Annotated in this window: 61 protein-coding genes (1 of these 61 only partly in view); 42 read left to right on the top strand and 19 right to left on the bottom strand. The window is 63.3% G+C overall.

What is annotated here, in order from left to right; all coding sequences use genetic code 11:
• Positions 1-920, top strand: the 3' portion of a protein-coding gene (locus tag NKI32_RS22720; RefSeq protein WP_353003672.1) for a DnaJ C-terminal domain-containing protein. 10 nt of this gene lie to the left of the window's left edge; the window shows 920 of its 930 coding nt (coding positions 11-930); its start codon lies off the left edge, out of view; the stop codon is at positions 918-920.
• A gap of 19 nt (positions 921-939) precedes the next feature.
• Here the strand turns inward: NKI32_RS22720 and NKI32_RS22715 are convergent, their stop codons facing one another.
• Positions 940-1575 carry a TetR/AcrR family transcriptional regulator gene (locus tag NKI32_RS22715; protein ID WP_023685402.1) on the bottom strand — a complete coding sequence of 212 codons (636 nt, stop codon included), beginning with the start codon at positions 1573-1575 and terminating at the stop codon, positions 940-942.
• 188 nt (positions 1576-1763) lie between these two features.
• Here NKI32_RS22715 and mddA point away from each other — a divergent pair, with 188 nt between their 5' ends.
• The 3 genes from mddA to NKI32_RS22700 all read left to right on the top strand — a co-directional run bounded on the left by mddA (position 1764) and on the right by NKI32_RS22700 (position 4178).
• Positions 1764-2498 carry a methanethiol S-methyltransferase gene (mddA, locus tag NKI32_RS22710; RefSeq protein ID WP_023834474.1) on the top strand — a complete coding sequence of 245 codons (735 nt, stop codon included), beginning with the start codon at positions 1764-1766 and terminating at the stop codon, positions 2496-2498.
• A 224-nt stretch (positions 2499-2722) separates the two neighbouring features.
• Positions 2723-3544 (top strand): enoyl-ACP reductase FabI, encoded by an 822-nt coding sequence (fabI, locus tag NKI32_RS22705; protein ID WP_023727494.1) that lies wholly within the window; start codon positions 2723-2725, stop codon positions 3542-3544.
• 46 nt (positions 3545-3590) lie between these two features.
• The gene (locus NKI32_RS22700) at positions 3591-4178 is read left to right on the top strand and encodes a histidine phosphatase family protein (RefSeq protein WP_023685404.1); all 588 of its coding nucleotides are present in this window, start codon (positions 3591-3593) and stop codon (positions 4176-4178) included.
• 84 nt (positions 4179-4262) lie between these two features.
• Here NKI32_RS22700 and NKI32_RS22695 read toward each other — a convergent pair whose 3' ends face one another.
• Positions 4263-4517: a DUF1344 domain-containing protein gene (locus NKI32_RS22695; protein WP_023685405.1), complete on the bottom strand. Its 255-nt coding sequence runs from the start codon at positions 4515-4517 to the stop codon at positions 4263-4265.
• Between the two features lie 184 nt (positions 4518-4701).
• Between NKI32_RS22695 and aroC the strand changes: the two genes are divergently transcribed.
• Both aroC and ribB read left to right on the top strand, forming a co-directional pair.
• On the top strand, positions 4702-5817 hold the full coding sequence (gene aroC, locus NKI32_RS22690; RefSeq protein ID WP_023685406.1) for a chorismate synthase: 1116 nt from the start codon (positions 4702-4704) through the stop codon (positions 5815-5817).
• A 74-nt stretch (positions 5818-5891) separates the two neighbouring features.
• Positions 5892-6992, top strand: coding sequence for a 3,4-dihydroxy-2-butanone-4-phosphate synthase (gene ribB / locus NKI32_RS22685; RefSeq protein ID WP_023668438.1), 1101 nt, complete (start codon positions 5892-5894; stop codon positions 6990-6992).
• Between the two features lie 329 nt (positions 6993-7321).
• On the opposite strand, the gene NKI32_RS22680 is transcribed toward ribB, so the two are convergent.
• A complete protein-coding gene (locus NKI32_RS22680) occupies positions 7322-8545 on the bottom strand; it encodes an MFS transporter (protein ID WP_352763068.1) in 1224 nt (407 codons plus the stop codon).
• 118 nt (positions 8546-8663) lie between these two features.
• Between NKI32_RS22680 and NKI32_RS22675 the strand changes: the two genes are divergently transcribed.
• From NKI32_RS22675 to NKI32_RS22640, 8 genes are all read left to right on the top strand, one after another.
• Positions 8664-9272: a TetR/AcrR family transcriptional regulator gene (locus NKI32_RS22675; protein WP_353003669.1), complete on the top strand. Its 609-nt coding sequence runs from the start codon at positions 8664-8666 to the stop codon at positions 9270-9272.
• A gap of 94 nt (positions 9273-9366) precedes the next feature.
• Positions 9367-10350: a hypothetical protein gene (locus tag NKI32_RS22670; RefSeq protein ID WP_353003667.1), complete on the top strand. Its 984-nt coding sequence runs from the start codon at positions 9367-9369 to the stop codon at positions 10348-10350.
• Positions 10351-10421: 71 nt separating this feature from the next.
• Positions 10422-11348, top strand: coding sequence for a histone deacetylase family protein (locus NKI32_RS22665; RefSeq protein WP_023685412.1), 927 nt, complete (start codon positions 10422-10424; stop codon positions 11346-11348).
• A 3-nt stretch (positions 11349-11351) separates the two neighbouring features.
• Positions 11352-11603, top strand: a complete 252-nt coding sequence (locus tag NKI32_RS22660) for an exodeoxyribonuclease VII small subunit (protein WP_023668433.1) — start codon at positions 11352-11354, stop codon at positions 11601-11603.
• Positions 11604-11641: 38 nt separating this feature from the next.
• Complete coding sequence (locus NKI32_RS22655) at positions 11642-11908, top strand: DUF2277 domain-containing protein (RefSeq protein WP_023668432.1); 267 nt, start codon at positions 11642-11644, stop codon at positions 11906-11908.
• Between the two features lie 10 nt (positions 11909-11918).
• On the top strand, positions 11919-12839 hold the full coding sequence (locus tag NKI32_RS22650; RefSeq protein ID WP_023685413.1) for a pirin family protein: 921 nt from the start codon (positions 11919-11921) through the stop codon (positions 12837-12839).
• Positions 12840-12940: 101 nt separating this feature from the next.
• Positions 12941-14854, top strand: coding sequence for a 1-deoxy-D-xylulose-5-phosphate synthase (gene dxs / locus NKI32_RS22645; RefSeq protein ID WP_023702019.1), 1914 nt, complete (start codon positions 12941-12943; stop codon positions 14852-14854).
• 145 nt (positions 14855-14999) lie between these two features.
• On the top strand, positions 15000-15284 hold the full coding sequence (locus NKI32_RS22640; RefSeq protein WP_023668429.1) for a hypothetical protein: 285 nt from the start codon (positions 15000-15002) through the stop codon (positions 15282-15284).
• Here the strand turns inward: NKI32_RS22640 and NKI32_RS22635 are convergent.
• Positions 15281-15682, bottom strand: coding sequence for a GFA family protein (locus NKI32_RS22635; RefSeq protein ID WP_023668428.1), 402 nt, complete (start codon positions 15680-15682; stop codon positions 15281-15283). The two genes, NKI32_RS22640 and NKI32_RS22635, sit on opposite strands and share 4 nt — an antisense overlap.
• A 146-nt stretch (positions 15683-15828) precedes the next feature.
• Between NKI32_RS22635 and NKI32_RS22630 the strand changes: the two genes are divergently transcribed.
• On the top strand, positions 15829-16623 hold the full coding sequence (locus NKI32_RS22630; protein WP_353003664.1) for a TlyA family RNA methyltransferase: 795 nt from the start codon (positions 15829-15831) through the stop codon (positions 16621-16623).
• Positions 16620-17855 carry a class I SAM-dependent RNA methyltransferase gene (locus NKI32_RS22625; protein ID WP_023668426.1) on the top strand — a complete coding sequence of 412 codons (1236 nt, stop codon included), beginning with the start codon at positions 16620-16622 and terminating at the stop codon, positions 17853-17855. Before NKI32_RS22630 ends, NKI32_RS22625 begins: the two co-directional genes overlap by 4 nt.
• Positions 17856-17921: 66 nt before the next feature.
• On the opposite strand, the gene NKI32_RS22620 is transcribed toward NKI32_RS22625, so the two are convergent.
• The 5 genes from NKI32_RS22620 to NKI32_RS22600 all read right to left on the bottom strand — a co-directional run bounded on the left by NKI32_RS22620 (position 17922) and on the right by NKI32_RS22600 (position 21057).
• Positions 17922-18311, bottom strand: a complete 390-nt coding sequence (locus NKI32_RS22620) for a type II toxin-antitoxin system VapC family toxin (RefSeq protein ID WP_352500453.1) — start codon at positions 18309-18311, stop codon at positions 17922-17924.
• Positions 18298-18573, bottom strand: coding sequence for an AbrB/MazE/SpoVT family DNA-binding domain-containing protein (locus NKI32_RS22615; RefSeq protein WP_081725433.1), 276 nt, complete (start codon positions 18571-18573; stop codon positions 18298-18300). The genes NKI32_RS22620 and NKI32_RS22615 overlap by 14 nt, the downstream gene beginning before the upstream one ends.
• 79 nt (positions 18574-18652) lie before the next feature.
• Positions 18653-20065 (bottom strand): metalloprotease TldD, encoded by a 1413-nt coding sequence (tldD, locus tag NKI32_RS22610; protein WP_352512900.1) that lies wholly within the window; start codon positions 20063-20065, stop codon positions 18653-18655.
• Between the two features lie 208 nt (positions 20066-20273).
• On the bottom strand, positions 20274-20489 hold the full coding sequence (locus NKI32_RS22605) for a YbjN domain-containing protein (RefSeq protein WP_352512899.1): 216 nt from the start codon (positions 20487-20489) through the stop codon (positions 20274-20276).
• The gene (locus NKI32_RS22600) at positions 20473-21057 is read right to left on the bottom strand and encodes an invasion associated locus B family protein (protein WP_023668422.1); all 585 of its coding nucleotides are present in this window, start codon (positions 21055-21057) and stop codon (positions 20473-20475) included. Before NKI32_RS22600 ends, NKI32_RS22605 begins: the two co-directional genes overlap by 17 nt.
• 374 nt (positions 21058-21431) lie before the next feature.
• Here NKI32_RS22600 and coxB point away from each other — a divergent pair, with 374 nt between their 5' ends.
• From coxB to NKI32_RS22535, 13 genes are all read left to right on the top strand, one after another.
• A complete protein-coding gene (gene coxB, locus NKI32_RS22595) occupies positions 21432-22316 on the top strand; it encodes a cytochrome c oxidase subunit II (RefSeq protein WP_352512898.1) in 885 nt (294 codons plus the stop codon).
• Positions 22317-22354: 38 nt separating this feature from the next.
• Positions 22355-24007, top strand: a complete 1653-nt coding sequence (gene ctaD, locus NKI32_RS22590) for a cytochrome c oxidase subunit I (RefSeq protein WP_023668420.1) — start codon at positions 22355-22357, stop codon at positions 24005-24007.
• Positions 24008-24077: 70 nt separating this feature from the next.
• Positions 24078-25022 (top strand): heme o synthase, encoded by a 945-nt coding sequence (locus NKI32_RS22585; protein WP_352512897.1) that lies wholly within the window; start codon positions 24078-24080, stop codon positions 25020-25022.
• On the top strand, positions 25019-25174 hold the full coding sequence (locus tag NKI32_RS22580) for a cytochrome c oxidase system small membrane protein (RefSeq protein WP_023668418.1): 156 nt from the start codon (positions 25019-25021) through the stop codon (positions 25172-25174). The genes NKI32_RS22585 and NKI32_RS22580 overlap by 4 nt, the downstream gene beginning before the upstream one ends.
• Before the next feature lie 8 nt (positions 25175-25182).
• Positions 25183-25809 carry a cytochrome c oxidase assembly protein gene (locus tag NKI32_RS22575; protein WP_353003659.1) on the top strand — a complete coding sequence of 209 codons (627 nt, stop codon included), beginning with the start codon at positions 25183-25185 and terminating at the stop codon, positions 25807-25809.
• 1 nt (position 25810) lies between these two features.
• Positions 25811-26692 (top strand): cytochrome c oxidase subunit 3, encoded by an 882-nt coding sequence (locus NKI32_RS22570; RefSeq protein ID WP_023668416.1) that lies wholly within the window; start codon positions 25811-25813, stop codon positions 26690-26692.
• Positions 26693-26768: 76 nt separating this feature from the next.
• Positions 26769-26909 (top strand): L,D-transpeptidase family protein, encoded by a 141-nt coding sequence (locus NKI32_RS22565; protein WP_023732093.1) that lies wholly within the window; start codon positions 26769-26771, stop codon positions 26907-26909.
• Between the two features lie 13 nt (positions 26910-26922).
• Positions 26923-27309 (top strand): DUF983 domain-containing protein, encoded by a 387-nt coding sequence (locus NKI32_RS22560; protein WP_023668414.1) that lies wholly within the window; start codon positions 26923-26925, stop codon positions 27307-27309.
• Positions 27306-28061: an SURF1 family protein gene (locus NKI32_RS22555; protein WP_353003657.1), complete on the top strand. Its 756-nt coding sequence runs from the start codon at positions 27306-27308 to the stop codon at positions 28059-28061. Before NKI32_RS22560 ends, NKI32_RS22555 begins: the two co-directional genes overlap by 4 nt.
• A 161-nt stretch (positions 28062-28222) precedes the next feature.
• Positions 28223-29233, top strand: a complete 1011-nt coding sequence (gene ispH / locus NKI32_RS22550; RefSeq protein ID WP_352861862.1) for a 4-hydroxy-3-methylbut-2-enyl diphosphate reductase — start codon at positions 28223-28225, stop codon at positions 29231-29233.
• Positions 29234-29240: 7 nt separating this feature from the next.
• Positions 29241-30203: a homoserine kinase gene (locus NKI32_RS22545; RefSeq protein ID WP_352803266.1), complete on the top strand. Its 963-nt coding sequence runs from the start codon at positions 29241-29243 to the stop codon at positions 30201-30203.
• Entirely contained in the window at positions 30200-30736 is a 537-nt protein-coding gene (rnhA, locus tag NKI32_RS22540) for a ribonuclease HI (RefSeq protein WP_352512892.1), read from the top strand. Before NKI32_RS22545 ends, rnhA begins: the two co-directional genes overlap by 4 nt.
• Before the next feature lie 29 nt (positions 30737-30765).
• The gene (locus NKI32_RS22535; protein ID WP_023692069.1) at positions 30766-31350 is read left to right on the top strand and encodes a histidine phosphatase family protein; all 585 of its coding nucleotides are present in this window, start codon (positions 30766-30768) and stop codon (positions 31348-31350) included.
• 72 nt (positions 31351-31422) lie between these two features.
• On the opposite strand, the gene NKI32_RS22530 is transcribed toward NKI32_RS22535, so the two are convergent.
• From NKI32_RS22530 to NKI32_RS22520, 3 genes are all read right to left on the bottom strand, one after another.
• Positions 31423-31902 carry a DUF2938 domain-containing protein gene (locus NKI32_RS22530; protein WP_353003655.1) on the bottom strand — a complete coding sequence of 160 codons (480 nt, stop codon included), beginning with the start codon at positions 31900-31902 and terminating at the stop codon, positions 31423-31425.
• An 87-nt stretch (positions 31903-31989) separates the two neighbouring features.
• Positions 31990-32472, bottom strand: a complete 483-nt coding sequence (locus NKI32_RS22525) for a peroxiredoxin (protein WP_353003653.1) — start codon at positions 32470-32472, stop codon at positions 31990-31992.
• Positions 32473-32583: 111 nt separating this feature from the next.
• On the bottom strand, positions 32584-33390 hold the full coding sequence (locus tag NKI32_RS22520; RefSeq protein ID WP_353003651.1) for a protein-disulfide reductase DsbD domain-containing protein: 807 nt from the start codon (positions 33388-33390) through the stop codon (positions 32584-32586).
• Between the two features lie 215 nt (positions 33391-33605).
• On the opposite strand from NKI32_RS22520, the gene NKI32_RS22515 reads away from it, so the two are divergent.
• Positions 33606-34214 (top strand): YqgE/AlgH family protein, encoded by a 609-nt coding sequence (locus NKI32_RS22515; protein ID WP_023668405.1) that lies wholly within the window; start codon positions 33606-33608, stop codon positions 34212-34214.
• A 196-nt stretch (positions 34215-34410) separates the two neighbouring features.
• On the opposite strand, the gene NKI32_RS22510 is transcribed toward NKI32_RS22515, so the two are convergent.
• The 4 genes from NKI32_RS22510 to thrC are packed head-to-tail and all read right to left on the bottom strand — an operon-like array spanning position 34411 to position 40618.
• Positions 34411-37299: an EAL domain-containing protein gene (locus tag NKI32_RS22510; protein ID WP_031203549.1), complete on the bottom strand. Its 2889-nt coding sequence runs from the start codon at positions 37297-37299 to the stop codon at positions 34411-34413.
• A 3-nt stretch (positions 37300-37302) separates the two neighbouring features.
• Positions 37303-37899 (bottom strand): GNAT family N-acetyltransferase, encoded by a 597-nt coding sequence (locus NKI32_RS22505; RefSeq protein WP_023668403.1) that lies wholly within the window; start codon positions 37897-37899, stop codon positions 37303-37305.
• 14 nt (positions 37900-37913) lie between these two features.
• Positions 37914-39206: a M16 family metallopeptidase gene (locus NKI32_RS22500; protein WP_023668402.1), complete on the bottom strand. Its 1293-nt coding sequence runs from the start codon at positions 39204-39206 to the stop codon at positions 37914-37916.
• 14 nt (positions 39207-39220) lie between these two features.
• Complete coding sequence (gene thrC, locus NKI32_RS22495) at positions 39221-40618, bottom strand: threonine synthase (protein ID WP_023754850.1); 1398 nt, start codon at positions 40616-40618, stop codon at positions 39221-39223.
• Between the two features lie 128 nt (positions 40619-40746).
• Here thrC and NKI32_RS22490 point away from each other — a divergent pair, with 128 nt between their 5' ends.
• The 7 genes from NKI32_RS22490 to NKI32_RS22460 all read left to right on the top strand — a co-directional run bounded on the left by NKI32_RS22490 (position 40747) and on the right by NKI32_RS22460 (position 44027).
• Positions 40747-41478 carry a hypothetical protein gene (locus NKI32_RS22490; protein WP_023687159.1) on the top strand — a complete coding sequence of 244 codons (732 nt, stop codon included), beginning with the start codon at positions 40747-40749 and terminating at the stop codon, positions 41476-41478.
• A 199-nt stretch (positions 41479-41677) separates the two neighbouring features.
• Positions 41678-42001 (top strand): ArsR/SmtB family transcription factor, encoded by a 324-nt coding sequence (locus NKI32_RS22485; RefSeq protein WP_023668399.1) that lies wholly within the window; start codon positions 41678-41680, stop codon positions 41999-42001.
• Positions 41998-42423, top strand: a complete 426-nt coding sequence (locus NKI32_RS22480; RefSeq protein ID WP_023668398.1) for an SRPBCC family protein — start codon at positions 41998-42000, stop codon at positions 42421-42423. The genes NKI32_RS22485 and NKI32_RS22480 overlap by 4 nt, the downstream gene beginning before the upstream one ends.
• A 57-nt stretch (positions 42424-42480) precedes the next feature.
• Positions 42481-42798: a VOC family protein gene (locus NKI32_RS22475; protein WP_353003648.1), complete on the top strand. Its 318-nt coding sequence runs from the start codon at positions 42481-42483 to the stop codon at positions 42796-42798.
• Between the two features lie 100 nt (positions 42799-42898).
• Entirely contained in the window at positions 42899-43120 is a 222-nt protein-coding gene (locus NKI32_RS22470; protein WP_023668396.1) for a hypothetical protein, read from the top strand.
• A gap of 3 nt (positions 43121-43123) precedes the next feature.
• Positions 43124-43582 (top strand): DUF1801 domain-containing protein, encoded by a 459-nt coding sequence (locus NKI32_RS22465; protein WP_023735570.1) that lies wholly within the window; start codon positions 43124-43126, stop codon positions 43580-43582.
• Positions 43583-43595: 13 nt separating this feature from the next.
• Entirely contained in the window at positions 43596-44027 is a 432-nt protein-coding gene (locus tag NKI32_RS22460; RefSeq protein WP_245263559.1) for a DUF1801 domain-containing protein, read from the top strand.
• Positions 44028-44032: 5 nt separating this feature from the next.
• Here NKI32_RS22460 and NKI32_RS22455 read toward each other — a convergent pair whose 3' ends face one another.
• Positions 44033-44719: an HAD family hydrolase gene (locus NKI32_RS22455; RefSeq protein ID WP_023698533.1), complete on the bottom strand. Its 687-nt coding sequence runs from the start codon at positions 44717-44719 to the stop codon at positions 44033-44035.
• A 188-nt stretch (positions 44720-44907) separates the two neighbouring features.
• Here NKI32_RS22455 and NKI32_RS22450 point away from each other — a divergent pair, with 188 nt between their 5' ends.
• Positions 44908-46041, top strand: a complete 1134-nt coding sequence (locus NKI32_RS22450) for a site-specific DNA-methyltransferase (protein WP_353003646.1) — start codon at positions 44908-44910, stop codon at positions 46039-46041.
• A 48-nt stretch (positions 46042-46089) separates the two neighbouring features.
• On the opposite strand, the gene NKI32_RS22445 is transcribed toward NKI32_RS22450, so the two are convergent.
• The gene (locus NKI32_RS22445; RefSeq protein ID WP_352838992.1) at positions 46090-46701 is read right to left on the bottom strand and encodes an HAD family hydrolase; all 612 of its coding nucleotides are present in this window, start codon (positions 46699-46701) and stop codon (positions 46090-46092) included.
• 22 nt (positions 46702-46723) lie between these two features.
• Positions 46724-47845: an A/G-specific adenine glycosylase gene (mutY, locus tag NKI32_RS22440; protein ID WP_023692057.1), complete on the bottom strand. Its 1122-nt coding sequence runs from the start codon at positions 47843-47845 to the stop codon at positions 46724-46726.
• Positions 47846-47895: 50 nt separating this feature from the next.
• Between mutY and NKI32_RS22435 the strand changes: the two genes are divergently transcribed.
• The 4 genes from NKI32_RS22435 to NKI32_RS22420 all read left to right on the top strand — a co-directional run bounded on the left by NKI32_RS22435 (position 47896) and on the right by NKI32_RS22420 (position 54359).
• Positions 47896-48402, top strand: a complete 507-nt coding sequence (locus NKI32_RS22435; protein ID WP_023687168.1) for a DUF721 domain-containing protein — start codon at positions 47896-47898, stop codon at positions 48400-48402.
• A 167-nt stretch (positions 48403-48569) separates the two neighbouring features.
• Positions 48570-49298 (top strand): DsbA family protein, encoded by a 729-nt coding sequence (locus NKI32_RS22430; protein ID WP_023692056.1) that lies wholly within the window; start codon positions 48570-48572, stop codon positions 49296-49298.
• A 69-nt stretch (positions 49299-49367) separates the two neighbouring features.
• Positions 49368-52826, top strand: coding sequence for a chromosome segregation protein SMC (gene smc / locus NKI32_RS22425; RefSeq protein ID WP_352838993.1), 3459 nt, complete (start codon positions 49368-49370; stop codon positions 52824-52826).
• 1224 nt (positions 52827-54050) lie between these two features.
• Positions 54051-54359 (top strand): hypothetical protein, encoded by a 309-nt coding sequence (locus tag NKI32_RS22420; protein WP_353003643.1) that lies wholly within the window; start codon positions 54051-54053, stop codon positions 54357-54359.
• Positions 54360-54425 lie beyond the last annotated feature (66 nt).

Raw genomic sequence — 54425 nt, 5'->3', positions numbered from 1 at the left:
CCTATGAGGTGCTGGGCGTTGCCAAGAACGCATCGGCCAAGGACATAAAATCGGCCTACCGCAAGCTCGCCAAGAAGTATCATCCGGACCAGAATCCGAATGATCCCAAGGCCAAGGACCGTTTTGCCGCCGCCAATCAGGCCTATGAGGTCGTCGGCGACGAGAAGAACCGTGCGGCCTTCGACCGCGGCGAGATCGACGCCGACGGCAGGCCGAAATTCCAGGGCTTCGAGGGCGCAGCCGGCGGCGGCGATCCGTTCGGTGGCTTCCGCCGCCAGCAGGGCGCCGGCGGCTCGCGCTTCGAATTCCGATCGGGGCGTCCGGGCGGCGATCCGTTCGACGGCAACAGCGACATTTTCAGCCAGATCTTCGGCGACGCCTTTTCCGGCGCGCGCGGCGCCGGAACAGGCGACCGCCGCCAGCAGGCGACCGCCGCCGATCTGAACGTCACGCTCGACGTCACCATCGAGGAGATAGCGACCGCCGAAAAGGTGACGGCGATGTTCCCCGACGGCCGCAAGATCGCGGTCAAGCTGCCGGTCTATGTCGAGGATGGCCAGACCATCCGGCTGAAGGGCCAGGGCGAGCAGGGGCCGGGACAGCCGGGCGATGCGCTGGTCAAGATCCGTATCCGCAGGCACCCGCGCTACCGCATCGAGGGCCGTGACTTGCATGCCGATCTGGAGGTAGCGTTGGCCGACGCGGTGCTGGGCGCCAAGGTGCCGGTCGACACGCCGACCGGCAGGCTGGCGGTCAACATTCCGGCCTGGTCGAGTTCCGATAAGGTGCTGCGCCTGAAGGGCAGGGGCTTGCCGGAAAAGGCCGGCGGCCATGGCGATCTCTACGCCCATGTCCGCATCATGCTGCCGGAAGGCGGCGACAGCGAACTCGAAGCGCTGATGCGCAGCCGCAAAGGCTGACGCGGCTCGACTTCGCTGGCTAACTGCCGGGCGCCACTTCCTCCATCCGCCGGATGGTTTCGCCGAAGCGGCGCAGCGCCTGCCGTACCGGGACATGCGGGCTCTCGATCTCCAGCAGGATCATCGTCTCGCTGCCGAGGAAGGCGGCGCTGACCAGGCTGGTCACTTCGGCGGCGGAGAATGGACCGAGGCCGCCGAACCGCCGCTCCGCCTCTTGCGCCAGTCCGTCCAGCAGTTCGAACCAGCCGCGCAGGTCGCGGCGCACCGCCTTGGCGATTTCGGGGCTCGACAGGCTTGCCGCGATCATCTCGTGCAGGATCCGGACATAGCCGGACGCCAGATCATCGTCGAGGAAATCGCAAGCGCGTTCCCAGCGCTGCCACAGCGGCATCGGTGCCGCAAAAGTCTCCGCCTGGCGTTTCAGCAGGCCCTCGTTCAGATGGTCGAGCAGGGCCAGGAACAGCCGTTCCTTGGAGCCGAAATGGTAATGGATCTGGCTGAGCGGAACGCCGGCGATCTCGGCAACGCGGCGCGTCGACAGATCGGCGTAGCCGCCTCGATGGAGGCATAACTCGGCAGCCGAAATCAGTTCGGCGCGCGTGTCGCGCTTTTGCTTGTTCTGCGGCGGGGTAACGGCTTGGGCAGCGTCCGTCATGCGGCGTGGCTGCCGCTGTTAGCGGTGCAATCTGGGCGGATCATAGCTTCTCCTGTCCGGGGCTGGACGTCCCTCCACTCTATCTCGGTCGAGCGACCGATCAAGTTGACTCGTCAGAAAATTTATGGTTTTTTGACGCTGAATTCGGTCGACCGACCGAATCCTGATGCTTGCATGGAGGGGCAGTCATGGCGGGCGTAATCACCCTTATCTACGGCGTTGCCGCATACCTGATTTTTCTCGGTTCGTTTCTCTATGCGGTCGGTTTCGTCGGCAACATGGTCGTGCCGAAATCGATCGATTCCGGAGTCGCTGGAAGTCCCGTCGAAGCCGTCATCGTCAATGCACTGCTGCTCGGCCTTTTCGCCGCCCAGCACAGCATCATGGCGCGGCCGGTTTTCAAGCGCTGGTGGACACGGATTGTCCCGCACGCGGCCGAACGCAGCACCTATGTGCTTTTGGCCAGCCTCATCCTGCTGCTGCTCTACTGGCAATGGCGGCCGATTCCCGGTCTCGTCTGGACGGTCGAGAACCCGGTCTGGGTCGCCGTCATCCATGGCGTGTTCTGGCTCGGCTGGGCGGTATTGTTGACCAGCACCTTTCTGATCAACCATTTCGAACTGTTCGGCTTGCGCCAGGTTCTCGCCGCTTTGCGCAAGAGCGAACCGGCGCCGCCCGTGTTCAGGACGCCGCTGTTCTACAAATGGGTCCGGCACCCACTCTATGTCGGCTTTCTCCTGGCCTTCTGGGCGACGCCGTCGATGACATGGGGCCATCTTCTGTTCGCGGCGGGCAGCACCGGCTACATCCTGCTCGGCATCTTCCTCGAGGAACGCGATCTCGTCGCGATGTTTGGCGATCAGTACCGCCTCTACCGCAAGCAGGTGGGAATGCTCATTCCCTGGCGCAAAATGGCTGGATAGGGCCGATGCGTTGCCGACCAGCCGATTCGGCTGGTCGGCCGGGCCTGGGCCATCAAGGCGCGCTGGCCGCAGTGAGGCGTTCAAATCTCACAACAACGTTATTATCCCCCATTCGTTGTCACGCCGAGTGTCTGAATTGAACGCGCGCCCCGTCTGCGCTTGATGCGCCTTTCTGCCTGTGCGATAGGCACTCCAAAGCAGAAAATCTTTCGGAGAGCGCTGACATGGCGGGTGGACAGGGCCTTATGGCCGGCAAGCGCGGCCTTATACTGGGCGTCGCCAACAACAGATCGATTGCCTACGGCATCGCCAAGGCCTGCGTCGACCATGGCGCCGAGATCGCGCTGACCTATCAGGGCGAGGCGTTCAAGAAGCGCGTCGAGCCGCTGGCTGCGGAATTGGGCGCCTTTGTCGCCGGTCATTGCGATGTCACTGATCCGGCGAGCCTCGACGAGGTGTTTGCCAATGTCGCCAAGCATTGGGGCGGCAAGCTCGACTTCCTCGTCCATGCCATCGCCTTTTCCGACAAGGACGAGCTGACCGGACGCTATGTCGAGACGACGCGCGACAATTTCCTGCGCACCATGGACATTTCGGTCTATTCCTTCACCACCATCGCCAAGCGCGCCGAAGCGTTGATGACCGATGGCGGCTCGCTGCTGACGCTGACCTATTACGGCGCCGAAAAGGTCATGCCGCATTACAACGTCATGGGTGTCGCCAAGGCCGCGCTCGAAGCCAGCGTGCGCTATCTCGCCGTCGACCTCGGCGGCAAGAAGATCCGCGTCAACGCTATCTCGGCCGGGCCGATCAAGACCTTGGCTGCTTCGGGCATCGGCGACTTCCGCTACATCCTCAAGTGGAACGAATACAATTCGCCGCTGAAGCAGACCGTCACCCAGGAAGAAGTCGGCGATTCCGCCGTCTATTTCCTGTCGGACCTGTCGCGTGGCGTCACCGGCGAGGTGCACCATGTCGATTCCGGCTATCACGTCGTCGGCATGAAGGCGGTCGACGCGCCGGATATTTCGACCGTCAAGGAATAGTTCTGCCGCGGTTTCCGCCCGCCTGTCCTGATTTCCGGAAGACCTGATGGTTCCGCTCGTCTACATCGTGCGCCATGGCCAGACGCAGTGGAATGCCGAGTCGCGGCTGCAGGGCCAGGCCGACACCGATCTCAACGCGCTCGGCCGCGAGCAGGCGACCCGCAATGGACGGCGGCTGGCCGAACTGATCCAGAATCCTGAGGATTTCGACTTTGTCGCCAGCCCGATGAAGCGGACGCGCGAGACGATGCAGCGGCTGCGCTTGGCGATGCAGCTCGATCCCGATGCCTACCGCACCGACCCGCGTCTGGTCGAGGTGCACTTTGGCGACTGGCAGGGCTTTACCTATGCCGAACTCGACGCGCGAATGCCGGGCTCGGCGAAGGCGCGACGACGCAACAAATGGAATTTCCAGCCGCCGGGCGAGGGCGCCGAAAGCTACCAGATGCTGCTCGAACGGGTGAAGCCGTGGTTCGAGGCGCTCGACCGCCAGACGGTCTGCGTCACGCATGGTGGCGTCGTGCGGACTCTGTTTCGGATGGTCGAAGGTGTTTCCGAACATGAAGCGGCAAACCTGGAAGTGCGGCAGGACCGGGTGCTCAGGCTGCAGGACGGGCGTCTGGATTGGCTTTAGGTTCGAGCAGATAAAAACAGGACGACCGTCCTGTTTATCCGGGCAGGGCTCCGCCGAGCGGCAAGACCCTGTTCGGCGTCGGTGTTACTCGGTGTCGGGCAGTTCCATGTCGGTGACGACGTTCTCGCCATTCGTCACGTCATAGGCAATGACGATATCCATGCCCGGCTTTAGCGAATCGAGATCGGTCTCGGCGTTGAGCTTGAAGGACTTGCCGTCCTCCAGCGTCAGCGTCAGCGCGTCCTTGTCGACCTTCTTGATCAGGCCTTCGGTCTGGCCGGCATAGGCGGCGGTGGAAATCAGCAACATGGCGGCAGCAGCGCCAATCAGGGTACGCATCGTCGTCCTCTTTGTCATTGCGCCTGCACGGATGGCGGCGAGCTTTCAACGGGCGGATGGAAGAGAGCAGAAACCAACCGAATGTGTCAAAACTAAAACCGCCGGATCACAGTTTGACCGCTGTGGAAAACGCCAATAGAACGCACCCTTGATCCGGCTCCGCTGCCGGGCAGGGCTAAAATTCATGTCTCACAACACGTTCGGCCATCTCTTCCGCGTCACCACCTGGGGCGAAAGCCATGGCCCGTCGCTCGGCTGTGTCGTCGACGGCTGCCCGCCCGGCATCCGCTTCACACGGGCCGAAATCCAGGCCGAACTCGACAAGCGCCGTCCCGGCCAGTCGCGTTTTGTGACCCAGCGCCGCGAGCCGGACGAGGTGAACGTGCTATCCGGCTTCATCCTCGACGAGGACGGCGAGACGATGATCACCACCGGCACGCCCGTCTCGATGCTGATCGAGAATGTCGACCAGCGCTCCAAGGACTATGGCGAGATCGCCCGCCAGTACCGGCCCGGCCACGCCGACTACACCTATGACGTCAAATACGGCCTGCGCGACCATCGCGGCGGCGGCCGCTCCTCGGCCCGCGAGACGGCCGCGCGCGTGGCCGCCGGCGCGCTCGCCCGTAAGGTGGTGCCCGGCATGGTGGTGCGCGGCGCGCTGGTGTCTATGGGCGAGAAATCGATCGACCGCGCCAACTGGAACTGGAATTTCATCGGTGACGCCGAAAACCCGTTCTTCACCCCCGATCCGGCCTCCGTTCCGGTCTTCACCAGCTATCTCGACGGCATCCGCAAATCCGGCTCCTCGGTCGGCGCGGTTATCGAGATCGTCGCCGACGGCGTGCCCGCCGGACTTGGCGCGCCGATCTACGCCAAGCTCGACCAGGACATCGCGTCCGGCCTGATGTCGATCAACGCCGTCAAGGGCGTCGAGATCGGCAACGGTTTCGAAGCCGCCCGCATCACCGGCGAACAGAATGCCGACGAGATGCGCATCGGCAATGACGGCAAGCCGGTCTTCTTGTCCAACAATGCCGGCGGCATTCTGGGCGGCATCTCGACCGGCCAGGCGATCGTCGCCCGCTTCGCCGTCAAGCCGACCTCGTCGATCCTGACGCCGCGCAAATCCATCGACAAGGACGGCAACGACGTCGACGTCATGACCAAGGGCCGCCACGACCCCTGCGTCGGCATCCGCGCCGTGCCGATCGGCGAAGCCATGGTTGCCTGCGCCATCGCCGACCATTATCTGCGGCACCGGGGACAGACAGGCCGGGGATTAGGCAGTAGGGATTAGGCAATAAGCCAGCCCGTACTTCCTTCCCTAACTCCTACTGCCCAACCCCTATTCCCTGCGAGCGAAGCGAGCCAATGCCATACGATCAGAAGAAAATCGTCGAAGCCATCCGCGCCTTCGAGCGCGGCGAGATCGTCGTCGTCATGGACGATGACGGGCGTGAGAACGAGGGCGACCTGATCGTTGCCGCCGTGCATTGCAGCCCGGAGAAAATGGCCTTCATCATCCGTCACACCTCCGGCATCGTCTGCACGCCGATGCCGCGCGAGGAGGCCAAGCGGCTCAATCTGCAGCCGATGGTCGCCGACAATGATTCCGCCCACACCACGGCCTTTACCGTCAGCGTCGATTTCAAGCATGGCACCACCACCGGCATTTCGGCCGAGGACCGCACGCTGACCGTGCGCAACCTGGCCAACGGCAATGTCGGCGGTTCGGATTTCGTTCGCCCCGGCCACATCTTCCCGCTGATCGCTAGGGAAGGCGGCGTGCTGATGCGTTCGGGCCATACCGAAGCCGCGGTCGATCTCTGCAAGCTTGCCGGCCTGCCGCCGGTTGGCGTGATCTCGGAGTTGGTCAATGACGACGGCACCGTCAAGCGCGGCCCGCAGGTGGCGAGCTTTGCCGAGGAACACGGCCTCAAGCAGGTCTCGGTCGCCGACCTCATCGCCTACCGGCAGCGCAAGGAAACGCTGGTCGAACGCGTCGCCTGCTCCGAAATCGACACACTCGGCGGCAAGGCACAGGTCTTCACCTACACGCTGCCCTGGGATTCCATGCACCATGTCGCGGTCGTTTTCGGCGACATCCGTGACGGCGAGGACGTGCCGGTGCGGCTGCATTCGGAGGATGTGGTGACCGACGTGTTCGGCACCAGCCACCGGCTCGACGCCATTATGAAGGCGATGGGCGAACGCAAGCGCGGCGTCATCGTTTACCTCCGAGAGGGTTCGGTCGGCGTCGCCCATCAGGAGCGCAACCGGCCGATGAGTGCCGACCGTGAGGACCACGAAGAGGCCCGCCGCCGTGAGAACGAGTGGCGAGAAATCGGCCTCGGCGCCCAGATCCTGAAGGATCTCGGCATTTCCTCGATCAACCTGATCGCCTCGCGCGAGCGCCACTATGTCGGGCTTGAAGGCTTTGGGATTCACATCGCGAAAACTGAGATTATCTAGTTCGTCGCGCAAGAGCGACGCTGCCGAAAAAATTGCGCGGGCAGGTCGCGTGCTTGTGCGATTTGCTGAAGCCTTCACGCGTTCGTCATCCTATGGCGAAGCAAGGAGCGAAGCGACGCGGCGCAGACCATAGGATCCATGCCGCGACTTCGACGCGTTGCAACGGTGCAGAATTCTGCTCCGCTGCACCCTTCGGTCAAGGTAACGGAATGGGTCCTCGGGTCTGCGCGGCCGCTTGCCTCCCGCTCGCGCGTGGATGACGACACCAGAGGCCTCACCTAATTCCGAACGTTTGCGATCGTCTCCAAAGCCAACGTCAGGCCATATCCTCACTCCGCGGGAACGGCGGCCGCGTCGCATCCGTCCAGCTCGCATGTGTGGGTGGCCAGGCTGCGCTGGCCCAGCAACACCGTGACCAATGCGATGACGCCGGCCGCCACCGAGACCCAGAACCCGTTGCGGGCGCCGAATTCATCCACCACCGCACCGGCGGCAAACGAACCGAGCGCCATGCCGATGCCGATGCCTGTCATCACCCAGGTGATGCCTTCGGTCAGCATCGCTTCCGGCACGTGGCGTTCGATCAGGCCGAAGGCGGTGATGAAGGTTGGCGAGATCGCCACGCCGCTGATGAAAACGGTCAGCGCCAGCAGCGGCACCGTGTCGGCGGTGAGCGGCAGCAATGTGCCGAGCGCAACGAGGGCGACCGCGAGGGCCAACTGGCGCTGCAGCGGCGCTTTCAGGTTGAGCGCACCGACGACGAGGCCGAGCACGAACGATCCCAGCGCATAGACGCCGATGACGAGGCTGGCGGCGCCCGGCTGGCCGAGTTCCTTGGTGATCGCCACCGTGCTCACTTCCGTCGTCGCGAAGGTGGCGCCGACGAAGATCAGGGCGAAGGTGATGATCTGCACCGGCCTGAGCCGGATTGCCGAGCCGCTCGAGACATGGTCCACCGGCCGCACTTGTGGTTCGGTCGAACGCTGCAGGATGAAGGCTGCCGAGCCAAGGGCGAGGAATAGCGTGCTGACCAGGACACCGGCTTCCGGGAACAGAGCGGCACTCAAGCCCACCGACAGCGATGCGCCTGCAATGTAGACGAGTTCGTCCGCCGCCGATTCGAAGGCGAATGCGGTGTTCATCTGCGGCCGGCCGCGAAAAATCTCGGTCCAGCGCGCGCGCACCATCGCCGGCATGCTGGGCATGGCGGCGGCCGCCAGTGCCGACACAAACAGCGTCCACACCGGCCAGTCCTGATTGGCTGCGGCAATCAGCACCGCGAAGGCGAGCACGGTGAGGATGGTGGTCGGAATCACGATCCGCGTCTGGCCGAGGCGATCGACCAGCCGTGATATCTGCGGCGCCACGAAAGCGTTGCTCAGCGCGAACGTCGCCGAGACAGCTCCCGCCAGCCAGTATTCGCCACGCGTCTGCGAGAGCATGGCCACGATGCCGATCGGCGCCATGGCGATCGGCAGCCGCGCGAGGAAGCCCGCGGCGGCAAACCCCTTGGCTCCAGGGGCACGAAAGATTTCCGAGTATGGGTTTTGCATGGCTGGTTCCTCGACAAAGGCCAATTCGACAATTACATACGATGCGTATGAATATAGGTAGCCCATACGCCGCGTATGTCAATTGGCATACGAAGCGTATGTGAATAAGGCCAGAACCATGCACAGACCCCGCAAGGAGATGATTGCCGAAACGCGCGCCAAGCTGATCACGGCGGCCCGCAGTGCCTTCGGGACGATCGGCTATGCCGAGGCGTCCATGGATGATTTCACCGCATCAGCCGGGCTGACCCGCGGAGCGCTTTACCATCATTTCGGTGACAAGAAGGGCCTGCTGCAGGCCGTCATCGCCGAAATCGACGGCGAGATGGCGGTTCGCATCCATGAGATTGCGTCGCGGGCGCCAAGCCGCTGGCAGCGTTTCGTCGACGAATGCACGACCTATATCGAGATGGCGCTGGAGCCGGAAATCCAGCGCATCATGTTTCGCGACGGTCCGGCTGTGCTCGGCGATCCGGCGCAATGGCCGAACGCCAATGCCTGCGTCGGCTCGATGACTGATCATCTGACCGCTTTGCAACAGGAGGGGGTGGTCGTCCCCGGCGTCGACCCCGAAACCGCCGCACGGCTGATCAACGGCGCCAGCAGCCAGGCGGCGCAGCGCATCGCCAATTCGAACGATCCCGAAGCCACGTCGAAGACCGTGGTGGCGGCCTTCCAGCAACTGCTCGAAGGCTTGCTCAAAAAGCAGGGTTCGCATCCGGCCTGAAATCTCACGAGCCGATCCCCGGCGTTTGCCGAGTTTGACAATTTTCGGCCCAGGTTCATCCTCGCCGTCCATCTCTGAGGGGAGATTCGGGCGCATGTGGGATTTCGAAATCGGCAGGTCGGTGTCCATCATGATCAGGACATGGCCTTTCATTGCCCTTCGCATGATCGTCTATTTCGGCATCACGCTCGCCTATATCGTGGCGACCGGCAGCGGCGCCTCCGTCGGCTATGGCGTCGGCCACATCTCCACCGATCCCGACGGGCCGCTGTCCTTTGCGCTCTGGGGCGGCATCGTCGGCATCGGCGTCGTTTCGATCGCGCTGTACTGGATCCGCGAATACATCCTCTATGTCGTCAAGGCCGGCCATATCGCCGTCATGGTCCATCTGATCGATGGCCGGGACGTTCCCAATGGCCAGGACCAGATCGCCTACGCCAAGGGTGTGGTGAAGGAACGTTTCGCCGAGGCCAACATCCTTTTCGTGGTCGACCAGCTGGTCAAGGGCGCCATCCGCGCCATCACCGGCCTGATCGGCGGCATCGCCGCCTTCCTGCCCATTCCGGGCCTCGGCGGCCTGGTCGCTTTCATCAATACGGTCATCCGCCTGTCGCTGACCTATGTTGACGAGATCATCCTCGGCTACAACATCCGCATCAACTCGTCGTCGCCCTTCGAAACCGCCCGGCAAGGCGTCGTGCTCTATGCCCAGAACGGCAAGACCATGGTCAAGAACGCGGTCTGGCTGGCGGTCATCATGTGGGGTGTGTCCTTCGTCATCTTCCTTTTGATGCTGGCGCCGGCCGCCGCCATCATGTGGTTCATTCCGGGGCAGCTCGGCGGCTGGGCCTTCGTGCTCGCCATCCTCCTTGCCTGGGCCTTCAAGGCGGCCTTCATCGAACCCTTCGCCATAGCCTGCCTGATGCAGGTCTATTTTAGGACTATCGAAGGCCAGGTGCCGAACGCCGAATGGGACCAGCGGCTGGCCGAGGGGTCGTCCAAGTTCAGGGAACTCAGGGATAAGGCGCTGGCCTCCTTCGGCGGCTCGCGCTGGACGCAGCCCGCGGCCGGGGTGTAATCCCTGTTGAACGTCGGGACGGTGCGGCGTCAAACCATGGTCAAAGCGGCCGGGCGCGCCTATATCGGGTCATGGTCACCAGGCTCTACACCCATCCGATCTTCCTCGAACATCTGACGCCCCCCGGTCATCCGGAGCGGCCGGACCGCTTGCGCGCTATCGAGCGCGTGCTCGACGACGAGGCCTTCACCGCACTCGATCGTGTAACGGCGCCGCAAGGCGACGAGGCCACAATCCTCTACGCCCACCCCGAGGATTTCGTCGCCCGCGTCCGCGCCGCGATCCCTGAAAGCGGCATTGCCTCGATCGACGCCGACACGAGCGCCAGCCCGAAAAGCTGGCAGGCGGTGGTCACTGCCATCGGTGCGGCCAACGCTGCCGTCGACGATGTTTTCGAGGGCAGCGTTGCCAATGCCTTCGTCGCCGCGCGTCCGCCCGGCCATCATGCCGAAAAGACCACGGCCATGGGCTTTTGCCTGTTCAACACCGCGGCGATCGCGGCCCGCTACGCGCAGAAGAAACACGGCGCCGAGCGTGTCGCCATCGTCGACTGGGACGTGCATCACGGCAATGGCACGCAGGACATTTTCTGGGACGATCCCTCGGTGCTCTATTGTTCGACGCACCAGATGCCGCTCTATCCCGGCACCGGGGCTAAAAACGAAACCGGCGCCGGCAACATCGTCAACGCGCCGCTGGCGCCGCAGACCGGCTCGGACATGTTTCGCGATGCCTTGCTGTCGCGCGTCCTTCCGGCACTCGACAATTTCGCGCCCGATCTGATCATCATTTCCGCAGGCTTCGACGCTCACCATCGCGACCCGCTGGCCGAGATCAACCTCAGCGAGGACGATTTCGACTGGGCGACAGGCCAGTTGCTGGAACGCGCCGGGCGCCACAGCGGCAACCGGCTCGTCAGCCTGCTTGAGGGCGGCTACGATCTGCAGGGACTGGCATTTTCGGTCGCCGCCCATGTCGGGCGGCTGATGAAGGGGTAAAGTATGGCTGGCGAAGCAAATGAAGACGTGAAGGCGATGAGCTTCGAGCAGGCACTCGACGCGCTGGAAAAGATCGTCGATGATCTGGAACGCGGCGACGTGCCGCTCGACCAATCGATCAAGATCTATGAGCGCGGCGAGGCGCTGAAGGCCCATTGCGACCGGCTGCTGAAGGCGGCCGAAGACAAGGTCGAGAAGATCAGGCTGTCGCGTGATGGCAAACCGGTGGGAACGGAGCCGCTCGACGCGGAGTAGTGGAATGGGGCGGGCATAAAGCAGATAGGAGTTCAAGCATGTGCAGAAACATCAAGACCCTGTTCAATTTCGAGCCGCCGGCGACCCATGACGAGATCCGCGACGCCGCCCTTCAATTCGTGCGCAAACTGAGCGGAACGACGCGCCCCTCGCAGCGCAACCAGGCAGCCTTCGACCGTGCCGTCGAGGCGATCGCCGAATCGGCGCATGAATTGCTGCATTCGCTGGAAACCACGCATCATCCGCGCAATCGTGAAGAGGTGGCGGCCAAGGCAAAAGCCAAATCGGCGCTCCGCTTCGCCTGAGGACATCCAGATGAGTTTCTTCCCCGGCAAGGACCCTGAGCCTGGCGATGCCTTCGCCAGCGACCAGATCGAGCTCATGGTCATTCCAAACGCCAAGGACATTGGCGGCTTCCAGGTTCGTCGCGCTCTGCCGACGGCAAAGCGGCGGCTGGTCGGTCCCTTCATCTTCTTCGACCGCATGGGGCCGGCGATCTTGCGCGCCGGCCAGGCGATGGATGTGCGCCCGCACCCGCATATCGGGCTTTCCACCGTCACCTATCTGTTCGACGGCAATATCAGGCACCGCGATTCGCTCGGCACCGAGATGGTCATCCAGCCCGGCGACGTGAATTTGATGACCGCCGGCCGCGGCATTGTCCATTCCGAGCGCACGCCCGAAGAACTGCGCGGCGCGCCGATGTCGGTCTCCGGCCTGCAGACATGGCTGGCTTTGCCCGACGGCAAGGAGGAAGTGGCGCCGGTGTTCGAGAACACGGCCGCGCTCCTTCTGCCCGAGATCGACGCCGAAGGTGTTTCCGGCCGCGTGGTGATCGGCGATTTCCAGGGACTGCGCTCGCCGGTAAGAGCCGACACCGAGACGCTCTACGCCGATCTGAGGCTGGCGCCCGGCGCCAGCGTCAAAATTCCCGCCGACGCCGAGGAACGCGCCATCTACACGCTGGACGGCGATGTCTCGATCTCGGGCGACCGCTTTCCGGCCGAACGGCTGCTGGTGTTCCGGCCTGGCGACGAGATCGTCGTGTCGTCCGAGCGCGGCGCCCATTTCATGCTCTTCGGCGGCGCTTCGCTCGGCTCCCCGCGCCACATCTGGTGGAACTTCGTCTCGTCGTCGAAGGAACGCATCGAACAGGCCAAGCAGGAATGGAAGACGGGCCGCTTCGATATCGTTCCTGGAGATGAGGAAGAGTTCATTCCGTTACCGGACAATTAACGTCAGCATCACCCGCGTCACTGACACGCATTTACATTCCGGCGACGCAGGCATATTTCGCCATGATCGACGCGCATTATAGCTGAGCAGGCCCTTTAACAGTGAACGCAACGCTGCATACGCCGCTTCTCGACAAGGTCCGCATTCCAGCCGACCTGAAGAAGCTTGACGAAAGCGAGCTGCCGCAGCTGGCCTCGGAGCTGCGCGCCGAGCTGATCGATGCCGTCTCGCATACGGGCGGGCATCTCGGCGCCGGCCTCGGTGTCGTCGAACTGACGGTGGCGCTGCACTATGTCTTCAACACGCCGGAAGACCGCGTGATCTGGGATGTCGGCCACCAGGCCTATCCACACAAGATCCTGACCGGCCGCCGCGACCGCATCCGAACGCTCAGGCAAGAAGGCGGCCTGTCCGGCTTCACCCGTCGCGCCGAGAGCGAATACGACCCGTTCGGCGCCGCGCACTCTTCGACCTCCATTTCCGCCGGCCTCGGCATGGCCATGGCGCGCGACCTCTCGGGCGGCCACAACAATGTCATTGCCGTCATCGGCGACGGCGCCATGTCCGCCGGCATGGCCTATGAAGCCATGAACAATGCCGGCGCGCTTGATGCCCGGCTGATCGTCATCCTCAACGACAACGACATGTCTATCGCGCCGCCGACCGGCGCCATGAGCGCCTATCTGGCGCGGCTCGCGTCGGGCAAGACCTATCTTGGCCTGCGCGATTTCGGCAAGAAGCTGACCTCCTATCTCGGCAAGCGCGCCGACCGCGCCATCAAGCGGGCGGTCGAGCATGCGCGCGGCTACGTCACCGGCGGCACGCTGTTCGAGGAGCTTGGCTTCTACCATATCGGCCCGATCGACGGCCACAATCTCGAGCATCTGATCCCGGTGCTGAAGAACGTCCGCGACCATGCCGACGGCCCGGTGCTGATCCATGTCGTGACCCAGAAGGGCAAGGGCTACGCGCCGGCCGAGGCCGCGGCCGACAAATATCACGGCGTCAACAAGTTCGACGTCATCACCGGCGCGCAGACCAAGGCCCCGGCCAATGCGCCGGCCTACACCAAGGTGTTCGCCGAGAGCCTGGTCCAGGAGGCCCGCCTGGACGACCGCATCGTCGCCGTCACCGCCGCCATGCCGAACGGCACCGGCCTCGATTTGTTCGGCGAAGCGTTTCCGACCCGGACCTTCGATGTCGGCATTGCCGAGCAACATGCCGTGACCTTCGCCGCCGGCCTCGCCAGCGAGGGCTACAAGCCCTTCGCCGCCATCTATTCGACCTTCCTGCAGCGCGCCTACGATCAGGTCGTCCATGATGTGGCGATCCAGAAACTGCCGGTGCGTTTCCCGATCGACCGCGCCGGTTTCGTCGGCGCCGACGGCGCCACTCATTGCGGCGCCTTCGACACCACCTTCCTGGCGACGCTGCCGGGCTTCGTGGTGATGGCGGCCGCCGACGAGGCGGAGCTTCGCCACATGGTGCGCACCGCCGGCTATTATGACGAAGGCCCGATCGCCTTCCGCTATCCGCGCGGCAATGGCGTCGGCGTCGACATGCCGGAGCGCGGCTCGGTGCTCGAAATTGGCAAGGGCCGCATCGTCAGGGAAGGCACCAAGGTGGCGCTTCTGTCCTTTGGCACCCGGCTGCAGGATTGCCTGCTGGCGGCCGAGGAACTCGGCGCGGCCGGATTGTCGACAACGGTTGCGGACGCCCGTTTCGCCAAGCCGCTCGACGAGGATTTGATCCGCCGTCTTGCCCGCTCGCACGAAGTGCTGGTGACGGTGGAAGAGGGCGCTGTCGGCGGTTTCGCCAGCCACGTGCTGCAGTTCCTCGCCCATGAAGGCTTGCTGGAAAGCGGTCTGAAAGTTCGGCCGCTGGTGCTGCCGGACGAGTTCACCGACCACGCCAAGCCGGAAAAAATGTATGCCGATGCCGGGCTCGACGCGGCCGGCATCGTGCGCACCGTGTTCGTCGCGCTCGGCCATTCCGCGCGCGCGCAGCGCGCCTGAATCAAACCTCACGCAGCTGAAGCAGTTGCCTGTGCAAGCTTAACACTTTGTTAACGCTTCTCTTTGGCGTTTCGCTTACCGTCTCTTTTGGCCGTTTTTCAACGCCGCCCTGCTAGAACTGCCTCTAGGCAGGGAGTTAAAAACAATGCGAACGCTTCTGTGCGGCGCGGCCCTTTTGGCCGTCATCGCCGCGCCGGCCATGGCCGAGACGCGCTATGACCGCAAGCTCGAACAGGCGGTGGCAGGCATCGTCGCCCGCAAGATGGGCGATATCAGGGGCGCTTTTTCCTACAAGCAGGTGCCGCAGCTTGTCGTCGTGCCGGACGCACCAGTCGTTGCTGTCGAGCGCCCGCGCAAGCAGGCTTCAGATGACGGAAGCGACGGCCTGATGCCGGCCGTTGAACGGCAGGTCTCACGGACGATCTTCTAAAACCACATATCGCGCACGCAGCGCCCATCGCGCGGCAGGTCGTCATAAGTGTCCAGCCCGTCGAAATGGTCGATCGGCAGGTCGGCGACCGCCTCAGGCGGTGCCAGCCTGACATTGACGGCGATACGCGTGCGGCTGCTGTCGCTGCGGCGCAAACCGCGCCAGGCAAGCACACAGGCACATGTCGGGCAAAACAGGATTTCCAGCGACGGCGTCTCCTTGCCGGCGCGGGTGTAGGACTGCACAGGCCCCGCAAGCCGGATACGCTCGTCGACAAAGTCATAGGCCCAGAGCGTGCCATAGCGGCGGCAAAGCGTGCAATTGCAGGCCGTGATCGGGCCGGGATCGCCTTCCAGCGTCCAGTGGGCGGCGCCGCAATGGCAGGTTCCCGTCAGCATTCGTCTTCCTCCGCATTGCCTGAGCCTCTACATCTTGCCGGACTGGCTGCGCTATTCAACCGGGCGGACTGGCTTGCGGCCCGGGTCTCGACGTCCTCCCATGCCAATGTCCTTGCCTTCGCGGCCGGCTTTCGCCATGAAGGCCGATGAACTCCCCTCTGCCAGCCAGCACACGCCAGCGGCTCGACGAATTGCTCGTCCAGCGCGGCCTGTTTGCGAGCCGCTCGCGCGCCCGCGACGCGGTCGAGCGCGGCACCGTGATGGTCGACGGCGTGGTCGCCCGCAAGCCCGGCCAGACGGTTCTGCCGCGCTGTCTCATCGTCATCGACGACCCGGCGCAGGGTTATGTCTCACGCGCGGCGCTGAAGCTGATCGCCGGGCTCGACCATTTCAGTCTCGATCCCGCGGGCAGTGAAGCTCTCGATATCGGCGCCTCGACAGGCGGCTTCACCCAGGTGCTGCTCGAACGCGGCGCGGCCCATGTCACGGCCATCGATGTCGGCCACGGCCAGATGCATCCCGGTGTCTCGTCCGACCCGCGCGTCACCGTGATCGAGGGCCTCAACGCTCGCGAGCTCGCGGCTGCCGATCTCGGCGGCCGTATCCCCGATTTCATCGTCTCCGATGTAAGCTTCATCTCGTTGAAACTGGCGATGCCACCGGCGTTGGCATTGGCACGGGACGGCGCTCGTTCGGTGTTTCTGGTCAAGCCGCAATTCGAGGCCGGCCGCGAGGCGATCGGCAAGGGCGGTCTTTTGAAAGACCCTTATGACGCCGCCCGTGTGGCCGGCTTGCTGCAGGAATGGCTCGAAGGCGTCCCTGGCTGGCGTACATTGGGCTTGCATATGTCGCCGATCGAAGGCGGGGACGGCAACCGCGAATTCCTGCTTGCCGGGATCAAGGATGCCGGGACCAAGGATGCCGGGACCAAGGACCGATGAGCACGGGCTTCACCATCAAGAGACTGGGTTCGCAGGGCGACGGCGTCGCCGAGACGGAAACCGGCGAGCTGTTCATTCCCTTCACCCTGCCCGGCGAGACCGTCACCGCCGCGCGCGAGAGGGATCGCGCCATGCTGATGGCGGTATTGGAGACGTCGCCGCTGCGTATCGATCCGGCCTGCCGGCATTTCACCGAATGTGGCGGCTGCGCCGTCCAGCATCTGCAAGCCGACGCTTACCAGCAATGGAAACGCGACAAGGTCGTGCATGCCTTGAAAGGCATTGCCGGCGACATCGGCGCCCTGGTGCCGTGTGCGCCACACACACGCCGCCGCGTCGTGCTTGCCGCCAGGCGCGCCGACACAGGCATGCTGCTTGGCTTCCATCGCCATCTGTCGCCGGAAATCATCCCCATCGAGGAATGTCCGATCTCGCTGCCGGAGATCGTTGCCGCGCTCGATCGCTTGAGGTCGGTCGCCGACCTGGTTTGCGCCACCACCAAATCGTTCCGGATGGCGGTCACTGTGACGGGCTCGGGGCTTGACGTCGCTGTCTATGAGTCGGGCAAGCTGGGCGAGAACCAGCGCCGGGTCGCCTCCAACTTCATCATGGCCAATGGCTTTGCCCGGCTTTCGATCGACGACGAGATTGTCATCGAGCCGAAAAAGCCGGTGGTCATGTTCGGCACCGTCGCTGTCGCCATACCGCCTGGCGCCTTCCTGCAGGCAACGCAAGCCGCCGAACAGACGATGGCCGATCTCGTTGGCGGACATCTGAAGCGTGCCAGGAAAGTCGCGGATCTTTTCGCCGGCTGCGGCAGCTTTGCGCTTCGGCTGGCGGCCAAATCCGAAGTCCACGCGGTCGAAGGCGACGCGGCAGCCCTTTCGGCGCTCGACCGCGGATCGCGCTTCGCCACCGGCCTGAAGCGGGTAACCGGCGAACGCCGCGACCTGTTCCGGCGGCCGCTGACGTTCAAGGAGCTGAATGCTTTCGATGGCGTCGTCTTCGACCCGCCGCGCGCCGGCGCCGAGGACCAGTCGAAGCAGATCGCCCGCTCGGATGTGCCGTTCGTCGCCGCCGTCTCCTGCAATCCGGTGACGCTGGCACGAGACCTGCGCATCCTGATTGACGGCGGCTACATCTTGAAGAGCGTCACGCCCATCGACCAGTTCCTGTGGTCGCCGCATGTCGAGGCCGTGGCGCTGCTGGAGAAGCCGAAACGGCGACGTTAATCCGCCGATTTTCACAAGGCCGTGCTTGAGTTTGCCGCCCCCCGCAAGACGTAGCCGGCTGGCAAACTAGCCTTCGCGAACGCTTTCGTACCCGGCCGCTTGTGCGGCCTTGATGAACTTACGGTCGAAGGACACAAATGCTGAGCAGTGCGAGGACTTGCCCAGATGGAGCGCATCGGCGAAATCCATTCCCGTCTCGGCTAGATCGACCGCGGAAGAGACCATCGCAGCATCCTCTATCTCGACAGTGGGAAGCCCGCCGAACACCCGCAGTGCATTGACGATCGAGGCCTGATCATAACCATAGCCGCTGCGCAGCACCCACTCAGCCTCCAGGATCACCGTGACGGCGACGAAAACGGGCTGATCGTCGATCAGCCGCCGGGCTCGCGGGGACTGCTCGGGATCGTCGTTCGTCAGATACCTGACGACAACGTTGGTATCAATCGCGAGCATGGCGCCGCCGTGCTTCAGCAAGGACGGCCGCGTCCATCTCCTCCAAGGTCTTCGGTCTGCCACTGTGCGGCAGGACACCAAAGACATCTTCTGGTCGTGTCGGGGCAAAGGCAGGCGCCGGTCTCAAAAGTACACCGTCCGGTGTGTCTTCGACCTGCAGGCGCGTGCCCGCGCCCCAGTCCCTCCGTTTGCGGATAGCGCTGGGCAGGATGACTTGTCCCTTGGTCGAGACGGTCGTTATAAGCTTTTCTATTGCACCCATTGCGGTATTACCCTTGTGTAAGACAAAGGTAAGATATCCCTGTGAGGGGAACTATTCAAGCCCGCCGACGTCTCCTCGCTCAAACCCTGGTGCCGCCGACGGTCATCTGGTTCATCCTGAGATGCGGCTGGCCGACGCCGACCGGCACGCCTTGTCCGGCCTTGCCGCACATGCCGATGCCGGTGTCGAGTTTCATGTCGTTGCCGATCATCGAAACGCGGTGCATGGCGTCCGGTCCGTTGCCGATCAGCATGGCGCCCTTGATCGGCTGCGTCACCTTGCCATTTTCGATCATGTAGGCCTCGGTGCAGCCGAACACGAACTTGCCCGAGGTGATGTCGACCTGGCCGCCGCCGAAGGATACGGCATAGATGCCGTTCTTGACCGAGGCGATGATCTCGTCCGGCTCCATGTCGCCTGCCGTCATATAGGTGTTGGTCATGCGCGGCATCGGCTGGTGCGCATAGCCTTCGCGCCGGCCGTTTCCCGTGGCTTTCATGCCCATCAGCCGGGCGTTCTGGCGGTCCTGCATGTAGCCGACAAGCTTGCCGTCCTCGATCAGCACATTGCGGGCCGAAGGCGTGCCTTCATCGTCGACGGTCAGCGAACCCCGCCGCTCGGGCATGGTGCCGTCATCGACCACGGTAACGCCCTTGGCGGCGACCTGCTGGCCGAGCAGGCCGGCAAAGGCGGAGGTCTTCTTGCGGTTGAAGTCGCCCTCCAGCCCGTGGCCGACGGCTTCGTGCAGCATCACGCCCGGCCAGCCGCTGGACAAAACGATGTCGAACGTTCCGGCCGGCGCGGGAATGGCTTCGAGATTGACCAGCGCCTGCCTGAGGGCCTCCCTGGCAGCATGCTTCCAGGCGTCCTCGACCAGGAACTCGCCGAACGCCTTGCGCCCGCCCATGCCATAGGAGCCGCTTTCCTGGCGGTCGCCGTCGCCGACGACGACGGAAACGTTGATGCGGACCAGCGGGCGGATGTCGCGCACCATCTGGCCGTCGGCGCGCACGATCTCGACATGCTGCCAGGACGCCGCGAGCGAGGCCGTCACCTGGCGCACGCGCGGGTCCTCGGCACGCAGCCATGCGTCGATTTCCTGCAACAGCTTGGCCTTGACCTCGAAGGAAGGCGAGGGGATCGGGTTCTCCTCGCCATAGAGATGGCGGTTGGTGCGCGCGGGTGCCGCGGCAAGCGTGCCGGAATAGCCGCCCTTGACGGTCGAGACCGCGTCGGCGGCGCGCAGCAGCGACGCCTCCGAAAGATCGCTGGAATGGGCGTAGCCGCTGGCCTCGCCGGCCACGGCGCGCAGGCCAAAACCCTGGTCGGTGTTGAAATTGGCGGTCTTCAGCCTGCCATTGTCGAACATCAGCGCTTCGCTCTCGCTGTATTCGAGGAACAGTTCGCCGTCGTCGGCGCCGTTCAGTGTGTCGGCGACGATCCGCTTGATGCGATCATCTGAAATGTCGAATTGGCCGGTCAGGCTGTTCATGGCAGGTCCGCTCACAGGAGGAATGGTGTTGCCACGATGTAGGCGCGAAGACGCGCCTGCACAATCCGCAATGACGATCCGCAGCCGGACAGTCGAGCGCTAATGCATGTCGCCCAGAAGTGTGCCGCGGTTCTGGGACAACGACATGCATCAAAAAGACCTAAAGCGCGTCGTACGAATCCGTTTCAGCGCGACGCGCTTTAGGGCCCTACTTCTCGTCCACGAACGCTTTGATGTCGCTGGTCATGGAATCCCAGTTCGAGAACTGCTCTTCGAGGTAGGAGCGGGTAACCCCGCCCCTGAACATGACATCCATCTTGAAGTTCGACCCGTCACCCGAAAAGGCCTTCACCCAGCGGTATTTCTTGTTCCATTCATTGGCCTGGTCGGCCGTGAAGGGTTCAAGCTCAGGGCAGGGCGGCAAAACCGTCGGCGAAGCCCTTGAGGTCGACAGGGATGCCGATGCCTTCTTCCGGCGTCTGGAAGACGATGAAGGTGGCCGACGTCCCGGTCTTCAGCGTATCGAGCAGCGGCTTTTCGAGAATGACCTCGGCATAGCAGCCATCCTGGAAGCAGCGCACGAAATAGGCGCGGCCGATATCCTTGCCGTCGACATTGAGGCCCAGGCCATTGGGCAGCAAAACGCCGAGCGGGGCCAGCACGCGCAGGATCTCGGCCTTGTTGTCGGCGGTGCGCAGGACGACGACGGACAGTCCCATTTCCGGGCGATCCTCGGCAACGACGTTCTGCATCATCACGCATTGTTCCGAGGTGGCGCCGGCCGGCGTGTCGCAGATGATCGACCACGCGCCATGCGTCGACTTGACCGTGCCGCTGGGCTGCGCTGCATTGGCGACGCCGGTTGCGGACGAGCCGATACCGATCAGGGCGGCGAGAAAAACGACCTTCGCCCCGCTTCTCGAAAGCCAAGCGCTTTTCGAATGCCAGGCGCTCTTCGAATGCCAGGCGTTTCTCGAAAGCCAAGAGGTCATGACGGCTCCATTGCGAATCACGGCACTTTAAGCCGCGCCAAGGCCAAGTAAAGGATAGGGCGACCGCCGGTCAGCCCCGGCAGGCGCAATAATGCGCTTTTCCCTAGCAAATTCGCCCGAATTGCGACCGTCAGGCGCATTCCGGACACAAGCCCGCATAGCCTGTCTGTCGACGACCCGCGCGGGCACGAGGCCGTCGAAACAGCGCGGCAGCACTTGCGCGCAAAAATGCCGCACGGTTTCGCCCGCTCCTTTCTTGCGGAGGGAAATAGAGTATGGTTTGAACCACCCTTGGGACTGTCCGGGATTCCCATCCCGGCATTGTTCGATATTCTTGCGTCGCGATCGCGAGGAACCGGGAGATGAAGAGGGCGATGAGAAAATTCCCAGCAAGCGCCAAATTGATGGCAACGGCAGCCGCCGCCGCCGCATTTTTCGCCGGTGCCTCCGCCCATGCGGCCCAGCCGCAGCCGTGGGAGATGACTTTTCAGCCGCCGGCGACAGACATGATGCGGCAGATCGAGTGGTTCGGGAATTACACGATGTGGTTCGTCGTCCCGATCACCGCTTTGGTTCTGGCGCTTCTCGCCTGGTGCATCTTCAGGTTCCGCGCCAGCAAAAACCCGGTTCCGTCCAAGACCAGCCACAACACGCTGATCGAGATCATCTGGACAGTCGGGCCGGTCGTCGTCCTGCTGTTCATCGCCATTCCCTCGTTCCAGCTGCTGACGGCGCAGTACACGCCGCCGGAAGAGGCCAAGCTGACCGTCAAGGTGACGGGCAATCAGTGGAACTGGGACTATGAGTACCAGACCGAGAACACGCTCTCCTTCAACTCGGCCATCCTGCAGGATGCCGACCGCGCCGCGATCGGCAAGGAAGACCGCAAGGTCTATCCGCGCCTGCTGGCGGTCGACAACGAGCTGGTCGTGCCGGTCAACACCATGACGCGCGTCCTGGTTACCGCAGCCGACGTGATCCATTCCTTTGCCGTTCCGGCCTTCGGCATCAAGATGGACGCGGTTCCCGGCCGCACCAACGAGACGTGGTTCAAGGCGGAAAAGGAAGGCATCTATTACGGCCAGTGCTCGCAGCTCTGCGGCAAGGACCATGCCTTCATGCCGATCGCCGTCCGCGTCGTGTCCGATGCGCAGTACAAGACCTGGCTGGCAGCAGCCAAGACCGACCTCCCCGGCGCCAACAAGGCGCTGATGGCCGAGGTCGACGGTACCAACAAGGTAGCGGCCGCCGGCAATTGATGCCGCGGGTTAGCAAGAATTAGGGAACGGAGCCGACCATGGCAGAAGCTGCAGCTCACGACGACCACGACCACAAGCCCTATCATGGCTGGGTCCGGTGGGTGTACTCCACCAACCACAAGGACATCGGCACGCTCTACCTGATCTTCGCGATTTTCGCGGGCATCGTCGGCGGCGCGCTTTCGGTCGTCATCCGCATGGAGCTGCAGGAGCCGGGCATCCAGATCTTCACCGGTCTGGCGCAGATGGTCTATGGCATGAACGGCGATGCCGCCATCGACGGCGGCAAGAGCATGTACAACGCCTTCGGCACCGCGCACGCGCTGATCATGATCTTCTTCATGGTCATGCCGGCGCTGATCGGCGGCTTCGCCAACTGGATGGTGCCGATCATGATCGGCGCGCCTGACATGGCCTTCCCGCGCATGAACAACATCTCGTTCTGGCTGCTGCCGCCGGCCTTCCTGCTGCTCATCGCTTCGGCTTTCATGCCGAGCGCGCCCGGCGCCTATGGCGTTGGCGGCGGCTGGACTCTCTATCCGCCGCTGTCGACCTCCGGCCAGCCCGGGCCGGCCATGGATCTGGCGATCCTGTCGATCCACATTGCCGGCGCGTCCTCGATCCTCGGCGCCATCAACTTCATCACCACCATTTTCAACATGCGCGCGCCGGGCATGACGCTGCACAAGATGCCGCTATTTGCCTGGTCGGTTCTGATCACCGCCTTCCTGCTGCTCTTGTCGCTTCCGGTTCTGGCCGGTGGCATCACCATGCTGCTTACCGACCGCAATTTCGGCACCACCTTCTTCGCCCCGGATGGCGGCGGCGATCCGATCCTGTTCCAGCATCTGTTCTGGTTCTTCGGTCACCCCGAAGTGTACATCCTGATCCTGCCGGGCTTCGGCATCATCAGCCACATCGTCTCGACCTTCTCGAAGAAGCCGGTGTTCGGCTATCTCGGCATGGCCTACGCCATGGTCGCGATCGGCGCCGTCGGCTTCATCGTCTGGGCGCACCACATGTACACGACCGGCCTGTCGCTCGACACGCAGCGCTACTTCGTCTTTGCCACCATGGTCATCGCCGTGCCGACAGGCGTGAAGATCTTCTCCTGGATCGCGACGATGTGGGGCGGCTCGATCTCGTTCAAGACGCCGATGCTGTGGGCGCTGGGCTTCATCTTCCTGTTCACGGTCGGCGGCGTCACCGGCGTCCAGCTCGCCAACGCCGGCCTCGACCGCTCGCTGCATGACACCTATTTCGTCATTGCCCACTTCCACTATGTGCTGTCGCTGGGTGCGGTCTTCGCCATCTTCGCCGGCTGGTACTACTGGTTCCCCAAGATGACCGGCTACATGTACTCGCCGGTGATCGCCAACACCCACTTCTGGGTCACCTTCGTCGGCGTCAATTTGATCTTCTTCCCGCAGCATTTCCTCGGCCTGGCCGGCATGCCGCGCCGCACCATCGACTATCCCGACGCGTTCGCCGGCTGGAACATGGTGTCGTCCTACGGCTCCTATATATCGGCCGTCGGCGTGGTGATCTTCCTCTATGGCGTGTTCGAGGCCTTCCAGAAGAAGCGCGTCGCCGGCGCCAATCCGTGGGGCGAGGGTGCAACGACGCTCGAATGGCAGCTGCCTTCGCCGCCGCCCTTCCACCAGTGGGAACAGCTGCCGAAGATCAAGTAAGGCAGCCCGAATACGAAACCGCCGGCCCGCCGGCGGTTTCGGCCAACGGAATGATTGGACTTATGTACGCATGGCCCTTGTCGACGACCCAATGATTGACGAAGCGGGCTTTCGCATGTCGGAAGCCACGTCGGGCGATTTCTTCGCCCTGCTGAAGCCGCGCGTCATGTCGCTGGTGGTGTTCACGGCCTTTGTCGGCATGGTCGCTGCGCCCGTGACCATCAACCCGCTGCTGGCGGTGATCGCCATCCTGGCCATTGCCATCGGCGCCGGCGCCTCTGGTGCGCTCAACATGTGGTACGACGCCGACATCGACGCAGTAATGAGCCGTACCGCCTGCCGCCCGGTACCCTCCGGCCGCATCCTGCCCGGCGAAGCCCTGAGCTTCGGCCTTGTGCTTTCGGTGCTATCGGTGATGACGCTGGGCGTACTGGTCAACTGGCTGTCGGCGGCGCTGCTTGCCTTCACCATCTTCTTCTACGCCGTCGTCTACACGATGTGGCTGAAGCGCTCGACGCCGCAGAACATCGTCATCGGCGGTGCCGCCGGCGCCATCCCGCCGGTCATCGGCTGGGCCGCGGTGACCGGAACGGTGAGCCTGGAAAGCCTCGTCCTGTTCCTGATCATCTTCCTGTGGACGCCGCCGCACTTCTGGGCGCTGGCACTGTTCAAGTCCGACGACTACGCCAAGGCCGGCATCCCGATGATGCCGAACGTTGCCGGCCAGGCCTCGACCCGCCGCCAGATCTTTGCCTACGCCCTGATCCTGGCGCCGATCGGTGTGCTGCCCTGGGTGCTCGGTTTCACCACCGCCTTCTATGGCGTCGCATCAGTGGCTCTCGGCGCCGGCTTCGTCTGGTATGCCTGGAAAGTGCTGTGCATGACCGATAGCGACCGCGTCATGAAGCCGGCCAAGGCTCTGTTCGCCTATTCGCTGCTCTACCTCTTCGCCATCTTCGCCATCTATCTTGCCGACTGTGTCGTCGGTCGCGCTTTGGCCATCGGTGGAGCATGACCATGATCGACAAGAAGCTTGAACTGGTCACGCTGACCGAAAGCCAGAAGAAGGCGCGGCGCAACCGTTCGGCGGCGATCGGCGTCGCGCTGGCGATTCTGGTCGTCATCTTCTACGTCGCGACCATCGTGAAATTCGGCCATACCGGATGAGGCCGATGATGACCCGCCAGACCGTGACCGATCCCAGGAAGAAGAACACCAACCGCGTCGTCGCCGCCGTCTGCGTCGCCTTCTTCGGCGGCATGATCGGCATGGCCTACGCCGCGGTGCCGCTCTACAAGATGTTCTGCCAGGCCACCGGCTATGGCGGCACGACGCAGCGCGCCGAAAAGCAATATGCCGGCCGCATCCTCGACCGCGACATCACCGTGCGCTTCGACGCCAACACCAACGGCATTCCGTGGCAGTTCCAGCCGGCCGCCCGTTCGGTCACCATCAAGATCGGCGAGACCACGCAGGCGCATTACAGCGCCACCAACAAGTTCGACCGCGCCGTTACCGGCCGCGCCACCTTCAACGTGCAGCCGGAACTGGCAGGCCCCTACTTCAACAAGGTCGAGTGTTTCTGCTTCACCGACACGACGCTGAAGCCCGGCGAGACGCTGGACATGCCGGTCGTGTTCTATGTGGATCCCGATATCGTCAACGTGCCGGAACTGAAGGACTTGAAGACCATCACCCTGTCCTACACGATGTTCCCGGTCCAAAAGAACAAGCCGGTGGCGTCATCGACGCCGGACAGCAGCAGCAAAGTTTCAGATACCGAAGCAAATCTCGGGGGTTGATATGGCAGACGCGCACGCAAAACCACAACACGACTACCATCTCGTCAACCCGAGCCCGTGGCCCTTCCTGGGGTCGATAGGCGCACTGGTGACTGCAGTCGGCGGCGTCGCCCTGATGCAGTATCTCAAGAACGGCGATTTCCCGATTTTCGGCCACAACATCGCCAATCCATGGCTGTTCTTCATCGGCCTCGTCATCGTCCTCTACACGATGTTTGCCTGGTGGTCGGACACCATCAAGGAAGCGCATGAGGGCCACCACACGCGCGTCGTGTCGCTGCATCTGCGCTACGGCATGATCATGTTCATCGCTTCGGAAGTGATGTTCTTCGTTGCCTGGTTCTGGGCCTATTTCGATGCCAGCCTGTTTCCGAGCGAAGTGCAGAATTACGCCCGTACCGCTTTCACTGGTGGCGTCTGGCCGCCGAAGGGTCTCGAAGTCCTCGATCCCTTCCATCTGCCGCTCTACAACACCATCATCCTGCTTCTGTCGGGCACCACGGTGACATGGGCGCACCATTCGCTTATCCATGGCGACCGCAAGGGCCTGATCAACGGCCTGGTGCTGACCGTCGGCCTCGGCATGCTGTTCACCATGGTGCAGGCCTACGAGTACATGCACGCTCCGTTCGGCTTCAAGGATTCCATCTACGGCGCCACCTTCTTCATGGCGACCGGCTTCCATGGCTTCCACGTCATCATCGGCACCATCTTCCTGCTGGTCTGCCTGATCCGCGCCTGGAAAGGCGACTTCACGCCCAAGCAGCATTTCGGCTTCGAGGCGGCTGCCTGGTACTGGCACTTCGTCGACGTGGTCTGGCTGTTCCTGTTCGCATCGATCTACGTCTGGGGATCGGTCGGCGCGGTGATCGAAGGCCACTGACGGCTTTCACCGAACCGACAAATCAGAAGGGCGGTCGCGGCAACGCGGTCGCCTTTCGTCTTTTCGGCGCCCATCAATGGCCAACGGATTCGGCTGGTCGGGCTGGCTGCTTCAATTGGTCGACTGGACCGATGGCTGCATTGGGGTTACCGACTGCGACATGGACCAAATCTGGACTATGGTGCCGGATGGAACGCTGATCGAAATCGAGCCGTAAAGCATGACTATCCATGAGTGAAGACAGGGCGATCTGGCCACCCATCGAGCCGATCTCGGCCGGCCTGCACGGACGCTGCCCGCGCTGCGGCGAAGGACGGCTGTTTTCCGGCTTCCTCACCGTCGGAAAGCGCTGCAACAATTGCGGCCTCGACTATTCCTACGCCGATGCCGGCGACGGCCCGGCGGTGTTCGTCATCCTGATCATCGGCTTCATCGTCGTCGGGCTGGCGCTGTGGGTGGAGGTGACGCTGAGCCCGCCGCTGTGGCTGCATTTCATCATCTGGATACCGCTGGCCGTGGCGCTGTGCCTGACGGCCCTGAGGCTGATCAAGGGTGTGCTGCTGACGCTTCAATACGCCAACAAGGCGGCCGAAGGCCGCCTGGACCAGGGGCAATGAACGAGGCGCTGACCAAGCCCGCCGGCCGCTCGCGGCCGAAGACGGCATTGCTGCTCGGCCTCGGCCTGGTGGTGTTCGTCATCCTGCTCGGGCTTGGCACATGGCAGGTGCAGCGCCTGTACTGGAAGGAAGCCCTTCTGCAGACCATCGACCAGCGCACCCATTCAGCGCCGCGGCCGCTGGCAGACGTCGAGAAGGAATTCGCCGCCACCGGTGATGTCGACTACACGCCGGTCACTGTCAGCGGGACGTTCCTGCACTCCGGCGAGCGGCATTTCTACGCCACCTGGGACGGCGACGCCGGCTTCAACGTCTATACCCCGCTGGCCCTCGACGATGGCCGCTATATCCTGATCAACCGCGGCTTCGTTCCCTATGATCTCAAGGATGCCGCCAAGCGCCCGCAAGGGCAGGTGACCGGCAAGGTCACGGTCACCGGCCTGGCGCGCAACCCGCTGCCGGCCAAGCCGTCGATGATGCTGCCCGACAATGACGCGGCCAAGAACATCTTCTACTGGAAGGATCGTGACGTGATGGCGGCGAGTGCCGGCCTCGCGGCCGGCGCCGTGCTGGTGCCGATCTTCATCGACGCCGACAAGACGCCGAACCCGGGCGGGCTGCCGGTCGGCGGCGTCACCATCATCGACCTGCCGAATTCTCATCTGCAATATGCCTTCACCTGGTATGGCCTGGCGGCGGCTCTTGCCGCGGTTCTGATCATCAGGCTGCGCCGTCCGGCAAAGACTGAATGATCCAGAGCATGATCCCGAAAAGTGGGAACCGGTTTCGGACAAGATCATGCTCCAACAAAGAGTTAGATCAGGTTGACCATTCAACCTGATCCAACTGCCCTTGACAGGGCAGGGGTGCACACCTCATTTCGCCAAACGATACGATCAACCGATCTGGAATCATGCTGCAGACCGCCACAAAACCACCGCTGACGATCCGGCTCTGCCAGCCGCGCGGCTTTTGCGCCGGTGTCGACCGCGCGATCCAGATCGTCGTGCTGGCGTTGAAGAAATACGGCGCGCCGGTCTATGTCCGCCACGAGATCGTGCACAACCGCTATGTCGTCGAGGGCCTGCAAAGCCTTGGCGCGGTTTTCATCGAGGAACTCTCGGAAATCCCGGCCGAGCACCGCAAGTCGCCGGTTGTCTTCTCGGCCCACGGCGTGCCGAAATCGGTGCCGGCCGACGCCAAGGCACGCGAGCTCTTCTATCTCGACGCCACCTGCCCGCTGGTCTCCAAGGTGCACAAGCAGGCGATGCGCCATCAGCGGCTCGGCCGCCATGTGCTTTTGATCGGCCATGCTGGCCATCCCGAAGTGATCGGCACCATGGGCCAGTTGACGGAAGGCGCCGTCACGCTGATCGAGACCGAAGCCGACGCTGCGACCTTTGCCCCCGCCGACCCGGAAGCCCTCGGCTTCGTCAGCCAGACAACGTTGTCGGTCGAAGACACTGCCGGCATATTGCGGGTGCTGCAGGAGCGCTTCCCGCAGCTGCATGCACCGGCCGCCGAATCGATCTGCTACGCCACCACCAACCGCCAGGAAGCGGTCAAGGAAACCGCCGCCGGCGCCGATCTCTACCTGATCGTCGGAGCGCCCAATTCCTCCAATTCGCGCCGTCTTGTGGAAGTGGCGGAGCGCGCCGGCGCCACCATGTCGCTTCTCGTACAGCGCGCCGCCGAAATTCCGTGGAATGACATCACAAATATCTCGACGCTCGGCCTGTCTGCCGGCGCGTCGGCGCCGGAGATCATCGTCGACGAGATCATCGACGCCTTCCGCCAGCGCTTCGAGGTGAACATCGACCTGGCGATCACGGCCACCGAAACGGAGGATTTTCCAGTCATGCGGGTTCTGCGCGATGTCGAACTGACGCGGGCCGACATGGCCTTCGTCAACGGAGCCGCGTGAACAGCCCATGGCGGTCTACACCGACGTCAATGAGGGCGAACTCGGCGCGTTCCTGAGGGCATATCCAGTCGGCGAACTCTTGTCCTACAAGGGGATCGCCGAAGGCACCGAGAATTCGAATTTCCTGCTGCACACCTCAAGCGGCTCTTACATCCTAACGCTCTACGAGAAGCGCGTCGACAAGGCCGATCTGCCGTTCTTCCTCGGCCTGATGGGCCATCTCGCCCGCAAAGGCATTTCCTGCCCGCTGCCGGTGACCGCGCATGACGGCACCGTCATCGGCACGCTGGCCGGCCGTCCCGCGGTCATCATCACCTTCCTCGAAGGCCTGTCGCTGCGGCGGCCGACAGCGGCGCATTGCGCCGAGGTCGGCAAGGCGCTCGCCGCCCTGCATTTGGCCGGGCAGGATTTTGCGATGACGCGTGACAACGCACTGGCCATCGAGGGCTGGCGCAAATTGTGGAACGCCTCGCGCGACCGAGCCGACGAGGTCGAGCCGGGACTGGCGGCCGAGGTCGACGCCGATTTCGCGGATTTCGAACGCCATTGGCCGCAGGGCCTTCCTGCCGGCATCATCCATGCCGATCTGTTTCCCGACAATGTCTTCTTCCTCGGCGAGAAACTGTCCGGCCTCATCGACTTCTATTTCGCCTGCCACGACCTCTACGCCTATGACGTCGCCACCTGTCTCAACGCCTGGTGTTTCGAGAAGGATTTCTCCTTCAACCTGACCAAAGGCACGGCGCTGCTGGCCGGCTATCGGAGCGTGCGGCCTTTGAGCGAGGGCGAGAAAGCAGCGCTGCCGATGCTTTCGCGCGGCTCGGCGCTGCGCTTTATGCTGACCCGGCTCTATGACTGGCTGACCGTTCCCGACGGCGGGCTGGTCATGAAGCGCGATCCGACCGAATATATCCGCCGCATGCGCTTCCACCGCGCGATCAAGTCGCCTTCGGAATACGGACTGACATGACCAAGCAGGTTGAAATCTTCACCGACGGTGCCTGCTCGGGCAATCCCGGTCCCGGCGGCTGGGGCGCCATCCTGCGCTTCAACGGCAAGACCAGGGAATTGTCGGGCGGCGAGGCCGAGACGACCAATAACCGTATGGAGCTGCTGGCCGCCATCTCGGCGCTGAATGCGCTGAAGGAGCCGTGCGCCGTCGAGCTTCACACCGACAGCAAATATGTCATGGACGGTATCTCCAAATGGATCCACGGCTGGAAGAAAAACGGCTGGAAGACCGCTGACAGGAAGCCGGTCAAGAACGGTGAACTGTGGCAGGCGCTGGATGAGGCCAATCGGCGCCACAAGGTGACCTGGAACTGGGTCAAGGGCCATGCCGGCCACACCGAGAACGAACGCGCCGACGAACTCGCAAGGGAAGGTATGGCGCCGTTCAAGAGGGGCTCAGCCAAACCTGCGGCGCCGAAAGTGGCGCTGAAGCCGGCGGCATCCGAGAAGCAGCCGGCGCCACGGGCACGGCGCTCGACCCAAAGCTATTGAGCTCAAGCTATCGGCAGGGGATCTCACTCATGCCGATCGTATACTACATCACCCATCCCCAGGTTCAGATCGATGCCAACGTTCCCGTGCCGCACTGGGGGCTATCCGAGATCGGACGAGCGCGAGCATCAGCCATGCTCGATCAGCCATGGGTCGGATCGATCCGCCGTGTCGTCTCGTCGGCCGAGCGCAAGGCGATCGAAACCGCCGAGATTCTTGGCAAACACCTCGGCCTCGCGGTCGAGGTGAGGGAGCGCATGCATGAGAACGATCGGTCGGCAACCGGCTTCCTGCCGCCGCCGGAGTTCGAGGCGGTCGCCGACCAGTTCTTCGCCGACCCGCACAAAAGCATCCGCGGCTGGGAGCGGGCCATCGATGCCCAGCAACGCATTGTCAGCGAGGTCGAAACGGTGCTGGGTGCTGCCGATGGCGGCGACATTGCCTTCGTCGGCCATGGCGGCGTCGGAACATTGCTGCTGCTCTCGCTCAGCGGCCGCGCAATCAGCCGCGCGGCGGACCAGCCGGCCGGCGGTGGTAATTACTTCGCCTATGATGTCGGCACGCGCCGCGTCGTCCACGGATGGCGGCCGATAGACAGTCTGGCGCCGCGCTAAAGCGGATGTCAGGAGATCATCGATACCGTAGCCGCGATGAAGCCGCGCGCGACCAACGGATAGAACCCGTCCTCAGCGGATCAGCAGGGCCGTGCCGTAGAGGCCGAGCGCGAACACCGTGTGCGAGATCACGTTGAAGGCGCGGATCTGTATCGCGTTGGGGCGCTTTGAGGCGGCCCAGCCGGCGCCCATGCCGGGCGCCAGCAGGAACCAGCCGGCGCCGATGGTGACCATGCCGAGGATGAAGGCCGGCAGGAAGGTCGGCGCGTCCAGCCATGCCCTGCCCACCAGCGCCACCAGGATGAAGCCGTAGACGATGCCGGTGACATAGTGGAAAGCCCAGCCCAGCGCCTGCTCATGCGCATAGGGTGCGGCTTGGCCGATATCGTCGTGGAAAACCTTGCCTTCCCTAAGGTGCCAGACCCAGCGGCCGGGCGGCCCCCAGTTCGGCCGCGGCTGGCTGAGCGCCAGATGCAGGAACAGCGCCCAAAGATCCATCAGCACCGTGGCGCCGATGCCAATCGCAATGCTGCGCCAGATGATGTCAAACATCGTCGATGTCCCCCAAAGCAAGCAATCCGGCTGGAAGCGCGTGGTCGTCAGGCCATGGCGCTCATGAGCCGAGGCGGCCGCCGCGGTTTAGAGCTGGCTCAGAATGTGAGCGGCACCCGATGTGTCGACTCCTGGCTTGGTTTCGACATTGAGCGCCGTGACCTTGCCGTTGTCGACGATCATCGAGAAGCGCTTCGAGCGCAATCCCATGCCGCCGCTGGAATAGTCGGAGTCGAGGCCGATCGACCTGGCGAAGTCGCCATTGCCGTCGGCGAGATAGAGGATCTTGCCTTGACCGCCGGTGAAATTCGCCCAGGCGCCCATGACATGGACATCGTTGACGGACACGACGGCGATGGTGTCGACGCCGCGGGCCAGGATGGCATCGTGGTTCTCGAGATAGCCCGGCAGATGATTGTTGCTGCAGGTCGGCGTGAAGGCGCCTGGAACGCCGAACAGCACGACCTTCTTGCCCGCGAAAATCTCGGCCGAGGTGATCACCTTGGCGCCGTCGGCGGTCATTTCCTTGAAGGTCGCATCGGGCAGTTCGTCGCCAACGGCAATCGTCATGATGGTCCTCGTGTGAAAAGCAGGGAAGGTTTCTTGCGATAGCGAAATCGGGCATCTCCCGCAACCGCCGACAAGGCCTGGATCAAGGGAAAGCCTGGATCGGGTGCCGTATCAGGGGAACGGCAGAACGCCCTCGACCGCGCCTTCGGCACTTGTCAGGGTGTAATACAACCCCCCATCGGTCGGTGTCGTCGACGGCCGGTCGAGGATCGGAATGGTAAATACCAGCCGGCCGTCCTTTTCGTTGCGTGCAGGCGCCCCGAACATATAGTCGCGTCCCCCGGCGACGAATAAATCCGCCGCCTCCGGATCTCCGGGAAAAGTCGCCTCGACCATCAGCGTCTCATGGTCGCCCGGCAGCACCTTGATCCCGAAATCGGGCTTGGCAGGCGCGGGCAAGGTGGCGAGTGCAGCCTTCACCAGCGCCGCATCCTCGGCATTGTCGGGATCGGCGGCGGGATCGACGCTCAGCCGCGTCTGCACCGGAATACAGATCGTCTCGCAGATGCCAAGAAAGATGTCGGCATCGATGACGGCCGCATCCCCAGGCGACGACAAAGTGAATGTCACCGGCAGCGAGACCGGATGGTTGTAGCCGGCCCATTTGCCGTAGCCGTCGTCATGGCGCCGCGGCGGCGGGAAGGAAAACGCCGCATCGGTGATGTTGGTGCTGGCCGAAACGTCGATCTGCGGCGGCACGCCGGCGTCGCCCGGATCGCGCCAATAGGTCTTCCAGCCGGGCTTGAGCGCGATGTCGAGCACGCCATGGATGCGGCCTGCCTCGTCGGCCTTGCCTGATGTCACCAGCCGCACCCTGCCGCCTTCGCTGTTGTACCAGTCGGAAGACGAGGCGGCGGCGGGAAGGGCTACTCCGCATCCGATGGCGGCGCCGAGCAGCAGGATTTTCAAGCTTTGCATGGCGTTGATTTGATCGTCAGTTCATGGCCGCGCAATGTTTTCATGGCGCTCTGCGTATCATATTTGCGTGACCTTCGGGCAAGGAACAGTTGGGTTCAAGCAATCGGCCGAGCAAAGTTTACAGCCAGGAATCCGTTGTTCCAACCATCGGGCTTTGGCCGAATCCCACGCGGCGCATCTTTTCGGCGTCCCGGAAACGCGTTACGCTCCCGTCCATGGACTTGTTGCGCCACAAAAAGACGGCCGGTGGACGCGGCTTTCTTGACGACCAGTTTCTGATTGCCATGCCCGGCATGAAGGACGATCGCTTCACGCGCTCGGTCATCTACATCTGTGCGCACAGCGATGAAGGCGCCATGGGCCTGATCATCAACCAGACGCAACAGATGCTGTTTCCCGATCTTCTGGTGCAGCTCGGCATCATGAACGAGCAGGAGGCGATCAGGCTGCCGGCGCAGGCCCGCGACTTCGTCGTGCGCAATGGCGGCCCGGTGGACCGCAGCCGCGGCTTCGTCCTGCACTCGGGCGACTACCGGGTGGAATCCTCGCTCACCGTCTCCGACGATATCTGCCTGACCGCGACGGTCGACATATTGCGCGCCATCTCGTCCGGCCGCGGCCCGCGGCGCGCATTGATGGCGCTCGGCTATTCCGGCTGGGGCGCCGGCCAGCTGGAAACCGAGATCGCCGAGAATGGCTGGCTGACCTGTCCGGCCACGCCGGAGCTGCTGTTCGACGCCGACATCGAGCGGAAGTACGACCGCATCCTGGCATCGATCGGGATTGATCTGGCGCATCTGAGCCTGGCCGCGGGGCACGCCTGAGGCCTCGCATTCGCCGACGTTCCGCCGAACCTTCGCGACTAGCCGAAGCCGCCCGCCACTTTCGTCATCCTAGGGTCTGCGCCGCGTCGCTGCGCTCCTTGCTTCGCCCCAGGATGACGAAGGCGCGGTCGCTTCAGCTAATTTTCGGGGTTCATTCCAATGTAACCACGCGCCTGCACGACGCATGCCTCACCCATCACGCCTGCGTCATCGGGTACTGCTCTTTCAACGCCTTCAGCACCTGGTCGCCTGGCATCGGCGCGCCGAACATGAAGCTTTGCACATACTCGCAGCCCATCTGGCGCAGTTCCAGCGCATCGCTTTCGTCGGAAATGCCCTCGGCCACCACCGACAGGCCGAGTTCATGCGCCATGTTGACCATGGATTTGAGCAGCACCGCCCGCTTCGGCGTCGCGTCGTCGACGAAGCTCTTGTCGATCTTGATGGTGTCGAAGGGGAAGCGGGTCAGATAGGCGAGCGAGGAATAGCCGGTGCCGAAATCGTCCAGCGACAGGCCGATGCCGAGCTGCTTGAGCTTGGTCAGCACATGCGAGGTTTGCTCTGGATTGTCCATCACCAGCGATTCGGTAAGTTCGAGCCGGAAGCAGCGCGGCTTCAGATTGGCGCGCGCGATGACCGAGCGGACATCGCTGACCAGGTCGCGGCGGATCAGCTGGCGACTGGACAGATTGACCGACACCGACAGTGGCGTGTCGCCGATCTGCTTTTGCCAGCCGGCGAGGTCTTCGGCCGCCTGCTGCATGGCAAACAGCCCAAGCTGCACGATCAGGCCACAGCTTTCGGCGACCGGGATGAAATCGCCGGGCGGGATCATGCCGCGGCGCGGATGGTCCCAACGCAGCAGCGCTTCGAAGCCGGCAATGCTGCCGTCCTCCAGCCGCACGATCGGCTGGTAGGCAAGGGTGAATTCGCGCCGCTCGATGGCGCGGCGCAGATCGGATTCGAATTGCAGCCGGTCGGTGCCGACGGTGCGGAAGGCCGGCCGGAACGGCTCGATCCTGTCGCCGCCGAAGCGCTTGGCCTGGTGCATGGCAAGCTCGGCGTCCTTGACCATGTCTTCTGCCGAAGTCTGCGCCGAGGTCCAGGTGATCAGGCCGATCGAGGCGGTCAGCACGATCTCGCGCTTGGCGAAGGTGATCGGGTTGTTGATGGCGTGCTTGATGGCGTCTGCCACCGCCGCGATGCGGGAGGGTTCCTGTTCGGAGAGCAGCATCAGGGCGAACTGGTCACCGGCAAAGCGCGACAGCGAATCCTTCGGTTTCAACAGCCGGTGCAAGCGGCGCGCAATGGTGAGCAGGATGGTGTCGCCGGCCGAGATGCCAAGCCCGTCATTGACCTGCTTGAAACGGTCGATGTCGATGACGAAGACGGTCGGGCGCACCTTCTCTTCGGTGCGCGCGATCGAGATGATGGCTTCCAGCCGGTTCATCAGAAGTTCGCGGTTGGGCAGGCCGGTCAGATTGTCGTGAACGGCATCGTGCAGCAGCCTTTCCTCGGACTTTTTCTGCTCGGTGACGTCGACCATGGTGCCGACGCAGCGAATCACTTCGCCGTCCGAGCCGATCACCGGCCGCGCCCGAAGCAAGAACCAGTGGTAGTGCCCGTCGGCGCCGCGCAGGCGGAAATTCTGCGAGACCCGGCCGCGCCGATGTTCGAGCACCACGTCGAGGGTGGTGCGGAACGTGTCGCGGTCGTCGGCATGCAGCACCGGCAGCCAGTTGCGGGCCGCACCCCCCAGGCTGTTGGGCGCCAGGCCAAGCTGGATGCTGACGTCGGGCTTGGTGACGACGCGGTCGCGCAGCACGTCCCAGTCCCACACCGTGTCGCCGGAGCCGGCGACGGCCAGCGCCTGGCGCTCGAGATCGGAGAACAGGCCCTGATGCAGCGCGCCGCCGGCAAAGGCATGCTGCATGACGGTGAAGCCGATCAAAAGGATGATCAGGATCAGCCCGCCGCCCAATGCCGGCTGGGCGATGTCGTTGTCGAGCATGCCGGTGATCGCCATCCACGACCCGCACAGCCATAGCAGCACCATCACCCAACTGGGCACCAGCATGATCGCACGGTCGTAACCACGAAGACCGAGCAGGATGATGAGGCCGAGCCCGGTCAGCGCTGTGGCGGCAAAGGACAGCCGGGCAATACCGGCGGCGACGGCCGGATCGATGATGGCCACACCCGCGATCAGCACCAGGCCGAGAATCCAGACCAGCGCGCCATAGCTGAAATGCCCGTGCCACCGGTTGAGGTTGAGATAGGCGAACAGGAACACCACGAAGGTCGCCGCAAGCGCCACCTCCGTTCCCGCCCGCCACATCTGCTCGTTGCCGGGCGATATCTCTATGATCTTGTTCAGAAAGCCGAAATCGACGCAGATATAGGCAAGTACCGCCCACGCAAGTGCGGCTGTCGCCGGAAACATCGAGGTTCCCTTGACGACGAAAAGGATGGTCAGGAACAGCGCCAGCAGCCCGGCGATGCCGATGACGATGCCGCGAAACAGCGTGTAGGAATTGACCGAGTCCTTGTAGGCTTCCGGCTCCCATAGATAGACCTGCGGCAGCTTCGGCGAGGCGAGTTCGGCGATGAAGGTGATCACCGTTCCCGGGTTCAGCGTCACCCGGAACACGTCGGCGTCGGAGCTTGACTGGCGGTCGAGCGCGAAGCCCTCGCTGGGGGTGATCGCGGCGATGCGGGTGGCGCCGAGATCGGGCCAGAAGATGCCGGAATTCACCAGCCGGAAATGCGGCGCCACGATCAGCCGGTCGAGCTGCTGGTCGGTGGTGTTGGCGAGCGCGAACACCGCCCAGTCGCCGCTCGAGCGCGCGTCATTGGCCTCGACCTCGATGCGCCGCACGATGCCGTCGGGACCGGGCGCGGTCGACACCTGGAAGTTTTCGCCCTGGTTGCGGTAGATCTCGACGGCGCGCGACAGGTCGAGCGCTACGTCGTCGCGGGCAATCTTGATCGGTTCGACGGCGAAGGCCGGGAGCGCCGCGCAAAGCGTGACGACAGCCGCCAGAACAAAGGCCAACAGCGACCCGTTTCGCAGGAAATTCGTCAAAAATCAGTCCTTCGTTCCAGCGCCCGGCGGATCGTCCGCGATCCGGGCGTAGAGGTAGTGGTCCTGCCAGATGCCGTTGATCCTGAGGTAGGATCGCAGAAGTCCTTCGCGCCGGAATCCGGCTTTTTCAAGCACGCGGATCGACCGGACATTGTCGGGAATACAGGCAGCTTCGATCCGGTGCAACCTCAGCGTATCGAAGGCGAAGCGGCAGACCACCTTGACCGCGTCGGTCATCAGGCCGCGGCCGCCAAACCGCTCCCCGATCCAGTACCCGACATGGCCGCTTTGCGAGACGCCGTGGCGGATATTGCCGAGCGTAATGCCGCCGGCAAGCTTGCCGCTCGCCTTCTCGAAGATGAAGAAGGCGATGGCTGTCCCCTGCGCATAGTCTTCGCGGTAGCGGCCGATGCGCAGCCGCCAGGCGGTGCGGTCGAGTTCATCGGGCGTCCAGCGCGGCTCCCACGGTTCGAGGAAGGCACGGCTTTCGCCGCGCACCGCCGACCATTCGCGATAGTCGTTGGTGTAGGGCACGCGCAGCATGACCCGGTCGCCTTTCAGTGCCGGCAGGTCACGGCGAAAGAAAGGGAGCGCGAACACCGGCGCTTGAAGGCTTAGACGGCGAGCTTGCGGGCCGTGGTGTGCGTGCCCGCAAGCGAATCGAGAATCGCCTCATAGGGCGCGAGCGTACCCACCGGTCCAACCGCAGTCAGCGTCGGCTTGGTCGAAAACAGCCGGGACGAAAGGTCGGTCAGCCGCTCGACGGTCAGCGCCGACAGCCGTTCCATCAACTCCTCCTTGGCGATCGGCCGGCCGAACAGAAGCAGCTGCCTGGCGATCTGCGAGGCGCGGCTGGCCGGGCTTTCAGCCGACATGATCAGGCCGGCGCGGTATTGCGCGCGGGCGCGGTCGAGCTCTTCCTGAAGGATATTCTCGCCGGCCTTCTGCAGCTCGTCGATAATGACCGGAACCAGTTCGGCAATGTCGCTCTGCCCGGTCGCGGCATGAACGCCGAAGATGCCGGTATCGGAAAAACCCCAGTGGAAGGCATAGACCGAATAGCACAGGCCACGCTTTTCGCGGACCTCCTGGAACAGCCGGGACGACATGCCGCCGCCGAGGATCATCGACAGCACCTGCGAAGCGTAGAAATCGCGCACATGATAGGCTCGGCCTTCGAAGCCGAGCACGATCTGCGCGTCCATCAGGTCGCGATCCTCGCGGAAATCGCCGCCGACATACTGCGCATATTGGGGCATCGTGCTGTCGGACTTGCTGCGGAAACCGCCGAGCTGCTTTTCGACCTCGCGCACGAAATTGTCGTGCTTGATGTCGCCGGCCGCCACGATCACCATCTTCTCGGCGCCATATTGGCGCTCGATGAAATCATGCAGCTGTTTGGAGGTGAAGGATTTGACGGTTTCCGGCGTGCCGAGGATCGAGCGGCCGATCGTCTGGTGGCGGAAGGCGGTCTCGGTGAAACGGTCGAAGACGATGTCGTCGGGTGTGTCGTGCGCGGCGCCGATCTCCTGCAGGATCACATGCTGCTCGCGCTCCAGTTCCTCCGGGTCGAATTCGGACTCCTGCAGGATATCGGCAAGGATATCCACCGCCAGCGGCACATCGTCGGACAGCACCCTGGCGTAATAGGACGTCGTCTCGACTGATGTGGCGGCATTGATCTCGCCGCCGACATCCTCGATTTCCGAGGCGATCTCGAAGGCCGTCCGCCTTTTCGTACCCTTGAAGGCCATATGCTCGAGCAGATGGGCCATTCCGTGCTCGTCGTCACGCTCATTGCGGGCGCCGGACTTGACCCAGGCGCCAAGGGCAACGGATTCGAGGCTTGGAAGGGTTTCGGTGGCGACTGTCAGGCCGTTCGACAGACGGCTTACCTCAACACCCATATGGCAAGTACTCCCTAACGCGCTGCCCTTGAGTGGCGGCTCACGTAATCTTCCACCATTTTCAGGTCGGATGGAAGTACCGTGTACTTTTCGTCGGCTGACATCAAGGACCCCAGCCATGCGGGCAGGGCCGGCGACACGCCGCAGGCGGCTTCGACCGCGGCCGGGAACTTGGCCGGGTGCGCCGTGCCCAGCACCACCATCGGCACTGCACCGTCAGCCTTGCCGGCGGCGACATGCACGGCCGCGGCCGTGTGCGGATCGAGCAGATAATTGCTGGATTCGAGCGTTGAACGGATGGTGGCGGCAACCTCGTCCATATCAGCGCGTCCGGCGTCGAATTCGGACCGCATCCGGTCGATTTCCGCGGTTTCGATGGTGAAGGCGCCGGATTGCTTGAGGCCGGCCATGTAACGCCGCACCGTCTCTGCGTTACGGTCGCAGGCCTCGAACAGCAGTCGCTCGAAGTTCGACGATACCTGGATGTCCATCGATGGCGACGTCGTCGCAAACACACCCTTGGTGCGGTATTCACCGGTCGCGAAAGTGCGCGCCAATATGTCGTTGTCGTTGGTGGCGACGATCAGCCGCTCGATCGGCAGGCCCATCTTCTTGGCGGCGTAACCGGCGAAAATATCGCCGAAATTGCCGGTCGGCACGGTAAAGGAGACCGGCCTGTCCGGCGCGCCGAGCGAAAGCGCCGAGGAAAAATAATAGACGATCTGGGCCATGATGCGGGCCCAGTTGATCGAATTGACGCCCGACAGCGACACGCGATCACGAAAACGATGATCGTTGAACATATCCTTCAGCAGGCCCTGGCAATCGTCGAAATTGCCTTCGATCGCCAGCGCCTGGACGTTGGCGGCAGTCGATGTCGTCATCTGCCGCTGCTGCACCGGCGAGACGCGGCCATGCGGGAACATCACGAAAATGTCAGTTCGGTCGCGGCCGGCGAAGGCATCGATGGCGGCGCCGCCAGTGTCACCCGAGGTCGCGCCGACGATGGTGGCGCGCTGGCCACGCTCAGTCAGTACATGGTCCATCAGCCGGGCAAGCAGCTGCATGGCAACGTCCTTGAAGGCCAGCGTCGGACCGTGGAAGAGCTCGAGGATGAACGTGTTGGCGCCGGTCTGCACCAGCGGGCAGACGGCCCGGTGGCGGAAGGTGGCATAGGCTTCTCGCACCAGGCGCTCGAAGACGGGTGCGGCGATCTCGCCGCCGAGGAAGGGCGTCAGCACGCGGATGGCGAGGTCCGCATAGGGCAGGCCGCGCATGGCGCGGATCTCGGCTGCCGAAAACTGCGGCCATGTCTGCGGCACATAAAGCCCGCCGTCGCGGGCCAGCCCCGCCAGCACCGCATCGGCAAATCCAAGCACGGGCGCATCCCCGCGGGTACTCACATAGCGCATCGTCAAAGGTCCATTGCTGCCGCCGGTTTCATCCACGGCAATTGGTTAATTTTCCGAGCCGCCTCAGTCGCATTTTTGCCGTGGCGTTGCTATACGTCACCAACTTTGCGAGAGGGAAGTGCAGTTTCATGGCGTTTCATAAGTTCAACCGTCGCTTTGTCGCGGGTCTGGCGCTAACCGGCTTTATGCTTGCCGCCGCCGGTTGCCAATCCAGCGACAATGGCATCCTCAATCTCGGTTTCGGCAAGAAGACCGACCCGAATGCGCCAATACCGCCTCAGGATCCCAAGGTTCTCGCCAGCCAGTTGCAGGCCTACTGCCCGAAAGTGACGGTGCGTGACGGCACCGCATACTTCAATACCTACGCCAAGGGCGCGCCGCAGCCGAAAAAGAAAAAGGCTGATGCAACACAGGATGCCGAGGCCGCTGCCGCCGCGCAGACGGCGCCTGACGGCTCCATCGTCGATCCGAACAAGGATCCGGCCAAGATCATCTACCAGGCCTCGATCAGCGATGTGAGCCGCGATTGCAGCCGTGCCAACGGCCAGTTGACGATGAAGGTTGGGGTTGCCGGCAAGATCGTGCCGGGACCGCTGTTCGCCCCCGGCACCATCACCATGCCGATCCGCATTGCCGTCATGCACGGCCCCGACGTACTTTATTCGCAGATCCACCCCTATCAGATCCAGGTCAGCGATCCCTCGACCGCCACCCAGTTCGTGTTCACCGATCCCAACGTCGTCGTGCCCGAACCCTCCGCCCGGGATTACACTGTCTATGCCGGCTATGACGACACCGCGCCGGCGGCGGTGGACAAGAAGTCCGGCAAGAAAAAGAAGCGCGCTCCGGCGACGAACTAAGCGCCTGGGCGCCGCCGCTGCTGCGACGGTGCCGGTCAACTCTTTGAAAGATCCAAACGATCCGATCGTAATCCTGCAGGCGTGCGCCTGCGGCAGGTCGCGTCTGCGCTTTAATCTCGATCCATTCCGCCAGCGCACTTGACTCATCCATATCCCGGCGGTTATACGTCAATCAATAGCTCGCAGGTTATTGATCCCGATGCCGGACGCCCACGATACTTTGTTCAGAACGCTTGCCGACCCGACCCGGCGGGCCATCTTCGAGCGCTTGTGCCGCCAAGGTGAGCAGACCGTGGGGGCGCTGACGGCGCAGTCCGGGGTCTCGCAACCGGCGGTGTCGAAGCATCTCGGCGTCCTGAAGCTGGCCGGCCTGGTGCGTGACCGCCACGCCGGACGCCAGACCCACTACAGCGCCCAGCCCGCGGCACTTGGCCCGCTGACCGACTGGACAGTTCAAATGACTGGATTCTGGGAGAGCCGCTTCGATGATCTCGAGAGCCTGCTGAAAAGGATGGACCAGTGAGCAATCCCGAGCTGCGCACCGTCGTCGTCGAACGTGAAATATCCTGGCCGGCGGAGAAGATCTGGCGCGCGTTGACGCAGCCGCATCTGATTGAGGAATGGCTCATGAAGAACGATTTCAAGCCTGTCGTCGGCCACAGCTTCAATCTTCGCGGCGACTGGGGCGGCGTGCTCGACTGCGAGGTGCTGGCCATCGAGCAAAACAGGACGCTGTCCTACAGCTGGGATTTTGCGCATGAGGATGCCGCCTACAATCTGACGAGCGTGGTGACGTTCACGCTCACACCCACGAGCTCGGGAACCCATCTGCGCGTCGAGCAGTCGGGCTTCCATCCGAGCCAGAAGCAGGCCTATGGCGGCGCCAGGGCCGGGTGGCAGCAATTCCTCACCAAGCTGGAGCAGGTCCTGGCGAAGCCGGATTGAAGCCTGCCGGTACCATGCCCTGATCGCGGGGCACCGAATGCAAAAAGGAGTAAATCGATGAAGATCAAGCTGACCAGCGTCTATGTGGACAACCAGGACAACGCACTGCGCTTCTACACCGACGTGCTGGGCTTTGCCGTGAAGGCCGACTTCAGCAATGGGCCTTTTCGTTGGCTGACCGTCATCTCACCCGATGAGCCCGAGGGAGCCGAGCTACAGCTGGCGCTCAACGACAACCCGGCCGCCAAGGCCTACCAGCAGGCCATCTTCAAGCAGGGGCAGCCCGCGCTCATGCTGTTACCGACGACGTCAAGGGTGATTACGAGCGCATCAAGGGACGCGGCGGTGCGTTCGCCATGGCGCCGACAGAAGTGACCGGCTCGACCATCGCCCAGCTCAACGACAGCTGCGGCAATCTCATCCAGATCACCCAACTGGCGCGTTGGTAGGCGCTGGTTTCAAGAGGAGGGTTGCAATGAACTTGAGCAAATGGATACGTCAAACCCATCGTTGGCTGTCGATCATCTTCACGCTGACCGTGGCAGCCAATTTCATCACCATGGCGTTCGGGCAACCTCCGGCCTGGGTGGTCTATTCGCCGCTGCTGCCGCTCTTCCTGCTGCTGTTCAGCGGCCTCTACATGTTCGTGCTGCCTTACGTCGCGAGATCGCGTGGCGAGCAGGGCGCGCAAGGGTAGGACATGGCCAAGGCGCTGGGAAAATCGAAGGTCGCAAAACCGGCCCCAGACAAGCCGGAAAAGCCGGTCCTGCTTTCGGGCGGCAACCCGCAGATCCCGAAGGCCTATGGGGACGCTCCGGTGCAGGCGTATATTGCTGCCATGCCGGGCTGGAAAAGCGATGTCGGGCGCCGGATCGACGCACTTATCGTCAGCGCCGTCCCCGGCGTCTACAAGGCGGTGAAGTGGAACTCACCGTTCTATGGCATCGAGGGCGAGGGTTGGTTCCTCAGCCTGCATTGCTTCACCAGATACGTCAAAGTCGCCTTCTTTCGCGGCACGTCGCTCGATCCTGTGCCTCCCGGCGGTTCCAGGCAAAAGGAAGTGCGCTATCTCGACATCCATGAAGGCGAAGAGATCGACGAAGCCCGCTTCGCCTCCTGGGTGAAGCAGGCCAGCCGATTGCCCGGCGATAAGATGTGAACGGAGGCAGACCATGAAGATCAGCATGTCGAGCAAGGACGAGGGAGGCGCCTCTGCCTCCGAGCGGATAGATGCCCGAATCCGGGAGCTGGACGATTGGCGGGGCAAGACGTTGGCCAGCCTGCGCAAGACCATCCTCGACGCCGACCCGGAAATCATCGAGGAGTGGAAGTGGATGGGCAGCCCGGTATGGTCACGCGACGGCATGATCGCCGTCGGCAACGCTCACAAGGACAAGGTGAAGCTGACCTTTTGTCACGGTGCCAGCCTGCCCGATCCCTACAGGCTGTTCAACAACGGGCTCAACGGCAAGGTGTGGCGCGCCATCGATGTGTCGGAGGGCGACGAGATCGATGCGGATGCGCTGAAAGCGCTCGTCCGCGCCGCGATTGCCTACAACATGGCTAAGAAGAAACCGGCTAAGTCGGCCAAAGCCAAGGACTGATCGGTTCAGGCGTCCGACCACTCCGACAGAGCGGCAATCACACTTTTCAGTTCGGCCCATCGGCGGATGACGGTTTCGGCGCCGGCTTCGGTCAGCACATCGGCATGGCCGGGATAGCTGTGCGCGGCGCCGGTGAAGCCGATCACGCGCATGCCAGCGGCCCTGGCGCCGGTGACGCCGTGCACCGAATCCTCGATGACGAAGGTGTTTGCCGGATTGGCGTTGAGTTGCTGCGCCGCGATCAGGAACACATCCGGCGCGGGCTTGGTTTTCTTGCTTGGTATTTCCAGCGCTGAAAAAATCCGGCCGGCGAAGAACGGCAGCAGGCCCACTTTCTCGAGCATGAACTCGATCCGCTCCAAGCGTGAGTTCGAGCAGACGCAGCGCGGCGCGGTGACTGCGGCGACCGCCTCGCGCACGCCGTCGATGGCGCGCACGTCGCTGCGCAGTTTGCGGTCGACCAGCTCTTCGGCCCGGTCGATCATCGAGGCCTGGAACGGGATGGCGGATTTTTGCTCGACCCGCATCATGATGTCCTTGAAGGTCAGTCCGGCATAGGTTTCGGCGTATTCCTCAGCCGAGATTTCATATCCGGCCAAGGTCAGCAATTCGGCCTCGACGCGGGCTGCGATGATTTCGGAATCGACGAGCACGCCGTCGCAATCGAAGATGACAAGATCTGGCTGGGGCATGGCAATCCGAACGAGGGAGGGTGATGGAGGCCCGGCAAGGCTCAAGCGGCGCGACATACACCAACGGGCCGGGCTGCGCAAATTGACGACGTCAGGGCTGCCTGGACCGTTGCGTCCTTCACCGAATATTTACGCTGATCGGTAACCATAACGGGGAGTAAACAGTAACGCGTGCCTTGGGTGTAAAAATGTCTGCCGTGCGTCTTGTCGCCGACCTCTCCCACGCCCCCCAGCAATCCGAGTGGCTGGACACGATCCTCAAGGGCGATTGTGTCGCCGCGCTCGACCGGCTGCCGGAAAAATCCATCGACGTCATCTTCGCCGATCCGCCTTACAATCTGCAACTCGACGGCGATTTGCACCGGCCCGACCAGTCCAAGGTCGACGCCGTCGACGATGACTGGGACCAGTTCGAGAGTTTCGAGGCCTATGACGCCTTCACCCGCGCCTGGCTCCTGGCGGCACGCCGCGTGCTGAAGCCGAATGGCACCATCTGGGTCATCGGCTCCTACCACAACATCTTCCGCGTCGGCGCCAAGATGCAGGATCTCGGCTTCTGGATCCTCAACGATGTCGTCTGGCGCAAGACCAACCCAATGCCTAATTTCCGCGGTCGCCGCTTCCAGAACGCGCATGAGACCATGATCTGGGCCTCGCGCGACCAGAAGGGCAAGGGCTATACCTTCAACTACGAAGCCATGAAGGCATCGAACGACGACATCCAGATGCGCTCCGACTGGCTGTTCCCGATCTGCACTGGCGGCGAGCGGCTGAAGAACGACAATGGCGACAAGCTGCATCCGACGCAGAAGCCGGAAGCGCTGCTCGCCCGCATCATGATGGCTTCGACCAAGCCGGGCGACATCGTGCTCGACCCATTCTTCGGCTCCGGCACCACCGGCGCCGTGGCCAAGCGGCTCGGCCGTCACTTCGTCGGCATCGAGCGCGAACAGGTCTATATCGACGCCGCCAACGAGCGCATCGATGCCGTGCGGCCGCTGGAAAGCGCCGATCTCACCGTGCTCACCGGCAAGCGCGCCGAGCCGCGCGTCGCCTTCGTCAGCCTGATCGATACCGGTCTGATGCAGCCCGGCGCCACGCTCTATGACGCCAAGAAGCGCTGGTCGGCCAAGGTACGCGCCGACGGCACGGTGGCGATCGGCGACAGCGCCGGCTCGATCCACAAGATCGGCGCCGAAGTGCAGGGCCTGGACGCCTGCAACGGCTGGACCTTCTGGCACTATGAGCGCTCGGGCGGCCTGACCCCGATCGACGAACTGCGCCGCATCGCCAGGCTCGGCATGGAGCGGGCAGGGGCTTGATCTCAGGGTGTAAAGTCGTAGAGCGCTACCTTCCGGCCTCTGCGCGGCTCATACCGCGATGCCATACCGCTCAAGGTCCGCCTTGAGCGTTTTTGCATCTGTGAACAGCACAGCATTCCAGCCGGCCACCCTGGCGCCATCGACATTTCTGGGGCTGTCGTCGATGAACAGCGTGGCTGACGGTTCGAGACCGAACGCGGCGACGTGATGGTCGTAGATGGCGCGGTCGGGCTTGATCTCACGGATATCGGCCGACACGGTCACGCCGCGCGGGCGGCTAAGGAAATCGAAGCGCAGCCTCGCCTCGGCAAGTGTGTCGGCGGCGAAGTTCGTCAGCATGGTCACGTCGTGGCCGCTCTCGATCAGGCCGAGCATGATGGCGACGCTGTCCTCATAGGCATGCGGCACCATGTCGTTCCAATGGCGTCGGAAATTGCGAATGTTTTCAGCATGATCCGGGTAATCCGCGATCAGCAGCGCTTCCGCCTCTTCCCACGTCCGGCCACGGTCCTGCTCGATGTTCCAGTCATGCGTGCAGACATTGTCGAAGAACCACTTGCGCTCTTCGGCATCGGGAATGAGGCGGCTGAACGGAATGTTCGGATCGTAGTGGAGCAAGACGCGGCCGATGTCGAACACGATATGGCGGATTTCAGTCATTTCTGGCCTTTCAAAGCGAATGCTAGTCAATCGGGCGGTGTTTTTTGGTTGCGCCCGGTATCGCTGCTTCGATGACCTTTTTCATGACCGTCGGCAGCGCTTCTCCGGAAATGTCATGGGCCAGCGACCAGAAATGCCCTTCCGGCGCATCACTTTTCACTTGAGCGTGAAAGACTTCGAGCTCGAGCGCGAAATGGGTGAAGACATGCGCGATCTCTCCAGCGCGCCGCCAGTCGGCAGGGAAGGGCGCTGCCTCCGAAGTGGTTGCACCGTCGATCCGCGCTGTCCAACCTGTGGTCGGCACCTCGGTCATGCCGCCGAGCAGGCCCTTGTCAGGCCGCTTGCGCAACAGGATGGCGCCGTCGCCGCGCTCGGCGACGAAGGCGGCACCCCGCCTGAGTGGTTTGTCGACCTTGGGCAGGCGGACCGGAAAGCGCTCGGGGTCGCCGGACAGGATGGCGCTGCAATCCTCGCGCACCGGGCACAGCATGCAGCGCGGCCGTCTTGGCGTGCAGATCGTGGCGCCAAGGTCCATCATTGCCTGGGCGAAGTCGCCCGGCCTTGTCTGCGGAACCAGTCTTTCGACGAGCGCGCGGATTTCAGGCTTTGCCTCGCTGAGCGGCGTTGCGATCGAATAGAGCCGCGAGATGACACGTTCGACATTGCCGTCGACGACCGCCGCCGGACGGTCGAAGGCGATCGCCGCGATCGCCGCCGCCGTATAGGCGCCGATCCCCGGCAATTCCCTCAATCCCGTTTCGTTGTCGGGAAAACGGCCGCCCTGGCTCGCAACCAGATCGGCGCAGGCCTTGAGGTTGCGCGCCCGTGAATAATAGCCGAGCCCGGCCCAGGCCTTCATCACATCCTCGGCCGGCGCAGCCGCCAGCGCCTTCACATCAGGCCATTTCTCGACAAAGGCGCGAAAATAGGATTTTACCGCTTCGACCGTGGTCTGCTGCAGCATCACTTCCGAAAGCCAGATGCGATAGGGGTCCGGCCGTGCACCGCCGGCCGCGGCGTGCGGCGTGATCCGCCACGGCAGTTCGCGATGGTGCGCGTCGTACCAGGCAAGCAGACGCGCGGCGATCTCTCCCGATAGAGTTGGTCCGGATGCGGCCTTGCGGGTCTGTTCGTGCAGTGCCATTGATCGCGGGCTGGCTCTAGGCTGGTGAGGAGCGTGGCTGGAGAACGTACATGGCAGGGAGAACGCCTTACGGCAATCCCGTTCCGGTGAGCGATCTCGCGACCGCGATCCTCGACCCCGTGCTGCGCAAGCGGGCCGGCATTTCGATCGGGCTGGTGCAGTCATGGGAAGAGATCGCCGGCCCCAGGCTCGCCGGCCATTCGCGCCCCGAAAAAATCCAGTGGCCGCGCCGCATGCATGAGGACGATCCGTTCGAGCCGGCGGTGCTGGTCATCGCCTGCGAGGGCATGGCCGCGCTGCACCTACAGCACGAGACCGGCGAGATCATCAACCGCGTCAATGCCTTTCTCGGCTTCAACGCGATCGGCAGGATCCGGATCGTGCAAAAGCCGGTGCTGAGGGACAAAGCCCGGCCGAAACCGACGCCGAGAGCACTGACTTCTGTCGAAAAGGCCAAATTGTCGGATACCGTCGGCAAGATCGAGGATGAAGGCTTGCGCGCCTCGCTGGAGCGTCTTGGCGCCACAATTCTTGGCCAAAGGAAGCGGCCAAGGTAATCAACCGGTAATCAGTCGGTCATGAACGCGTCATCTATCTCGCGCATTCGTGATCCTGCATGTAGAGTTTGGCGATTGGAATGGGGACGGCGATGCCTTAATTCCCGCCAACTCTCGCCTTTTCTAGCCTTTGCGTTGCAAAATCAAACCACAGTCAGGTGATTCGCATGAACCGTAGCTTGTCCCGCAGAAACCTCCTGTCTTCGCTGGCCGTCATTCCGGCAGTGGCTATGCTCGCCGCATGCAGCGATTCAGGCGAGGATGCCAAAGCAGCGGATGTGAAGCCTGCGGCTCCCGCGCCTGCTTCGACGCCTGCCACTCCGGCCGCCGTCAAGGTCCCGGAGTCTTCCGGCAATGTCGACATGGCCGAACTGCTGAAGCCCGGCGCTTTGCCCGACAAGCAGCTCGGCAAGGATGACGCCAAGGTCACCATCGTCGAATATGCCTCGATGACCTGCCCGCATTGTGCGCATTTCGCCGCGACCACCTTCCCTGAGTTGAAGACCAAGTACATCGACACCGGCAAGGCGCGTTACATCCTGCGCGAATTCCCGTTCGATCCGAGCGCCGAGGCCGGTTTCATGCTGGCGCGCTGTTCGAAGGACAATTATTTCCCGATGGTCGACGTGCTGTTCAAGCAGCAGGCCAACTGGGTCGGCGTCAACAATACCAAGGATGCGCTGCTGCAGATCTCCAAGCTCGCCGGTTTTACACAGGAGTCCTTCGAGGCCTGCTTGACGGACCAGAAACTTCTGGACGATGTGAGATCGGTCCAGAAGCGCGGCGCCGATGAATTCAAGGTCGACTCGACGCCGACCTTCTTCATCAACGGGAAAACCTACAAAGGTGCGATGTCGATTGAGGAAATATCGGCCATCATCGACCCTCTGCTCTGACGTCCAGGCGGCGCCGGAGCGACTGCGCTTCGGCGTCAGCGCACCTTTGTGCCTTCCAGGCAGGCGCGAATGAAGTTTTCGCGCCTTCGCCTCCTCGGCTTCAAGTCCTTCGTCGAACCCGGCGAGTTCGTCATCGAACGTGGCCTGACCGGCATTGTCGGGCCGAATGGCTGCGGCAAGTCGAACCTTGTCGAGGCGATGCGCTGGGTGATGGGCGAAAGCTCATACAAGAACATGCGCGCGTCCGGCATGGACGACGTGATCTTTTCCGGCTCGGGAACGCGCCCGGCCCGCAACACCGCCGAAGTCACGCTGTTCCTCGACAATAGCGACCGGACCGCGCCCGCCGCCTTCAACGACGCCGATGAATTGCAGGTGTCGCGCCGCATCGAGCGCGAAGCCGGCTCGCTCTACCGCATCAACGGCAAGGAAGCCCGCGCCAAGGACGTGCAGCTTCTGTTCGCCGACCAGTCGACCGGCGCGCGCTCGCCTTCCATGGTCGGACAGGGCCGTATCGGCGAACTGATCCAGGCCAAGCCGCAGGCGCGCCGCGCGCTGCTCGAAGAGGCCGCCGGCATTTCCGGCCTGCACACGCGCCGTCACGAGGCCGAGCTTCGGCTGAAGGCGGCCGAACAAAATCTGGAACGGCTGGACGATGTCGTCGGCGAACTGGAGAGCCAGATCGAAAGCCTTAAGCGCCAGGCGCGCCAGGCATCGCGCTTCAAGAACCTGTCGGCCGATATCCGCAAGGCGGAAGCCACGCTCTTGCATCTGCGCTGGACGCTGGCCAAGACCCAGGAGGGCGATGCGCGGTCGGCGCTGGCGGTTGCCACAGCTCTGGTCGGCGACCGCGCCGCCGCCCAGATGGCTGCCGCCCGGGAGCAAGGCATCGGCGCCCACCGGCTGCCCGATCTGCGTGACGCCGAGGCCGCGGCTGCCGCCGCCTTCCAGCGGCTGTCGATCGCCAAGGCGCAGATCGAGGAGGAGGCAGGCCGCATCCGCGCCCGCCAGGCCGAACTCGAGCGCCGGCTGCAGCAGCTCGACGGCGACATCGCCCGCGAGGAGCGCATGGTCCGCGACAATGCGGATATTCTTGAGCGCCTGCGCGAGGAAGAAGCCACGCTCAACTCCGAAAATGCCGGCGCCGCCGAGCGCGAGGCCACGACGCGGGCCGCTTTCGAGCAGGCCGGCGCAACGCTTGTCACAAGCGAAGCCAAGCTCGCTGCGCTGACCGCCGAACGCGCCGAGGCCGCCGCCGCGCGCAATCAGATCGAACGAACGCTGCGCGAAAACGCCGAACGCCGCGATCGCTTTGCCCGCCAACTGGCCGATGTCGACCGCGAATTGTCCGAGATTGTGTCGAAGGTTGCGGGCTTGCCCGATCCCGCCGAGAAGCGCGCTCTGGTCGAGGACGCGCTCGCCCGGTTGGAGGAGGCCGAGGCCGGCGCCATTGCTGCCGAACAGGCGGTCGCCGAGGCGCGCGCCACCGAGAGTGCCGCCCGTCCGCCGCTGCAGGATGCCAGGGCCGAACTCGCCGGCATCGAGACCGAAGCCCGCACGCTGGCCAAGATCCTCAATGCCGCCAGCGGCGATCTTTTCCCGTCGGTGCTGGAGCAACTCAGCGTCGAACGCGGCTATGAGACGGCCCTTGGTGCTGCGCTTGGCGAGGATCTCGACGTGCCGCTCGACCGCAGCGCGCCGGTGCACTGGGGCGAAAGCCAGGTTCAATCAGGCGATGCGGCCTTGCCGGAAGGCCTCAAGAGCCTCGCCAGCGTGGTGCGCGCGCCTTCGCAGCTTGCCCGCCGGTTGGCGCAGATCGGCATCGTCGATGCCGCCGACGGCAAACGCCTGCAGACGCTGCTTGCCCCCGGCCAGCGGCTGGTCAGCCGTGACGGCGCGCTGTGGCGCTGGGACGGGCTGACCGCCAGCGCCGATGCACCGACCGCGGCCGCGCAAAGGCTGGCGCAGAAGAACCGGCTGGCCGAGCTCGATGCCGAGGCGGTGCAGGCGACGCAGATCATGCGCGAGGCAGAGGCTGCCCTTGCCCAGGCCGAACAGGCACTCCGCCAGGCGAGTGAGGCCGAACGCAATGCCCGCCAGGCCGGGCGCGATGCCCAGCACGGCCTGGACGCCGCCCGCAGCGCGCTGGCCGAGGCCGAAAAGGCCGGTGGCGAGCTGGCAAGCCGCCGCGCCGCCCTGGACGAGGCGCGCGCACGAATCGTCGACAGCCATGAAGAAACGGCCGCCGCCTTCGCCGAGGCCGAAATGCTGCTGCAGGACGCCCCCGATCTCGGCGACCTGCAATTGCAGCTTGAACAATCCGCCGCCAATGTCGGCAGGGACCGCGCAACCTTGGCCGACGCGCGCGCCGTCCATGAAGGCCTGCGCCGCGAAGCCGAAGCGCGCACGCGCCGGCTCGACGCCATCGGCGCCGAGCGCAGCAACTGGCTGCAGCGGGCCGAAAACGCCTCGACCCAGATCGCCTCGCTCGGCGAGCGCAGGGCTGAAGCCGAGGCCGAGCGCGAGACGTTGGCCGACGCCCCCGATGAGATCGACGCCAGGCGCCGCGCGCTGCTGTCGCAGCTCACCGAGGCCGAGACCTTGCGCAAGGCAGCCGCCGACCGCTTGCAGGAGGCCGAGACCAAGCAGGCCGAGCTGGACAAGGCCGCCACCGCGGCGATCCAGTCGCTGGCCGATTCCCGCGAAACCCGCGTCCGCGCCGAAGAGCGATTGACCGCCGCCGACGAGCGCCGGCTCGAGGTCGAGGCGCGCATCCAGGAAACGCTGAACACGCCGCCGCATCTGGTCATCCGCCATACCGGCCTGGAAGCCGATAGCCCGATGCCGGAAATGGCCGAGATCGAGCGCCAGCTCGACCGGCTGAAGGTCGAGCGCGAAAGGCTCGGTGCCGTCAATTTGCGCGCCGAGGAAGAGCAGAAGGAATTGTCGGACCGGCTGGAGGCCATCGTTTCCGAGCGCGAGGACATCATCGAGGCGATCCGCAAACTGAGGCAAGCGATCCAGAGCCTGAACCGCGAAGGCCGCGAACGGCTGCTTGCCGCTTTCGAGGTGGTCAACGGCCATTTCCAGCGGCTGTTCTCGCATCTGTTCGGTGGCGGGACGGCCGAACTGCAGCTGATCGAATCCGACGACCCGCTCGAAGCCGGGCTCGAAATCCTGGCCCGTCCGCCCGGCAAGAAGCCGCAGACCATGACGCTGCTGTCCGGCGGCGAGCAGGCGCTGACGGCGATGTCGCTTATCTTTGCCGTGTTCCTGACCAATCCGGCGCCGATCTGCGTGCTCGACGAAGTCGACGCGCCGCTCGACGATCACAATGTCGAGCGCTTCTGCAATTTGATGGACGAAATGGCCGCGACCACCGAGACGCGCTTCGTCATCATCACCCACAACCCGATCACGATGGCGCGCATGAACCGCCTGTTCGGCGTGACCATGGCCGAGCAGGGCGTCAGCCAATTGGTCTCGGTCGATCTGCAGGCCGCCGAAGCGATGCGCGAGGCGAGCTGACGCAGCATGCTTTGTTGATTTCGTCGGCGATGGCCTCGATCCAACTGTTGCAACAGGGCCGTCGCCCCTGCGACCTGCTTGCGACGCGCATTCTGTAAGGTTCGAAGAGAAGGAATTTAAGCACCACCTGAGAGCGAACGCCAAAGCCCACAGGCCAACGCGAAAGCGATGCCTAAAAGGCACAGATGGCAATAGGCTCCGACAGCAATTCAGCTGCCACGTTTATCGGAAGCCAAGGAAGCTCAGTATCGCAATCACGATAACGACTGCTCCGATGAGCCAGATTATGTTGTTCACCGTATCTCTCCCGAACTAGTTGCTGGGAGTGAACTCGTAAGAGCCTACTAATGTTCCCGCATTTTCTGCGTCGAAACAAAATGGCGGCCATCGCTTCGTCGATTGCCAGACCAAGGTCCGAACAGGGTATGACTGAAGTCCTGACGTCGGAGCCATAGGCCCGAAGGCGGGCAACCTATGCCCTCCCGATACATTGGAACCGGGCTGCCGAGCATGAGTCCCTTCATCGGTGGTCAATCGGGTGCCCGCCATTCCTGAGAGGTTAGCGGGCACCCGATTGTCGTGACACCGCCAACGGCGTGCGTTTCAATAGCGAGGCTAACAGTGACCTTTGTCCAGAGATCTGTGCGTGACGGCGCAACCCGACCCGCAAACGACAACGACAGTCCTGCGGAAGTTTCTTCCGTTCTTGACCTCATACCATCGGCTGACGACGACAAGGTCGCTGAGCTTGTCAGGCGAACAGAGCGCCTGGCAATCGCAGTGGTTATCGGAATCGCGGTTCTGCTGATCTTGGCGCCGGTGGTTTACCTTGCACTTTCTTACGGGATCTGAGACGGCCCGACTTAGGCGATCTAAGATGGCCTGATTGGTCGTATTCTCGTAAATCTGAAAAGTTGTGCCGACAGTCCTCCTCGCAAGACAAGTGTTTCCCGTCACAGATCAGGAGATCGAACGCGACGACATAGAATGGTCGTGCGCAGCGCTGCTTTGTCGAGTTGCGTAACCTTGGTGGCCGGCTTGAAAGAGCGCCTTTACCAGAAGTTGCCAACAAGAGCTGTTGTCGCAATTCCTTCCTTCACACGCCGTGTTGCGCGGGAGCAGCCGTCACTGATCGCGCCCGTGGACCAACGACGCTACTCGGAACCAAAGGGATGGGGCGCGGTTATCCCCGCGAAGGGATAATTAGCAGATGGAGATATTACAATGAAAACAATGATCGTGAGCGCCTTGGCGCTGTTCCTTGCCGTGCCAACGGTAGCTCCGGCAGCTGAAGCTGACGTGGTCATCACGACCCACCATCGTCATCATCACAGGAACGTCAGAATCATCAATGACCAAGGTCAACGCCTTCATCACCGCAGACACGGCACGGTTGCCTTCTACGACCACGGCCGCAGACATCATCGCCGGGATACTGTTATCGTGACCGGCTCGATCGAGCGCAGCCATCATCGCTATTATCGACATCATCGGCATCATCCCGTCGTCATCCAGGACGACAACGGTTACTGATCCTCTCCCCACGGCCCCGGCTCCGTCCACGGAGTCGGGGTCGCTTGGGATTTAGATACTCATGAC

This window comes from Mesorhizobium sp. M0761, from assembly GCF_040320205.1.
Classification (GTDB): Bacteria; Pseudomonadota; Alphaproteobacteria; order Rhizobiales; family Rhizobiaceae; genus Mesorhizobium.
The sequence above is the reverse complement of the archived record's forward strand: the minus strand, read 5'-3'. Positions and strand labels throughout refer to the sequence as shown.

Coding starts and splice junctions, on each gene's coding strand:
- NKI32_RS22580 (WP_023668418.1), top strand. CDS start 25,019: ATGACCATGATCGACAAGAAGCTTGAACTGGTCACGCTGACCGAAAGC.
- NKI32_RS22445 (WP_352838992.1), bottom strand. CDS start 46,701: ATGACTGAAATCCGCCATATCGTGTTCGACATCGGCCGCGTCTTGCTC.
- NKI32_RS22565 (WP_023732093.1), top strand. CDS start 26,769: ATGGCCAACGGATTCGGCTGGTCGGGCTGGCTGCTTCAATTGGTCGAC.
- NKI32_RS22700 (WP_023685404.1), top strand. CDS start 3,591: ATGGTTCCGCTCGTCTACATCGTGCGCCATGGCCAGACGCAGTGGAAT.
- NKI32_RS22660 (WP_023668433.1), top strand. CDS start 11,352: ATGGCTGGCGAAGCAAATGAAGACGTGAAGGCGATGAGCTTCGAGCAG.
- NKI32_RS22585 (WP_352512897.1), top strand. CDS start 24,078: ATGGCCCTTGTCGACGACCCAATGATTGACGAAGCGGGCTTTCGCATG.
- NKI32_RS22460 (WP_245263559.1), top strand. CDS start 43,596: ATGAAGATCAGCATGTCGAGCAAGGACGAGGGAGGCGCCTCTGCCTCC.
- tldD (WP_352512900.1), bottom strand. CDS start 20,065: ATGAACAGCCTGACCGGCCAATTCGACATTTCAGATGATCGCATCAAG.
- NKI32_RS22475 (WP_353003648.1), top strand. CDS start 42,481: ATGAAGATCAAGCTGACCAGCGTCTATGTGGACAACCAGGACAACGCA.
- NKI32_RS22515 (WP_023668405.1), top strand. CDS start 33,606: ATGGACTTGTTGCGCCACAAAAAGACGGCCGGTGGACGCGGCTTTCTT.
- NKI32_RS22630 (WP_353003664.1), top strand. CDS start 15,829: ATGAACTCCCCTCTGCCAGCCAGCACACGCCAGCGGCTCGACGAATTG.
- mutY (WP_023692057.1), bottom strand. CDS start 47,845: ATGGCACTGCACGAACAGACCCGCAAGGCCGCATCCGGACCAACTCTA.
- NKI32_RS22600 (WP_023668422.1), bottom strand. CDS start 21,057: ATGACCTCTTGGCTTTCGAGAAACGCCTGGCATTCGAAGAGCGCCTGG.
- mddA (WP_023834474.1), top strand. CDS start 1,764: ATGGCGGGCGTAATCACCCTTATCTACGGCGTTGCCGCATACCTGATT.
- NKI32_RS22470 (WP_023668396.1), top strand. CDS start 42,899: ATGAACTTGAGCAAATGGATACGTCAAACCCATCGTTGGCTGTCGATC.
- NKI32_RS22615 (WP_081725433.1), bottom strand. CDS start 18,573: ATGGGTGCAATAGAAAAGCTTATAACGACCGTCTCGACCAAGGGACAA.
- fabI (WP_023727494.1), top strand. CDS start 2,723: ATGGCGGGTGGACAGGGCCTTATGGCCGGCAAGCGCGGCCTTATACTG.
- NKI32_RS22555 (WP_353003657.1), top strand. CDS start 27,306: ATGAACGAGGCGCTGACCAAGCCCGCCGGCCGCTCGCGGCCGAAGACG.
- NKI32_RS22560 (WP_023668414.1), top strand. CDS start 26,923: ATGAGTGAAGACAGGGCGATCTGGCCACCCATCGAGCCGATCTCGGCC.
- ctaD (WP_023668420.1), top strand. CDS start 22,355: ATGGCAGAAGCTGCAGCTCACGACGACCACGACCACAAGCCCTATCAT.
- NKI32_RS22455 (WP_023698533.1), bottom strand. CDS start 44,719: ATGCCCCAGCCAGATCTTGTCATCTTCGATTGCGACGGCGTGCTCGTC.
- NKI32_RS22655 (WP_023668432.1), top strand. CDS start 11,642: ATGTGCAGAAACATCAAGACCCTGTTCAATTTCGAGCCGCCGGCGACC.
- NKI32_RS22520 (WP_353003651.1), bottom strand. CDS start 33,390: ATGCAAAGCTTGAAAATCCTGCTGCTCGGCGCCGCCATCGGATGCGGA.
- NKI32_RS22620 (WP_352500453.1), bottom strand. CDS start 18,311: ATGCTCGCGATTGATACCAACGTTGTCGTCAGGTATCTGACGAACGAC.
- NKI32_RS22715 (WP_023685402.1), bottom strand. CDS start 1,575: ATGACGGACGCTGCCCAAGCCGTTACCCCGCCGCAGAACAAGCAAAAG.
- NKI32_RS22450 (WP_353003646.1), top strand. CDS start 44,908: ATGTCTGCCGTGCGTCTTGTCGCCGACCTCTCCCACGCCCCCCAGCAA.
- NKI32_RS22665 (WP_023685412.1), top strand. CDS start 10,422: ATGGTCACCAGGCTCTACACCCATCCGATCTTCCTCGAACATCTGACG.
- NKI32_RS22680 (WP_352763068.1), bottom strand. CDS start 8,545: ATGCAAAACCCATACTCGGAAATCTTTCGTGCCCCTGGAGCCAAGGGG.
- NKI32_RS22525 (WP_353003653.1), bottom strand. CDS start 32,472: ATGACGATTGCCGTTGGCGACGAACTGCCCGATGCGACCTTCAAGGAA.
- ribB (WP_023668438.1), top strand. CDS start 5,892: ATGCCATACGATCAGAAGAAAATCGTCGAAGCCATCCGCGCCTTCGAG.
- aroC (WP_023685406.1), top strand. CDS start 4,702: ATGTCTCACAACACGTTCGGCCATCTCTTCCGCGTCACCACCTGGGGC.
- NKI32_RS22435 (WP_023687168.1), top strand. CDS start 47,896: ATGGCAGGGAGAACGCCTTACGGCAATCCCGTTCCGGTGAGCGATCTC.
- coxB (WP_352512898.1), top strand. CDS start 21,432: ATGAGAAAATTCCCAGCAAGCGCCAAATTGATGGCAACGGCAGCCGCC.
- NKI32_RS22675 (WP_353003669.1), top strand. CDS start 8,664: ATGCACAGACCCCGCAAGGAGATGATTGCCGAAACGCGCGCCAAGCTG.
- NKI32_RS22430 (WP_023692056.1), top strand. CDS start 48,570: ATGAACCGTAGCTTGTCCCGCAGAAACCTCCTGTCTTCGCTGGCCGTC.
- ispH (WP_352861862.1), top strand. CDS start 28,223: ATGCTGCAGACCGCCACAAAACCACCGCTGACGATCCGGCTCTGCCAG.
- NKI32_RS22490 (WP_023687159.1), top strand. CDS start 40,747: ATGGCGTTTCATAAGTTCAACCGTCGCTTTGTCGCGGGTCTGGCGCTA.
- NKI32_RS22635 (WP_023668428.1), bottom strand. CDS start 15,682: ATGCTGACGGGAACCTGCCATTGCGGCGCCGCCCACTGGACGCTGGAA.
- NKI32_RS22530 (WP_353003655.1), bottom strand. CDS start 31,902: ATGTTTGACATCATCTGGCGCAGCATTGCGATTGGCATCGGCGCCACG.
- NKI32_RS22545 (WP_352803266.1), top strand. CDS start 29,241: ATGGCGGTCTACACCGACGTCAATGAGGGCGAACTCGGCGCGTTCCTG.
- NKI32_RS22670 (WP_353003667.1), top strand. CDS start 9,367: ATGTGGGATTTCGAAATCGGCAGGTCGGTGTCCATCATGATCAGGACA.
- thrC (WP_023754850.1), bottom strand. CDS start 40,618: ATGCGCTATGTGAGTACCCGCGGGGATGCGCCCGTGCTTGGATTTGCC.
- NKI32_RS22625 (WP_023668426.1), top strand. CDS start 16,620: ATGAGCACGGGCTTCACCATCAAGAGACTGGGTTCGCAGGGCGACGGC.
- NKI32_RS22575 (WP_353003659.1), top strand. CDS start 25,183: ATGACCCGCCAGACCGTGACCGATCCCAGGAAGAAGAACACCAACCGC.
- NKI32_RS22695 (WP_023685405.1), bottom strand. CDS start 4,517: ATGCGTACCCTGATTGGCGCTGCTGCCGCCATGTTGCTGATTTCCACC.
- NKI32_RS22420 (WP_353003643.1), top strand. CDS start 54,051: ATGAAAACAATGATCGTGAGCGCCTTGGCGCTGTTCCTTGCCGTGCCA.
- NKI32_RS22640 (WP_023668429.1), top strand. CDS start 15,000: ATGCGAACGCTTCTGTGCGGCGCGGCCCTTTTGGCCGTCATCGCCGCG.
- NKI32_RS22650 (WP_023685413.1), top strand. CDS start 11,919: ATGAGTTTCTTCCCCGGCAAGGACCCTGAGCCTGGCGATGCCTTCGCC.
- NKI32_RS22500 (WP_023668402.1), bottom strand. CDS start 39,206: ATGGGTGTTGAGGTAAGCCGTCTGTCGAACGGCCTGACAGTCGCCACC.
- NKI32_RS22485 (WP_023668399.1), top strand. CDS start 41,678: ATGCCGGACGCCCACGATACTTTGTTCAGAACGCTTGCCGACCCGACC.
- NKI32_RS22570 (WP_023668416.1), top strand. CDS start 25,811: ATGGCAGACGCGCACGCAAAACCACAACACGACTACCATCTCGTCAAC.
- rnhA (WP_352512892.1), top strand. CDS start 30,200: ATGACCAAGCAGGTTGAAATCTTCACCGACGGTGCCTGCTCGGGCAAT.
- NKI32_RS22535 (WP_023692069.1), top strand. CDS start 30,766: ATGCCGATCGTATACTACATCACCCATCCCCAGGTTCAGATCGATGCC.
- smc (WP_352838993.1), top strand. CDS start 49,368: ATGAAGTTTTCGCGCCTTCGCCTCCTCGGCTTCAAGTCCTTCGTCGAA.
- NKI32_RS22465 (WP_023735570.1), top strand. CDS start 43,124: ATGGCCAAGGCGCTGGGAAAATCGAAGGTCGCAAAACCGGCCCCAGAC.